We start from the raw sequence: 56489 nt of genomic DNA on the forward strand, positions 1-56489 counted from the left end.
GCCCCTGGCAGCGAGGCACCAACGAGAACACCAACGGGCTCCTGCGTCAGTACTTCCCCAAAGGCACCGACCTGTCCCGCTGGAGCGCCGAGGAGATCACCGCCGTCGCCGTAGCCCTCAACAACCGGCCACGCAAGACACTCGGCTGGAAGACCCCCGCCGAAGTACTCAACGACCACCTACTCTTGCTCCAACAAGGCGGTGTTGCGACGATCGGTTGAATCCGCCCCGGTCGGAAGCCGCGACTGGGTGAAGAACGGCGACCGTTGGCGGGTCGCGTCCGTCGCAGCGGATGGCAGTCTCCGCGTCCAGAGCTTGCGCTCGAAGCACGCCGTGACGCTGCCCGCCGACTACGTGAGGACGTGGGTCGACCTCGGCTACGCGACGACGATCCACGGCGCCCAGGGGCTCACCGCCGACACCATGCATGGCCTGGCGACGGGGGAGGAGTCGCGAGAGCAGCTGTACACGATGCTGACCCGCGGACGGCGGGCCAACCATCTCTACCTGCAGGTGGTCGGCGACGGCGATTCGCACGGACTGGCACACACCGACTCGGTGTACCTGCTCACCGGCGTCGAGCGGCTCGAGCGCATCCTTGCCCACGGCGACGCGCCGGTTTCCGCCAGCACGGAGTTGCGCGAGCAGGACAGCCCGGCACGGCTGCTCGCTCCGGCCGTGGCCCGCTACACCGATGCGCTTGCCGTCGCGGCCGAGCAAGTCGTCGGGGCGGACGCCGTCCGGCGACTCGACGTCGAAGCCGACCAGATCGTGTTGTGGCTGACCGAGTGCTCGGCGTGGGAGACACTCCGCGCAGACCTCCTCAGCTTGGCCGCGGACGGCCACGACCCAGTGGCGCTGCTACGGCAGGCCGCGAACCTGGACGAACTCGACACGGCCCGCGACCCCGCCGCCTTACTGGACTCTCGGCTCCAGCTTCTGGTGCCCGAGAAGGCGCCTGGGCCGTTGCCGTGGCTGCGCGGCATCCCGTCCCGGGTGGCAGAGGACGAGGTGTGGGGTCCCTACCTGCAGGCCCGAGCTGACAGGATCGACAGCCTGGCAGACGGTCTGCGGAGGGAGGTCCGCTCCCACCACCTCCCCCCGAGCTGGCTAGGGCCGACGTCACTCACGCCTCGGATGTTCGAGAACGGAGTCCTGGTCGGCGATATCACCGTGTGGCGTGCGGTGATGGAGATCCCAGATTCCGACGCCCGTGCACCGGAGCACCAGCCATGGGGGACGCGGCGGCCCGCTGGCAGCACGACCTGGACACGCGGCTCGACCGAGCGCTGGGCACAGGGGAGTGGGGTCGGCGTCTCCCGACGCTCGACCCGGCACTCGCGCACGACCCGGAACGGCTCGTGATCGCGCGTCGGCTGCACGGGCTCGCAGAGAAGGGCGTCGACGTAGCTGAGGTTGTCGACCGCGCGCTCGGGGAGGGGCCGCTGCCGAACGAGCGCCCCGCCTCAGCCCTCTGGTGGCGCGTCGCCGGGATCGCCAGGGTCTGGCAAGGCTGGCCGCCGTCGCCACGGACCGAGGATGTGTGGGAGACCGTCACGCCGACACCCCGACGACGCCCGGAGCAGCAACACCTGCCCGGGTACGGCCACGACCGCCACGGGCCCAGCATCGGCTTTTGAATACCACCTACCGAGAAGGAGTAAGCATGTCCGCCATAGAGAGCACCAAGCCCGGCGCCTTCATTTCCCTGGCCACTGCCGCCGACATGCTGGGGATCAGCGTCCATACCCTGCGCCGCAGGATCGCCGCGGGCGAATTGCCCGCCTATCGCTCCGGCCGCCGAATCATCCGGGTCCGAATCAACGATCTCGACAAGATGCTTCGGCGGATCCCGTCAACTCACGGCTATTGAGCCGATTCTGGCGGAAGTGAGTCAAGCAGGCTGGCTTCATCTCCGATCCGGAATCGTCTTCTCGCTTCCCACTGCGGGCTCGGAGGAAGCTCACTCTCAATTCCCCAGATTCATGCGTCGTTGATGGCGGCCGCTTCCCATATGTGATCTCCCTAGAGGGTCCTCAGGACGCGCAGGCCTGCCCAACCCTCAAAGCGCCGGATCCGATCGACCACGGGCCATCCATTGGCGAGCGAAACATCCGCACCCACACGCACCAGCCGTTCCATCTCGGTGCGGGTGATGCTTGATCCCTGACGATTGAATCGAGCGACGAGGGCCGCCTCTAGGTCGTGGCCATTGCAGAGTCGCATCCGTCCGCAGGACGCGCACGCACTCACAGAGTGGCGCTTGCAGGCTGAGCCCCATCTTGCGACGGCGGCATTGGCAACCAGCGCAACTTGGCCAGTTGTCCAGCCGAGCTTCTCACCCAAACGTGCGGCGATGTCTGGGATGCGAAGGTCACTCGTCCCCTGCGCCCACTCCTCAAACCGGGGAAGGTCCTCGAGCGCGAAACGCCGCTTCTTTCCTGTCGTGACGTCCCTTATGCCCAATGGTAGCTGCAGAAGGCGTGCTTCGTCTTTAGTCGCATTGAATCGGCACGCAACTTCGGTGCTTACCACCAACTCCTTCTTGATGGCCTTGACCACAGATTCATGGTCGAGGCCCGACGAGAAACAATCTAGGGCGGCACGCTTTGCGCCGTCGAGGTGGAATAGCAGGTCACACTCGAGGTCGCGATGGCTCGTAATTATCAGGTTGGGTAAGCCTTTAACTGGGGTGTTATCTTCGTTGTCGCAATCGACCAGGAAGAGGACGCGGCGCTCGTGGGCAGAACCGAGGTTTTGGTGCGCTCCCACGACAAGCGACTTTCCTCCAAGCGCCTGGATGTGGACCCCAGGGTTTACCAGCGGGCGCAGCGCCCTCACATCGGAGGGGCCCTCCACGACGAGGATGACCCCGTCGGCGGGCGATGTTGTCACGAGCATGCGGAGCATCTGAGCGGCTCCAGTTGGGGTGTAATTCACGGACAGCTACTGCCTTAGGTCGTCGAGTGATCGCTCCATCTCAGGATGAGATGCAAGAATCATTGGCGAATGAGTTGCCATCAAGAACTGAAGCGAAGAGCGTGCGCCCATGTCAATCAAGTGACCAAGTAGCTGGTCTTGCCATCGGATGTGCAGAGAAATCTCTGGTTCGTCGATGATCACCAAGGTCCCAGGTTCAGTTTCGAACAGTATCTTGTGTGCCAGGACGACCATTTGCTGCTCGCCGGAGCTCAGTTGGTTGGCCCTTATTCGGGAGTCACCAACATGGAATCCGAGGCCATCCTCGCGCATCAGTGAGACGGCCTTCCCAACGAACATGGCGTCTAGGAACTCTTTGAAGGCCGTCAAGCGATCAGCCAAGTCATCGAGACCCTCGAGTTTTGCTTGCGTACTCTTCAAGAACGAAGAGACGACAGTAAGCAAGTGCTGGTTCTCTTCGTGAAGAGGCAACGCCATGCCGACGGTCGCATCACGATCAAGCAGGCCGACGTTCCGCATCCGCTCTCGTTGCGCGTTGACGGCATCGGCAAGTTGCGCGACGGTTTCCCTCTCCGGGGGCGCTTTTTTCAACTCTGCGATGACTGCCGATGGAAATTCTCTGTCGATTCTCTGGGACGCCCGGGCGTACTGCATGTCGGCCCGGTTAATCCGCTCAGCAATATCGATCGACACTGCCTCTACGGCGCGGCCGACCCGGCCCCGCCGCATGCGCCACGGGGAGTGTCGATCCCTTGGGTTAGGGCGAGGTTCCTCTATGAGGAGTCGCTGGTCCGTGATGAATGCCACGGGAAAGATCCCCTGGAGTTCGGGATACCAACGAGGCGGGTCCATCCGTGCATCGGCTGGCGTGAGCTCCCGTAAAGCTCGTCTCATCTCAGACATCTCTGCCGGCGAGGCGGTGTCGGGTAACCACTCGAAGAGCTGTTCGGCCGCCCGCTCGCCGTCATATCCTGCCTCGGCGAGTGCATCCCGAGCCCACGGGCTGAGTGCCTCGAGAGCCGCTGAGTGAGTGACGTTCGTCGAATGTCTTCCCCACGCCAAGCGGCCGCTGCTTCCGTGCTTGGTGAACTCCAGTGCGGGAGAGTCGGAGAAGGTAAGCGTTAGCTTGCTGATCGGTGCGTTGCGGAGTGTTTCGAACTCGCCCGCAGCGACCGCCCATACCATCCGCAGGATGGTTGACTTCCCCGTCCCGTTGCCGCCAGTGAGTACTGTGCATGATTCGTCGAACGACAGTTCGAGTGTGTCCTGACGCCCGAAGAGTCCCGAGACGCTCAGCGAAACCAGTCGATTGGTGGGCATGAGCGGACCTTAGCGTTGTTATCAGCGGATTGGGCGCAATGCCCCTGATGTGGGGCATGTCACTTGCGGATCGGTTGAATGGCGATGCCCCAGACCGAGGGTGAGGGTGGGCGGATGCCAAGTGACGAAGCCTAGTTGCTGACCAGCTTCGAGAGGCTCTCGGCGATCGACTGATCCCTGCCTTTGGCGGTGTGCTGGTAGAGCAACGCAGCGTTAGCCGTGGAATGCCCGAGTCGCGCCTGGAGGTCGGCCAGCGTCGCGCCCTGCTGGGCGGCCATCACGGCACCGGTGTGGCGGAGGTCGTGGAATCTGAGGTCCGAGCGCCCGGCGATCTCCGCAGCCTTCTTGAAGTAGCTCGTGATCGTCGAGGGCCACTGCTGGCGCCCGTTGGCGGCGGGGAACAGCAGGCCCTCCTGGCCGGGCGCCGCGTAGGTCTCGAGATGCTCCTGGATGACCGGGATCAGGTGCGGCGGGATCGCCACGTCGCGGATGCCGGCCTCCGACTTGGGCGGCTCGACCTGGATCTTGCGGTTCACCCACACCACGCCGCGGCGCACCTGGATCACGCCGGTCCAGCGTCCGCTCACGTGGCGCAGCTTGATGTCCTTGCGGCGCAGCTCGGCGATCTCGCCGTAGCGCAGCGCGCACCAGGACGCGAGCAGCACCATCAGCTTCCACTTCTCTGGCATGTTCTCGACGATGACGTCGAGTTCCTCGATCGAGGCAGGCTCGAGCCGGCGCCGCTTCGGCTGGTAGCCGGCGCCGCGGATGTGCACCGGGCTGGCCTCGACCAGATCCTCGTCGACCGCGCTGTTCATGATCGCCCGCAGCAGCCCGTACGCCTTCGAGTTCGCCCGCGGGGTCTCGCTGTTGCCCTCCAGTGTGTCCTCGTACCATCGGCGCACCGCGCCCTTCGTGATGTCGCGTAGCCGCATCCGTCCGAACGTCGGCACCAGGTGATGCTCCAGCGTGGCCTCGTAGTTGGCCCTGGTGGACGCGCGCAGCGGCTCGCCCTTGTCGGTCCGGCGCTTCGCGATCCACTTCTTCGCATAGGTCTCGAAGTCCGGCGTCGTCGCCACCGCACGGGCCTTCTCCGCCCGGTGCCTCGGGGGAGACCACTCGTTGGCCTCGATGAGCTTGCGCTCCTCGTGGAGCCAGCCCTCGGCGTCGATCTTCGCCTGGAAGGTGGTCGGCGCGACATGCCTCAGGAGGTCCGGGCCCGTGTAGACGGCCTGGTGACGACCCGAAGCGAGCTTGCGGATCGACCCGAACTCGCGGCGTTCACGGCCCATCGGAGGCTCCGATCCCTATTGCACGACGTACGCATATCGTGCAATAGGAGGGGTCGCAAGTGCAACCTCCTGGCCTGTTGCGGCCAACCCGTCCAAGAGTAAGATACCTAGTGAACGAGCAGTAATATGCTGGTGGGGCGGGTGGGGCTCGAACCCACGACCCAGGGATTATGAGTCCCCTGCTCTGACCGGCTGAGCTACCGCCCCTGAGCGTCCGGATCAACGTAGCGACTCGCGGTGAGCACTGTCCAAGTCGCCGTCACGCGGGAGCCGGTACGGTTGCGGGACACGCACCCGAGGAGCGCCGCCACGATGGACCTGACCCAGATCGCCGTGTGGGCGGCGACAGTCGCCGGTCTGGCCGGGCTCGCGGCCGCGTTCTACCGCTCCGATCGCCTGGGCGTGAGGCTGGGGGCGCTCGGCGCCTTCGCGGTGTTCTACTTCGCGGTGCTGCTGTGGACGCCCACCGATCCGGTGTGGTTCAACCTGACGACGGTGTCGATCCTCCTCATCGCGTTCGGATCGAGGATGAGGAAGCCGGCGTCCACCAGCGAGACGGACGCAACGCCGGGCGACGGCCGGGCAGACGAGGAAGGGACGGGACGATGAGCGACGACACCACGACCGACTGGGAGCAGCCGGAGTTCGAGGACACCCTCGAGGCGACCGCGGTCGAGCTGATCACCGCGGTGGTGCAACAGGTGTTCACCGACCTGGACCCGGTCGCTCTGGTCGAGGCGGAGGCGTCGCACCTGACACCCGAGGAGCGCGCGGCTGTGGCCGCGCTCATCGACAACGCCGTGGTGGAGCTCGAGGTCGACTTCACCGGGCACGACCACGACTGACTGACCGCCGGCCTGGCCACGTCCGGACGTCCGGCGAGCCCGCTCAGCGCACGATCATCGCGAGCCCGGCGAACGGCGCCAGCTCGACGGTGAAGCCACCCAGGTCGTCGACATCGCTCACCTTGCGCCGGGTGGCCAGGTCGGTGACGCGTCCGGACGGGATGTGCTCGGACTGCACGCGACCGGTGATCTTGTCCGGTCCGAAGTTCAGGGCGGTGATCTGCACCGCGCCCGACTCCAGCTGGTTCACCAGCACGAGCATGCTCTTCCGCGGCACGTCCGGCACGTCCAGCAGCTTCGCGGTGGCGATGCCGCTGCGCTTGCGCACCTTCAGGATCTCGGCCAGCCGGGACGCGAACGAGTTCGGGCTCTCCAGTTGTTCGGGCAGGGACCCGTACAGCGACGTCGCCAGCGGCATGCCGGACGCCGACTTCTTCGCCTCCGGCGCCTTCCCCATCAGGTCGTAGGCGCCGCGCTCGATCCAGCGGGTGTCGCCGGTGCTGATCAGCGCCTTCACCTTGCTGCGGTCCAGCGGCAGCGCGCCCACCAGGTCCCACCCCGACAGGGCGAACACGCCGGGCTGCCACGCGTTGTACATGCACAGCAGCAGGTGCGCGTTCATGATCCGGCGCACGTCGGCGTCGGTGATCGCGTCGAGGTCGGTGATGCCCAGGCTCGCGGTGATCACGGACGCCGTGGTGCACGCGATGCCGTTCTGCACGAACAGCGCGTTGTAGGGGCCGGCGTCGCCGGTCAGCTTGAGCCGCAGCGTCTCGCGGACGTACTCGGCCAACTCGCCGCCGGTGGTCTCGCCGCCGGCCAGCTCGTAGGTGTCGTCCCGGTGCGGGCCGGCGAAGTGCACCAGCTCGTAGGTGAGCTCGTCGTGGTTCTGCATCGCGTGCACGAGGGACGCCTGGTCGACGCCGATCCGCTTCGCCTCGCGCAGCGCCAGGCGCAGGAACTCGGTGTCGCCCGTGGCCAGCGCAAACTGGTAGGCCGGCCGCGTCACGAAGTCGTAGGACAGGTCGGGACCGACCGCGCCGGTGCTCTTGATGTCGTCCATCGAGAGGTTCAGTTCCTGGAACGTGAAGCCGCCCACCTTGCGCACCATCGAGCCGATCAGCTGGTTGGCCGCCTGCGACAGCGGGTGGCCCTCCGACCAGCCCGGGCCCGAGTCGAGCGCCTTCTCGACGCCGAGGAACCCGTTGGCGTCCAGCCGCAGCCCGCCCGAGCCGAGGTCGAGCAGGCTGTGCAGCGCGTCGCCCATCACCATCCGCATGCCGGCGAAGGTCGGGTCCAGCCAGTTGATGGTCGGCTGCCCCTCCTTGAAGTAGTGCAGGTACACCCAGCGGCGCAGCCGTCCCTTGTAGTCCCACACCGGACGCGTCGCCGACCAGTTGGTCTCCTTGACACCCGGCTCGTAGAAGATCACCCGCTGCAACGCGCCGATGATGTAGCCGGCCTCGGCCAGGCGCCGCTCGGCCTCGGGGTCGAGGTTCACCGAGTCCTGGCCCTCCGGCACCTCCGGCAGCAGGTCCCACGCCTCCTCCGGGATGTCGATCATGTGGTAGATGCCGGGGTAGTCGAGGTAGTTCAGCTCGGCCAGCCGGAAGTCCGCGCCCTTGCCGGTGTGGCCCGGGACGATGTCGTCGATGATCGTGCCGTGCCGCCGGGCGGCGTTCGCGCACATCGCGCGGAACTCCTCCTCGGTGCCGAACACCGGGTCGAGCTGCATCGAGATCCGGTCGAAATGGCCGTCGACGCTGGGGGTCGGGTCCCAGCCGGAGATGCCACCGGCAAGCTTCAGCGGGCCGGTGTGCACGGCCTCGATGCCGATCTTCGCGAACGCCGCCCACAGTTCCTCGTCGCCCAGCGCACCGATGAACGACTGCCCGGGCTGGGTGATCTGCGACAGCGGGTAGGCGGTGAACCACACCGAGGCCTGGCGGACGGCCGCGCGCGGGTCGGGCGAGGCGTACGGGGCCGCCCACATGGCGTGGTGGCCGGCGAGCTGGCGTCCGAGCACCGTCGCGTCCCGCAGCATCGACTGCTGCTCCAGCCAGGAGACGTAGGCCGGGTTCCGCCCGTCCGGCTCGAAGGGGGGCGCGAGCGGGCCCACCTCCGCGGCCTCCCTGCGCTTGGCCTTGGGACGCAACCGCGCGGGGCGCGCGGCGTACGGCGCAGGCTCCAGCAGGAACTCGACGGTGGTGTCCTCGTCCGGCGTGTCGGGGCGGTCCTGGTCGACGCTCATTGCTGCAACCTAGCGCCCCTGACCGCATGGGACGAGGGGGCGCCACCGGTTCGCACCGCCCCGGGAGCCGGGACGGCGCGGCCGGAGCCCGCTCAGGACACCGTCACCGTCGCGACCTCGGTGGCGTCGGCACTGGAGGTGCCGACGTAGACGGCGAAGCGGCCGCGCGGCACGACGAACGCCCGCTCGGCGTCCGACCACACCGAGAGCGGGTGGTTCGTGGCCGAGGGGTCGATCGTGAGGACGACCCGTGAGGTCTGGGACGGTGCGAGGAAGACCTTCGCGAAGCCGACGAGGCGCCGGGGCGGCTGTCCGGGAGAGGGGACGCCGAGGTAGACCTGCACGACCTCCGCGCCGGCCCTCTCGCCCGTGTTGGTCACCGAGGCCTCGACGACGACCGGGACGCTGCCGTCGTTCGCCGTGCCGGAGACCGTCACGTCGGCCACCGAGAAGGTGGTGTAGGACAGCCCGTACCCGAACGGGAACAGCGGCTCGATTCCCTGGGCCTGGTGCCACCGGTAGCCGATCTCGCGTCCCTCGGAGTAGGTGATGGTGGGGAAGCCCTCGCCGGCGTCCACGCCGGGGTACCGCTCGGGCCGGCCCGCGTGGAGGGTGTCGTCCTCGCTCCGCGGGTAGGTGGTCGGCAGCTTGCCCGACGGGTTGACCACGCCGAACAGCAGGTCGGCGACGACGTGGCCGTCCTCCGCGCCCTGGTTCCACGCCTCCAGCACCGCCGGTGCGCGGTCCAGCCACGGCATGAGCACCGGGCTGGCGTCCTTGAGCACGACGACGGTCCGCCCGACGCGGCCCAGCAGCGCAGAGACCATGGCGTCCTGGTCGTCGGCCATGGCGATGGAGGGACGGTCGGCTCCCTCGGTCGCCACCACGCCGGCCATGATGATGACCGTGTCCGCCGTCGAGGCGGCGGCGACGGCCGCGTCCAGGTTCGACAGGTCACGGGCGACGGTGAACGTCTCGACCGTGGCGGCCGAGCCGAGGCCGGCCAGCACGTCGCGCATGCCGTCGACCGGCGACACGGTGTAGAGCGGTGTGACCTTGGACGACCCGCCGCCGCCCTGGCAGGCGTCGTCGACGAAGTCCTTCTGGCCGACGATCAGGATGCGGCCGGCGGACGCGGCGTCCAGCGGCAGCAGCCCGCCCTCGTTCTTGAGCAGGACCGCGGACTCCTCGCCGATCCGCCGGGAGCGTGCGCCGTTCGCGGCGGCGTCGATCGCGACGGGCGCGTAGGGACGTTCGAACTGCCCGAAGCGGAACATCTGGGTGAAGCGGCGCACGAGGGCGCGGTCGACCGTCCCGATCTCCAGGCTGGTGTCGGCGAGGGCGGCCTTCACGTTGGCCTCGTTCAGCCACTTGGCGTCCGGCATCTCGTGGTCCATGCCCGCGGTGAGGGACGCCGCGCAGGAGCGGCACGACCAGAAGTCGCTCTGCACGTACCCCTCGAAGCCCCACTCGCGGCGCAGCACGTCGTTGAGGGTGTAGCGGTTCTCGGTCGCGTACACCCCGCGCACGCGGTTGTAGGAGCTCATGACCGCGGCGATGTCCGCGTCCTTCACCAGCATCTCGAAGGGGAGCAGGTAGAGCTCGCGCAGCACCCCCTCCTCGACCTCGACGTTGGTCCGGAACCGCTCGTGCTCCTGGTCGTTGACGACGAAGTGCTTGGCCATGGCGATGACGCCGTGCGCCTGGATCGCCCGCGTGACCTGCACGCCCATCACCCCGGAGAGGTAGGGGTCCTCGGAGAAGTACTCGAAGTTGCGCCCGGCGATCGCGGTCCGGTGCAGGCAGACGCCGGGTCCCTCCAGCACGTGCTGGCCGAGCGCCGCAGCCTCCTCGCCGATGATGTCGCCGTAGGCCGTGGCCAGGGCCGGGTCGAAGCTCGCGGCCAGCGCGATCGTCATCGGCAGGGCCGTCGCCGGCGGAGACGGCGTCCCGTCGCCCATGCCGACACCGACCGGGCCGTTCGTGATCCGGAACCTCGGGATGCCGAGGGCCTCGTCACCGCGCACGTGGCGCTCGATCCGGATCTGGGCCGCGAGCTGGTCCATCTCCTCCGCGGTCGTCGCCTGTGAGGCCAGCCCGTAGATGTCGATGGTCTCCATCGCACCGTGCAACTGCTCGATCTTCTGCTCCAGCGTCATCGCCGCCACGAGGCTCGTCGCGCGCTCGCGGGACGGGAGGCTGGGATCGAGCCAGCGACGGTCGGTGTTCATGGTGACTCCTGGATCGGCGGACGGTGCGACCAGCATCGCGCGCCCCTCGCCCGGAACTCCACGTGTTGCCAGTGCTTGCCTCGGGCGCGGGAGTCGGGCGAGGCCGGTGTGAGAGGGTGGCGCATGGACGTGTTGATGCTCGGGGGTACCGGTGCCATCTCCCACTCGGTCGCGGTCGCCGCGCTCGGACGGGGCGATCGGGTCACCCTGGTGACCCGGGGCCGGTCCGCCACCCACGCGGTTCCCGAAGGCGCCCAGGTGGTCACGGCTGACGCCCGCGACCGTTCCGCGCTCCGCGCGGCCCTGGGCGCGCGCAGCTTCGACAGCGTGATCGACTTCGTCGCGTTCACGCCCGCGCATGTCGCGGACGACATCGAGACGTTCTCCGGCCGCACCGGCCAGTTCGTGTTCATCTCGTCCGCCTCGGCCTACGCCAAGCCGGTGCCCAGGCTGCCGATCACCGAGTCGACGCCGCTGCGCAACCCGTTCTGGCAGTACTCGCGGGACAAGATCGCCGCGGAGGAGGTTCTGGTCGGTGCCTTCCGGGAGCACGCCTTCCCGATGACGATCGTGCGACCGTCGCACACCTACGATCGGACGAAGGTCCCGATCGGGGACTGGACCGTGGTGGAGCGGATGCGGGCCGGGAAGCCGGTCGTGGTGCCCGGCGACGGCACGTCACTGTGGACGTTGACCCACGCGTCCGACCTGGCGCGGGCCTTCGTGCACCTGCTGGGCCGCGAGGACGTCCTCGGGGAGGCCTTCCACATCACCCGCGACGACGCGATGCCCTGGGACGCCATCTACCGGACCATCGGCCACGCCGCCGGCGTCGAGCCGGACCTCGTCCACGTGCCCAGCGACCTGATCGCCCGGATCGACCCGGAGAGCGGGCCCGGGCTCCTGGGCGACAAGAGCCACTCGGTGGTGTTCGACAACACCAAGATCCGGCGGGTCGCCCCCGGCTGGGAACCACGGGTGACCCTGGCCGAGGGGGCGCGGGAGCTGGTCGAGTGGTTCGACGCCGATCCGGCCAGGCGGCGCCACGACGCCCACACCGACCGGGTGCACGACCTCGCGGCCAGGTTCGTGCGCTCCGAGGTGGGGTCCGTCATCGCGACGCCGTGAGCGCGTCCGGCAACGGCCCGCTGCGCCCGGGGGCGGACGGTCCGGAAGCCCCGCCGGTCGGCTCGTCGGCGATGAGAGTCGTGGAAACGGTCGTCGGCCGGTTCTTCCCGCTCGCCTTCCGCGACGACGACGGCGCCGACGGGTTCGAGCTGTGGCGTTTGCCCAACGATCCGGCCAGCCCGCACGTCGCGGCTGTCAGGGATCTCTTCCTCGAGACCTTCGGGATGTCGCCGCAGAGGTTCGATGCCTTCATCGAGCCCGAGGAGGGGACGCACCGCCGGCTGATCGTGGCGGCACGCAAGCAGATCATCTGCGGCGGCATCCTCTACCTGATGGCGGACAACAGCGTCCGGCCTCCTGAAAGGGCGGTGGACGGCGGTTACATCAGCTACATCGCGACCAGGAAGAAGGTGAGGGCGCAGGGGGCCGGCCGTGCGCTGCTCGCGCTGGCGGATGCGGACTTCATCGTCAACAACCACACCGTCTCGCGGCTGGTCCGCCTCGACCCCCGGCACACCGCCTTCTTCGAGGCGGCGGGCTACCGCCGCACGGAGGGCGGGAGCTACGGCGACATGCACAAGAGCCTTGACCTGTCTCCGGCATCGCGCGCAGCGGCGCAGGCCTCACTGGACGGTCTGCTGACCCTGTACTGAACCCGCGCGCAGCCGACGGTGGAGCGCTGCGCCGGGACCTGCGCGGGACGCGTGGCTCAGCGGTACTGGAGCGTCCCGGCGTCCGCCAGCGCGAGGCCGAGCTGCTCGCCGGTGATGCGGAAGCCGGCCGCGTTGCTGATCGCGGTGAGGTACAGGTCGCCGTAGGAGCCCTCCTCGCAGGCCCCCAGCGTCGCCGGCCCCGGCTCGAGGGCCAGGTCTCCGCTCGCCTCCGACGGGTTCACGGGCGTGTACGTGCCGCTGACGGTGTTGCAGTCGGCCTGGGCGGTGAACGTGCCGTCGGCCCGGAACTGGAGCGTGTAGCCGGCTTGCTGTTCGGCGGGCACGCTGCCTTCGAACACCGGCACCCGGAGCGCGAAGGCCGTGAGCCGCCACTCCCGGCCGACAAGTGTCGGGCCGGCCGGCGCGCTCGGTGTCGGGGACGGCTCCGGCGGCTCGGTGGGCGTCGGCTGCGGCGGTGGGGCCGATGTCGTCGCGCTCGGTGGCGGTGTCGGGCGGGACGGCGACGCGCTCGCCGACGGCCTGGCCGTGACGGTCGCCGTCGCCGTCGCGGTGGCGGTGGCCGTCGCGGTGGCGGTCGCCGTCGTGGTCGTCGTCACCGTCGCCGTCGGCACCGGGGTCGGGGTGGGCGTGTCCTCCCCGCCCTCCGCCGGTGTGGCCGTCGGCGGGGCGATCGAGGTGTAGTCCAGGCGCCCGCCGTCGCCGAGCGCGAGGCTCAGCCCGGTGGAGGCGACGTTCCAGTTGCGCACCTGTCCCAGCAGGCCCGCGTAGAGGATGTCGAAGGACATCTCGCCGCAGGAGGCCATCGTGACGGGGCCGGGCGTCAGCGTGAGGCGGTCGGATCCGCGGGCCTCCCACGCGCCGCCGAGCTGATTGCAGTCGGCACGCGACGCGAAGGTCGCGTCTTCCTCGAACCGGATGGTGTAGCGGGACTGCGCGTCCTGCGGCACGGTCCAGTTCCAGGCCGGGTTGCCCTCGCCGCCGGAGACCAGGTACCACGTCGTGCCGGTGAGGTCCTGGGTGCCCGGGCTCGCGCACGCGGTCAGGAAGGTGCCGCCCAGGGCGAGCAGCACGGCCACGATGACTGCTCTGCGCACAGCATCCCCCTCTGTCAGTCAGGCGCGCGCGACGCACGTCGAGTACCCACTGTCGCAGGTTCGGCCGTCTCCGGCATCACCCGGCGCGGGTGAGCCGCACGGAAGGTCTTCCTGACCGTCCTGGTGTCCGGGCGGCGCTCGTGGACACCGGCACGGTCGCCCACCTCGTCAAGCAGCCGACGTCGGGCGTCCCCACGAGCGTCCTCACGGCCGGACGGGTCGGCGCAGGGCCGCGACCGCCTCCCGTCGGTTCGCCACCCCGAGCTTGCGGTAGACCGACTTCAGGTGGGTCTTCAGCGTGTTCGTCGTGATGTGCAGCTCCGCGGCGATCTCCTCGGTCGTCATCGTGGTCGGCAGCTGGCTGAGGATCTGCCGCTCCCGGGCGGTGAGCACCCCGACGGCGTGGTCGCCGGTGCCGCCGGCACGCCTGGCCAGGCAGGTCGCGACCAGCTCCTCGTGGTGGGTTCCCCACGCCGGGTGCTCGGCCAGCAGTCCGGTCAGGTCCGGGTCGCGGAGCAGGAAGGGACGCACCAGTTCCTCCGGCGCGCAGGCGGCGAGCGCCTGCTCGACCAGGTCGTGGGCGCGGTCCCGCTCCCCGCGGCGGTGCGCGGCGAGCGCCTCGATCACGACCGCCCCGGCGCGCAGGTAGCGGGGCAGCTCGCCCCCCAGCCCCGCGGTGAGGGCGAGGGCCTTGGCCGCCTCCCCGCACTGCCAGTACACCTGCGCGGCCAGCACGTTGGCGGCGGGGAGCTGCGGGTCACCGGTGATCACCTCGTCCAGCAGCCCGGCGGCCACCTCCGGACGGCCCTGGACCATCGCCAGGCCGGCGCGTGCCACGCCCTTGTACACCGGCCACGGGAGCCCCTGGATCGTGGTGTCGGCGACGAGGTCGAGCTCGGGGCGCGCGCGCTCGATGCGGGCCGGGTCTGCGGTGTCCACCGCGGCGTCGGCGAGCCAGCAGCGGGCGAGGTCGGCGTAGGAGACCAGGCCGCCGCCCTGGTCGGCGGCGCGCTGGAAGGCGTCGGTCGCGGCCACGGCGTCGCCGGTCCAGAAGCGGATCCAGCCGGTCGTGAACCACTCGATGGCGCCGTCGGCACGTCGCCAGGCGGCTGTTCCCTGTTCCGGCGCGGCTGTGCCCATGTGCGCCTGCGCGCCACGGAAGTCCCCGCCGAACGCCAGCGCGAACGACTCGTTGGCCCGCGCACGCCCGGCGAGGTCGTCGAGGCCCTCGGCGCGACAGGACGCGGTCGCCTCCCTGAGCACCGGGATGGCGCTGCGGGGATTCCGCAGGCGCAGCTCCGTCCAGCCGACCAGGAGCAGCGCGCACGCCCGCAACGGCCCGCTCACCCCGGGGATGTCGGCCAGCAGGCTGCGCGCCCTCGCCGCCTCGGCGGCCAGCTCGGCGCCGGTGTCGATGACGAACATCCGGGCCAGCGACAGCGTGAGGTCCACCATCCCCGGCTCGGCGCCGGCGGGGACGGTGTCCCTGACCCGGCGGGCGAGCTCTCCTGCCCGCTCCGGCTCGCCGGAGTTGCGCAGGCACGCGGCGCGGATCGCCAGGATCTCTGGATCGTCGGAGTACGGCACGGGCAGCCGTCCGCACAGTTCCTCCACGAGGGCCGAATCCCCGCGAAGCACCGCGGCCAGCCACTGGGAGCGCACCAGGGCGGAGGCCAGCGCGGGGTCGCGGGCCTTGAGGGCGTGGCCGGCCGCCTCCACCGGGTCGGTCGAGGCCAGCGCCTGCGCGGCCCGTCCCTCCAGCGCTCGCAGGCGGTGGGGATCGCGGCGCTGCAGCAACGCGCGCCCGGACGCGGCCATCAGGGGGTGCCAGCGGTACACCGGCTCCGAAGCCGGTGACTCCCGTCTCTCGATGGGCAGGCCGGCCGCGACCGCACCCTCGAGCAGCGCGGCCCCGTCGGAGCGGTCGAGCAACTCGTCGGCGAGGGTGGCGGTCAGCCAGTCGCACACGCACGCCTGCAGGACGAACTCCGCCAGCGTGTGCGGGAGCTCGGCGAGGACGCTCTCGAAGAGGTACTCCGGCAGGTTCGGGATCTGGCTGGACGGCACCAGGTCGACCGGCAGCTCGTTGGGCGACGCCGCCATGAGGGCCAGGCGTACGGCCACCGGCCAGCCCCCGGTCAGCGTCTGGAGGGCCGCCGCCTGGTCGGTGCTGAGCGGGGCCCCGAGCGTGCGTCCCACCTCCTGCACCTCTTCAGGGGTGAACGACAGGTCGCCCGCGTCCAGCACCGCCACCTCGCCCCCGGCCAGCAGCCGGGGGAGTCCGATGCCGGGATCACTGCGTCCGGCGAGGACGAGGTGGATGCCGTGGGGTGGGTCCTCCACGAACGGACGCAGCACGGCGCGGGCCGCCATCGCGCCGGCGAAGTGGATGTCGTCCACGACCAACACCCCGTGCGGGCCCCTCACCGACCGCGCGAGCTCTGCGACCGCGGCGGCCAGGCCCCTGGCGAGGTGCTCGGGGTGGTGGTCGGGCTCGGTCAGGGTCAGCCAGGCCACGGCGCGGTCCTCGCCGCCCGCCCAGGCGGTCAGGGCGCTGGTCTTGCCGTACCCGGCGGGCGCGAGCAGGACGCAGACCCGCTGCCCGTTCACCGCCCGGTTCAGCCGAGCGCGCAAGCCGTCACGGTCGACGTCCCGGCTCCCCGGGGTCGGCCGGGTGACCAGGTACGCGGGGACACCGGGCGCGACCGCTGCGCGGGCGGATTGCATGGCCCGACCCTACTGCCCGGCCCCTCGGGGTGACGGCGGAGCCGAATGCCGGAGATCACCCTCGAGGGGTGATGCGGCACGACCCGGGCGGGAGCATCCTGATCGGCGCCCGTGACATCCGCGGGCAGCCGCCCCGCGGGCGGTCCGAACGAGAGTGATGAGCGTTATGACCTTCTGGGAATTCTTCTGGCTGATGCTGTGGGCCTTCGTGTTCATCTCCTACCTGATGGTGCTGTTCCAGGTCGTGGTCGACATCTTCCGCGACCGGGAACTCAACGGCTGGGCGCGCGTGGTGTGGATCGTGGCCCTGTTCATCGCCCCGCCGTTGACCGCTCTGGTCTACCTGATCGCCCGCGGACGCGGCATGGCGGGCCGCCAGCAGTCGGCGGTCGCAGCGTCGCAGTCGGCGGCGGAGGACTACATCCGTTCCGTGGCGGGCCAGCCCGACCCGGCATCGCAGATCGAGCGGGCCCAGGCCCTCCTCGACAAGGGTGCGATCACCGCGGCCGAGTACGAGCGGCTCAAGGCCAAGGCGCTCGCCTGACGGCGGGGACGCATCGTGACCCAGACTCCGGAGGCCGGACCCGGTCCCGCCTCGGCGACCATCGTCGCCCAGCACGCGCACCTGCTCGAGACGCTGCCGTTCGCCGACCGGCAGGACTTCGAGGACGCCCACCGCGGCTTCATCGCCGCGCTCGAGCCCGCCGTCGTCCGTGACGCGGACGGACGGGTCGTCTGGGACAACGACTCCTACGCGTTCCTGGCCGGCGACGCGCCGGAGACCGTCAACCCCAGCCTGTGGCGCCAGTCGCAGCTCAACGCGATCCAGGGCCTGTTCGAGGTCGTGCCCGGGCTGTACCAGGTGCGGGGGCTGGACCTGTCGGTGATGTCGTTCGTCGAGGGGGAGCGCGGCGTGGTCGTCATCGACCCGCTGATCTCCGTCGAGACGGCCGCCGCCGGGCTGGGCCTGTACCGCGCGCATCGGGGCGAGCGTCCGGTGACCGGGCTCGTGTACACCCACAGCCACGCCGACCACTTCGGCGGCGCGCGCGGCGTCCTGGGGCAGGAACGGGTCGACTCGGGCGAGGTGCCGGTGATCGCCCCTGCCGGCTTCACAGAGCACGCCGTGGCCGAGAACGTCTTCGCGGGGACGGCGATGTCGCGCCGGGCCGGCTACATGTACGGCGCGGCCCTCGACCGTGGTCCGCTGGGCCAGGTCGGGGCCGGTCTCGGGCAGACCACCTCCGTGGGCTCGGTGACGCTGATCCCGCCGACGGTGCACGTCACGACGACGGGCCAGGAGGTCGTCGTGGACGGCGTCCGGATGGTGTTCCAGCTGGCCCCCGGCTCGGAGGCGCCGGCCGAGATGCACTTCCTGCTGCCAGACCTGCGGGCGCTGTGCATGGCGGAGAACGCCACCCACGTGCTCCACAACATCCTGACCATCCGGGGCGCCCTGGTGCGCGACCCGCACGCCTGGGCCCGCTACCTCACCGACGCGATCGAGCTGTTCGGCGAGCAGACCGACGTCGTGTTCGCGTCCCATCACTGGCCCACCTGGGGGCACGAGCGCGCGATCCGCTTTCTCGTCGAGCAGCGCGACCTCTACGCCTACCTGCACGACCAGACGCTGCGGATGATGAACCAGGGCCTGACCGGCATCGAGATCGCCGAGGCGATCACCATGCCGCCGGCCCTGGAGAACGCCTGGCACGCGCGGGGCTACTACGGGTCGGTGAGCCACAACGTGAAGGCCATCTACCAGCGCTACATGGGCTGGTACGACGGCAACCCGGCGAACCTGTGGAAGCACCCGCCGGCCGAGGTCGGGCGCCGCTACGTCGACTTCATGGGCGGGGCGGACGCGGTGGTCGCGAAGGCGTCCGACTCGTTCGCCGCCGGCGACTTCCGCTGGGTGGCAGAGGTGGTCAGCCACGTGGTGTTCGCCGAGCCCGGCCACGAGGCGGCGCGCACGCTGCTCGCCGACACCTTCGAGCAGCTGGGCTACGGCGCAGAGAACGGCACCTGGCGCTGCGCCTACCTCTCGGCGGCGCACGAGCTGCGGCACGGCGGCTTCGGCACGCCGGTGAGCGCGGCCGCGTCGGACCTGTTCGCCCAGTTGACGCCGGAGCAATGGCTGGATGCGATGGCGATCCGGGTGGACGGGCCGCGCGCCTGGCACGAGCGCCTGACCATCGACGTCGCGCTGACCGACCTCGGCCAGACCCACCGGATCAGCCTGAGCAACGGGGTGCTGTCGCACACGTCCACTCCCGGACCGCTGCCGGCCGACCTCACGCTGCGGCTCGCGATGCCCGTGCTGGCGGGCCTGCTCTCCGGCGCGCTCGGCCTGGGCGACCTCGGGTCGGCCGGCGTCGAGGTGGCCGGTGACGCGAGCGCGCTGTCGCGGCTGCTGGCCGTGCTGGACGAACCGGATCCCGACTTCGCCATCGTCACTCCCTGACCCGCGGGGCGGGGATGAGCGACCGGTCGCCCGCGCGGCGTTGGCGTGCCGCCCGGGCGGCCGTCCCCGCGCACGACCTGCGGGCCGGCCTGGTGCTGGGACTGGTCAGCGTCCCGGACGGCCTGGCCGCCGGCCTGCTGGCCGGGCTGAACCCGCTGGCCGGGCTGTACGGCTACCTGTTCGGCACGCTGGCCGGGGCGCTGGTGACCAGCTCGGCCATCATGTCCGTCCAGGGGACCGGCGCGATGGCGGTGATCATCTCCGACGTCCCCGGGCTCACCGGGTCGGGGAGTGCGGGCGCGCTGGCCACGCTCGCCGTCCTCACCGGGTTGCTGATGCTGGCCGCCGGCCTGGCCCGGCTGGGGACGCTGGTGCGCTACGTCCCCAACGCCGTGCTCACCGGCTTCGTCAACGCCGTCGCCCTGAACATCGTGATCGGTCAGCTCGCCGGCGCCACGGGGTACGCGTCCGTGGCCTCGAACCGCTTGTTCCGGGCAGCCGACACGCTGGCCAACGTCGCGTCCTTCCACGGGCCGACGGTGGTCGTCGCGGTGGCCACCCTGGTGATGATCGTCGGGTTCGAGCGAACGCGCCTGGGCGCCCTGGGCCTCGTGGTCGCGATCGTCGTGGCCTCGGGGGCGGCAGCCCTGGTGCCCGGACTGGCGGTGCCCGTCCTGGCGGACCTCGCCGAGGTGCCCCGGTCCCTGCCGCTGCCCGTCCTGCCGTCCCTGGCGCAGCTCGCGGAGCTGCTCATCCCGGCGGCCTCGCTGGCGTTCGTCGGGCTCGTACAGGGCGCGGCGATCAGCCAGTCGCTGCCGAACCCGGACGGGACCTACCCCGACCCGTCGCGTGACTTCAGCGGCCAGGGCGTGGCCAGCATCGTCTCCGGGCTGTTCCGGGGCATGCCCGTGGGCGGATCGATGTCGGCGACGTCGCTGGTGGTCGCCGCGGGCGGTCGGGGCCGCGTGGCGAACCTGACCGCCGCGGTGGTGATGACGGTGACGATCCTCGCGCTCGGCGGCGTCGCGGGACACATCGCGATGCCGGCCCTCGCCGCGTTGCTGATGGTGATCGGGCTGCGCACCTTCACGCTCGACCAGGCCGTGATGGTGTGGCGGACCGGACCCACCCAGGCGGTGGTGATGTCGGTCACGTTCCTGCTCACCCTGCTGGTGCCCATGCAGTACGCGGTGCTGGCCGGTGTCGGGATCTCGGTGATCCTGTTCGTCGCGCACCAGTCGAACCGCGTCCGCGTGGTGCGCTGGGAGCTCGACGCACACTCCCACCTGCCCGTCGAGACCGAGCCGCCCGCAGAACTCGCCGGCGGCGACATCGTGGTCCTGACGCCCTACGGCAGCCTGTTCTTCGCCTCGGCCGGGGTCGTCGTCGCGCAGCTGCCGGCGCCCACGGACGCGTCCGCCGGCGGCGTGGTCGTGCTCCGGCTGCGCGGCAAGGAGGACCTCGGCAGCACGTTCATCCGGGCCATGCTGCGCTACCACGACAGCCTGGCCGCGTCCGGCGCCCACCTCGTGCTCACCGGAGTGAGCGCGCGGGTGCTCGACCAGTTGCGCAACACCGGGGCGCTCGGGCACCTTGGCCCCGACCAGGTGTTCGCCGCGGCGCCGCGCCTGGGCGAGTCGCTCCAGGCCGGCCTGCGCCGCGCCCGGGAACTCCAGGGAGAGGAGTCACCACGATGACCAGCACGCCCCCCGCGTCGGAAGCAGCGCCCGGACAGGCCGCCCCGTCCCCGGGTTGGTGGCGGGCAGCGCCTGCCGACGCCGACCGACTGGTGCGGCGACTCTTCCTGACCGAGGGGTCGGACCGGCACATCGGGCTCTCCGCGTTCTGGGTGCTCATCATCCTCGCGGCGGTGATCGCGGGCGCGGGCATCGTCGCCGACTCCACGGCAACGGTGATCGGGGCGATGATCGTCGCACCGCTGATGACGCCGATCCTCGGCACGGCCCTGGCCATCGTGCTCTCGCGCCGGCAGCTGATCGTGGCGAACATCGCGATGGTCGTCACGGGTGCGCTGAGCGTGGTGGCGGTGTCGTTCCTGCTCGGGCTGACGACCCATACGCAGTTGCTCGCCGAGACCAACACCCAGATCGCCGCCCGGGTGAGCCCACGGCTGATCGACCTGGTGGCCGCCCTCGCGACCGGAGCCGTGGGCGCCTTCGCGATGGTGCGCGCCGACGTGTCCGACACCCTCCCCGGTGTGGCGATCGCGATCTCGCTCGTCCCGCCGCTCGCCGTGGTCGGGCTCTCCCTGGAGTCGGGAGCCCCCGAGCAGGCGCTCGGCGCCCTCCTGCTGTTCGGCACCAACGTCGGCGCGATCATCGCCACCGGAACGGCCGTCTTCCTCCTGCACGGGGTCAGGGAGGCGGCGACCGCCGGTGGGACGCCGGTCGGCGAGCTCCGGCTGAGTGCCCTGGTGTCGGTCGCTGCGGCCGTCGTGGTGGTGGCGGTCCCGCTCGGCTGGGGCAGTGCCTTGGTCGTCCAGCAGGAGGTTCTCCTGTCGCGGGCGACCCCGGTCGCCACCGCCTGGGCCGAGTCGCAGGGCTGGCAACTCAGTGACATCACGGTGCGCAACGGCGTGCTGCGGATCACCGCGCTCGGCCCGCCGCCGACCATCCAGGAGGCCGGGCTGAGGGACCGGCTGGACGCGGCCGGGCTGGCCGACGTGGACGCCCGGGTCACGCTCGTGCTGGGCGGGAGCAGGGACCTGCCGTCCCGGCGGTGAGGCTGCCGGCGGATCTCGAACAGGGGTCCCACGGACTCCGGCGAGGGCGGGTCTGGGGCCCGCTCGCCACGTCACCGGTCCGGTCCGGCCTCAGCTGCCGCCGGACCGGGAGGCTCCGTCGTTGCTTGCCGGAGCCGACCCCGCCCCATCGGTGACCTCGACCCACGTCGACTCGCATCCGGGGCACCGCAGCACCGGCGAGCCCTCGTGCACGGCGTCCGTGGTCTCGGTGCCGCACGCGTCGCGGCACGGGTTGCTCACCAGGTGACGGATCATGTCGCCCATTGTCCCTTCCGTTCTCCCGGCCGCCTCACCGGCGGGAGAGCCGTTCCGGGCAGGCCCGGGGCACGCCACGGCTAGTGCTCGTGGATCATCCGGTAGCCGAGGACGGCGGGATCGAGCATCCCGAAGATCATCGCGACGTGGGCGACCACGAGGAAGATCGCGATGAAGGTGGCGTGCCACTTCAGCGCGCTCGCGGGGTCGGTGCCGATCAGGCCGAGTTCGACCAGGGTGATGCCCACCAGCGGAATCACACCTGCCAGGTAGAACATGACAGCGATGACGTCGGCCGGGCCCCGCCAGCCTCCGGTGACGGTGAGCGGGACGACGGCGTTGACCAGGAGGTGAAGGAAGATCGCCAGCATCACCGGTCCGGCGATCAGGCCGGCGATGCGGCTGGTGGTACGCACCCAGGTCGGCGTGGCCGAGCGCGCGAAGAGGATCACCAGTTCGGTGATCGCGAGGGTCTCGGCAAGGACGACAGGGATCGCCATGAACAGCAGCAGGTTGCGCGGCTGGTGCACGGCGAGGAGTTCCATGTAGTGGGTCATGCCCATCGTCATGGTCATGCCGAGGTCGTCGGCCACCAGGTTCGGGCCGAGGAGGGCGGCCAGGCTCAGCACGCCGGTCAGGGCGAGGACGCCGATGGCTGCGGCCGGGCTGGAGAGGGTACGGGCCGGAGCGACGGGCGTCTGCCGGGTGGCGGTGCTGGTCATGGGGTGTCCTGCTTCCTTTCGGGTAGCGCCAGGTGGTTCAAGATTCGGGGACGCAGGCGTCACACCCCGGCCGAATTGGATGAAGTTTCTCTGAAGTTCGCGGTCGGACGGAGTCTGTGGGGAATGCGCCCCTGCCGGCACCGTGTTCGGACAGATACCTACCGGGGGTATCCGAGGAGGATGAAGATGACAGCACACGGCGTCCACGACGGGCATCCGGCTCCTACCGGCACTGTCGAGCACACGGGCCACGGCGAACATGCCGGCGGCTCCGGGCACAGCGGCCACACCGAACACTCCGCATCGGGCGGACACGCCGGGCACGGTGGTCACTCCGGGCACGGCGACCACGTCCAGCGCTTCCGGCGGCTGTTCTGGGTGATGCTGGCTCTCGCTGTCCCCGTCGTCGCGCTGTCGCCGATGTTCGCGATGCTGCTCGGCTACGAGGTGCCGGACGGTGGGTTGATCGCCTGGGTCCCGCCCGTGCTCGGCACGATCCTGTACGCCTGGGGCGGCTCACCGTTCCTCGCCGGGGCCGTCGACGAGCTCCGGTCCCGGCGGCCGGGGATGATGCTGCTGATCGGGCTCGCGATCACCGTCGCGTTCCTGGCCAGCTGGGGCGCCACCCTGGGGCTGCTCAGCCACACGCTCGAGTTCTGGTGGGAGCTGGCCCTGCTGATCGTGATCATGCTGCTGGGCCACTGGCTGGAGATGCGGTCGCTCGCCCGGACCACGAGCGCTCTCGACTCTCTGGCGGCGCTGCTGCCCGACACCGCCGAGGTGGTCCGCGGCGACACGGTGGAGAAGCTCGCACCCGCCGATCTGGTGGTCGGCGACGTGGTGCTGGTCCGGCCCGGTGGCCGCGTTCCGGCCGACGGGCGCATCGTCGAGGGCGAGGCCGAGCTGGACGAGTCGTTGGTCACCGGTGAGTCGCGAACCGTCCGGCGTGCGGTGGGCGATGCCGTGACGGCAGGCACGGTGAGCACCGATTCCGGCCTGCGGATCGAGGTGACCGCCACCGGGGAGGACACGACGCTGGCGGGGATCCGCCGGCTGGTCGAGCAGGCACAGGCCTCCACCTCGCGCGCTCAGCGCCTTGCCGACCGCGCCGCGGCCTGGCTGTTCTGGTTCGCGCTCGCCGCCGCCGCCGTGACCGGGGTCGTGTGGACGCTGCTGGGTCTGCCGGACCAGGCCGTCGTCCGGGTGATCACGGTCCTGGTGATCGCCTGCCCCCACGCGCTCGGCCTGGCGATCCCGCTGGTCGTGGCGATCTCGACCGAACGTGCCGCGCGGGCCGGCGTCCTGGTGAAGGACCGCCTGGCGCTGGAGGCCATGCGCACCGTCACCACGGTCGTGTTCGACAAGACGGGCACCCTGACCAAGGGCCAGCCCGCGGTGGTCACGGTGGACGCGGTGACGGGCACGTCCGCGTCCGAGGTGCTGGCGCTCGCCGCAGCGGCGGAGGCCGACAGCGAGCACCCGCTGGCGCGGGCGATCGTCCGCGCGGCGTCGCAACGCGAGGTCACGGTGCCGTCGGCGAGCGGCTTCGCGTCCCAGCCGGCCCTCGGCGTCCGCGCCGACGTCGACGGCGTGGAGATCCGGGTGGGCGGCCCACGACTGCTCGGCGAGCTCGGGGAGAGCGACCCGTTCGACGCGGCCGAGGGGTCCGGGGCGGGCCTCACCAGGTTGTTCGTGGTCCGCGCGGGCCAGGTGGTGGGAGCGCTCGGCCTGGCGGACGAGGTCCGTCCGGAGTCGGCGCAGGCGGTCGCAGCCCTGCACCGGCTCGGTGTCCGGGTCGCGATGATCACGGGCGACGCCCGTCCGGTCGCCGACCGGGTGGCAGCGGAGCTCGGCATCGACACCGTGCTGGCGGAGGTGCGCCCGGAGGAGAAGTCGGCGAAGGTCGCCGAGCTGCAGGCCGGTGGCCAACGGGTCGCGATGGTCGGCGACGGCGTGAACGACGCCCCGGCACTGGCCCAGGCGGACGTGGGCCTGGCGATCGGTGCCGGCACCGACGTGGCGATCGCCTCGGCCGGGGTCATCCTCGCCGGCGACGACCCGCGCACGGTGGTGTCGGTGATCGAGCTGTCGACGGCCAGCTACCGCAAGATGCTCCAGAACCTGTGGTGGGCTGCCGGCTACAACCTGGTGTCGGTGCCGCTCGCCGCCGGTCTGCTCGCACCCGTCGGCATCACCCTGCCGATGGAGGTGGGTGCGATCCTGATGTCGCTGTCCACCGTCGTGGTGGCGCTCAACGCCCAGTGGCTGCGCCGGCTCGACCTGCGGCCGGGCCGCTCGGAGTCTGCCGGCTCCTAGTACTGCAGCGTGGTCATCATGCCGATCTCCGCGTGGTAGATGTTGTGACAGTGGTAGGCCCACCGGCCGGGATTGTCCGCCTGGAGGTCGGCGGTGACGGTCTGCATGGGAAGCACCAGCACGGTGTCCTTGCGGAGGCCCCCGTTGCCGGGCATCGACCAGGTGTGACCGTGGATGTGCATCGGGTGGGCCATCATGGTCATGTTGGTCATCTGCAGGCGCAGTCGCCGTCCGGCGCTGGTGCGGATCGGGGTGTCGGACCCGAAGGTCGTGCCGTTCATTCCCCACGCGTAGGGCCGCATCTGGCCGTTCAGGGTCACCTGCTCCACCTGGTCGGGTTCGCGCCCGGGCAGCCGTGCCGACTCGGCGGGCATCAGCGTCGCCAGCAGCAGGGGCCCGCTGTCGAGTTCGGACGGGTGCACGTCGGCGGCCGGTCTGGACCCGGCACCGGTGCGAATCAGCGCCAGCCCCTGGCCGTCCTTGCCCTCGGCGTGTGCGACCAGGGGAAACACGCCGTCGCCCAAGGTCACCAGGACGTCCACGCGTTCGCCCTGGGCGAGGTAGAGCGCCCGGGTCTCGACGGGCTGGACCGGGAAGCCGTCGGTGTGGGTGACGGTCATCGCGTGCTCGCCGATCGCGAGCCGGAAGAGGGTGTCGGCGGCGGCGTTGATCAGCCGGATGCGTGCTCGCTGCCCGGGCTTCGCGGTGAGGGTGGACGGCGCGGCCGGGACGCGGCCGTTGATCAGGTAGTGCGGGTATGCGATGTCACCGACGTCTCCCAGGGGCGAGTCGCCCATGCCCCCCATGCCGGACATGTCGTGGTTCATGCCGTCGCTCACCGTCCCGCGTTCGGCTCGGAAGGCGGCGAGGATGTCGTCCGGGCTGGAGCCGACGCCGTCGGTCCAGTCGTCGAGGACGAGCACCCACTCGTGGTCGTACGCGCCGGGCTCGGCCGGATCGTCGATGACCAGCGGGGCGTACAGCCCGCGGTCGATCTGGACGCCGCTGTGCGGGTGGAAGAAGTAGGTGCCGGGGTCGGGCGCGGTGAACGTGTAGGTGTAGTCGGCACCGGCAGCGATCGCGTCCTGGGTGAGGCCGGGGACGCCATCGGCGGCGTTGTGCAGGGCGATGCCGTGCCAGTGCACGCTCGTCTCCACCGGGAGCGCGTTGTGCACTCGCACCTGGACGACGTCGCCGGCCTTCGCCCGCAGCAGCGTCCCCGGCACCCGCCCGTCGTAGCACCACGTGCGGGCGATGATGCCGCCCAGGTCGACCGGTGACTCGCCGGGACGAAGCACCGCCGTCACCGCGGGCCTGCCGAGGGACGGCGTCGGGGGAACGCCGATCGCGCTCGTGGGTGGCGCCGTGGCGGTCGGGGTGCAGCCGCCGAGGAGCGCGGCGGCGCCGAGGCCGAGGCTGCCGGTGAGCAGGTCACGTCGAGTGAGAGGGTGCGGCATGCCGGGCCTTCCTGTTGGTGGTCGTGCCCAGCATTCGTGCGGTGGCGGTGAGTTTCTAGCCGGTTCGGTGTTGTTTCGATGAAGGTGCTCCGGACACCGGCAGCCGAAGGGTGAGCGCGGCGCCCCTGCCCTGGCCCGCGCTGTCGGCCGTCAGCTGGCCGCCGTGGGCACGGGCGATCGCCCGGCTGATCGCCAGGCCGACACCCGTGCCGCCGCTGTCGCGGTCCCTGGCGGTGTCGGCGCGGTAGAAGCGCTCGAAGACGTGGGGCAGGTGCTCGGCCACGATCCCGTCCCCGGTGTCCCTGACCTGGATGCTCACGGCATCCGGTTCGGCGAGGACACGGACGACCACCTGCCCGTCCGCCGGGGTGTGCCGGAGGGCGTTCGACAGCAGGTTGGCGAGGACCTGGGCGATCCGCGTGCGGTCGACACGGACCGGGGGAGCGCCGTCGGCGGGCACGACCTGGAGGGCGACGTGCTTGCGCTCGTAGCCCTCCCTCGCCGCCAGGACGGCGTCGCCGGCGAGCAGGTTGGGGTCGACCGGATCCAGTGCGAGGTTCAGCCGTCCCTCCTCGGCGGCTGACACCTGGCCCAGGTCGTCGGCGAGCCGGGAGATCCGTTCGATCTGGCTGGACAGGATGTGCCAGGCCTCCGGGCCCGGCTCGATGGCCCCGTCCTCGAGGCTCTCCACGCAGATCTCCATGCTCGCCAGGGGCGTGCGGATCTCGTGGGCGAGATCGGTGAGCAGTCGCCGCCGGCTGGTCTCGATGGAGTCGAGCCGGGTGGCCATGGTGTTGAAGCTGCCGGCCAGGGTGGCCAGCTCCCGTGAGTCCGGTTCCTCGACCCGCTGGGCGTAGTCACCATCGGAGATGCGCGCCGCGGCGTCGCCGAGGTCGACGAGCGAGCGACGGAGCCGGCGGCTGATCAGCACACTCACCACGATGGCCCCGGTGGCGGCGATCAGCAGGCCGATGAACAGGGCGAGCGTTCCGGCGGTGTTGAACGCCTCCTCGGAGTGGGCGAGGACGTCCGGACTGTCGTGACCCGCCTCCCGCATGTGGGCCTCGAACAACGGGGGACCGGCGATCGCCGCCACCACGATCATCGTCAGCGCCATCGCCACCGACACCGCGACCTGCGACATCAGCAGCCGGGTGGTGAGGCTTCCCGGGCGGGACGGCCCGGTCACCGGCCCGGTCCCATCCGGTAGCCGACGCCGCGCATGGTCTCCACGAAGGGCAGGTCGGCGACGGCGGCGAGCTTGCGGCGCAGGTGCCCGATGTGGACGTCGACCAGGTGCTCGTCGCCCACCCAGTCAGGCCCCCACACGGCGTCCACCAGCTGGCGCCGGGTGAAGGCCGCCCTCGGCCGGGCGGTCAGGACGTCGAGCAGGTCGAACTCGGTACGGGTGAGGTCCACCTCCACGTCGAGCACCGTCACGCGCCGCCCCACGGGGTCGAGCCGCAGCGCCCCGATGAGACGGGGTGGTTCCTCCACCACGCGGTCGGCGCGCGGGCGCCGCAGCAGGACCTGGACCCGGGCGACCAGTTCGCGGGCACTGAACGGCTTGGTCATGTAGTCGTCCGCGCCGGAGGACAGGCCGACCAGCTTGTCGATCTCCTCGTTCCGGGCGGTCAGCATCAGGATGTAGCAGTCCGAGCGCTGCCGGATCTCCCGGCACACCTGGAGCCCGTCCTTGCCCGGAAGTCCGAGGTCGAGCACCACCACGTCCGGCGCCTCGGCGAGTGCGAACTCGACAGCACGGACGCCGTCGTGGGCGACGCTGGTGCGGAACCCCGCCCGCTGCAGGTAGTTGGCCACCATTCCGGCCAGCACCGTCTCGTCGTCGACGACCAGCACGTGGGCCGGCGTCAGGGCAGCGGGTTCGCTCATGCCGAAATCATGCCGCCCACCCGCCCGAACACCACCACGGTCCCCGGCCATCTCCATCGATTCTTCAGAACGGCTTCGGGATTTCGTCGTGGACGCCCGGTTGGCTGGAGTCATGACGAGTTCAGGAGGCACCCGGTGATGGGCTTCGGCGGGATGGGCATGCCCGTCCTCTGGCTGTTCGGAGTGGTCGTGCTGGCCGCCATCTGGGCCGGCGTGTGGTGGATGCTCGTCGCGATCGGCCTGACCCCGGGCCGGCACCCCCACCAGCTGCCTCCGCCATCGCTGCGGCAACGACCCGAATCACAGACCTGGCAGCAGCCCGGCTTCGCGGCGGGGGACTGCGCAGCGCCGTCCATGGACGCCGTGCCGGACCCCCGAGCCCACATCATCCACACCGAGAGCGACGACCGATGACCCAACACACCCTCCGACCAGGTCCCGCGCTCACCCTCGTGACCGCGCCCGGGTGCCACTTCTGCGAGGACGCGCACCGCCACCTCGAGGGGATGATCGCCAGCGGCGTACCTCTCCAGCTGCGGGTGGTCGAGGCCACGTCCGCCGAGGGACGCTCGCTGCTCGCCGAGCACCGGCCGGCCATGAACCCCCTGCTGATCGTGGACGGCACGTACTTCTCCGCGGGTCGTCTCCCGCGGCGCAAGCTGGATTCACTGCTGTCCGGCACGCCGGGGATCGGAGCCGGTCGTGGGTGACCTCCTGACCACGGGCGGTGTCCTGGCGGCGTTCTTTGCCGGCGGCGTCGCCCTGTTCGCCCCGTGCTGCATCGTCTTCCTGGCGCCGAGCTACCTGGCCGCGGCCGTGAAGAACCGGCGGTGGCGACTCCTCCCGCTCACCTTCCTCTTCGCCGCGGGACTCGCGTCCATCCTGGTGCCGATCACGGTGGGGATCAGCCTGATCGCCGCGGCTATCGCCCGGTATCACGCGGTCCTGTACTGGGCCGGCGGCATCCTGATGCTCGTCCTCGCCGCGTTCACGCTGTCCGGTCGGATGTGGAGCCTCCCGGGAGTCCTGAGAACCCCCGACACCAGCCGTGGCGATGGCGCCAGCTTCTTCGCGCTCGGTGTCTTCAGTGGCATCGCGTCCAGCTGCTGCGCGCCCGTCCTGGTCGGAGTGATGACGCTGTCCGCACTCGCCGGCAATCCGGTCGGCGGCGTCGGCCTGGGCCTGGCGTACGTGTTCGGAATGGCGTTCCCGCTGTTCGTGATGGCCCTGGTGTGGGACGCCACCGGCCTGGCCACGAAGGCGCCGGTCGCCCGACCGGTCACCCTCCGCCTCGGCGCGTGGACGCTGGCAACCAACACGGTGAACGTCATCGTCTCTGTCGGCTTCGCGATCATGGGCGGCTTCATCATCTACCTGGCCAACACCGGGCAGATGACCGGAGGACCGGAGCTGCAGGTCGCCACGGGTCGCGCGCTCGCCGGCTGGTTCGCCTCGGTCGAAGCCTGGCTCGAGCCCGTGCCCGAGCCGGTGCTCGGACTGGGTCTTCTGGCCGTCGCCGGGGTGTTCGTCTGGGCCACGCTCATCGGGCGGCGTGGACGCCGACCGGGCCCGGACACCCCCACCCCGGCCGGAGACGATCGGGCAACCCCGGTTCCCGAGCAGTCCGCACACTGCCACTGACGCCACGAAGGATCACCATGACCAACACCGCCCGCCAGGAACTCCGCGCTCGCCAGAAGGCGGCCGCAGCAGCCGAAGCCCGGCGCAGCCGCCGCAGGCGCTGGATGAGCTGGGTCGCGGGCCTTGCCGTCGCCGCAGCGGTCGCCGGCATGCTGCTCACCTCCCAGACCACGTCGGCAGCCACCAGCACCCCGGCGCCCGACTTCACCCTCGCCACTACCGCGGACACCACCGTCACCCTGTCCGGACTCCGCGGCAAGCCCGTCCTCCTCTACTTCAACGAGGGCGCCGGCTGCGGCGCCTGCATCATGCAGATGGCCGAGATCGAGAAGCGGAAGGAAGGCTTCGACGCCCTCGGTGTCACGGTCCTGCCCGTTGTGATGAACAGCAGGGCCGACATCGCCGCGGACATGGGCCGCTACGGTGTCACGACGCCCTTCCTCCTCGACGACGGGTCGGTCTCGAGGGCCTACGGCACCCTCGGCAAGGGCATGCACGCCGACCTCCCGGGGCACAGCTTCGTGCTCATCGACGCCGCTGGTGTGCAGCGCTGGTACGGCGAGTACCCCTCGATGTGGCTGGATCCCGCCGAACTCCTGCGCGAGGTCAGCAGCCGTCTGGCCTGAATCCTCCCGTCCGGGATGGCCTACGGGTGCTTCGGCTGCTCGATGACCAACGGTGACACCAGGACACCGCCTGCGGTCGGCTCTCCGGTTCCGAGCGCCGCCCGGAGGAGAGCGGTCACCTGCTCCGTGGATCCGGTCGAGGGGGAGCGGGGGTCGACGAAGTCGTGCATCCACTTGAGGTCCGCGTCGACCAGCGCCTCACCGAAATAGCCCGACCGGGGGGCGAAGACCGCTTCCGCGAACGCCCGCGCGACATCCTTGCGAATCGCGAAGTCGCCGGGGTTCGTCACCAGAACCGTGCGCTCGAGGTCGTGGTCAACTCCGATCGAACCGTCGTACAGCCACTCCGAGAGGTGCAGGAACGACATGATGCCCGGGAGCGGGAACCCCGGATAGGCGTACGGGCTGCCCACGATCTCCGCCTTCACCCGCGGGTCCCACCACCAGTAGAGCCGCGGAACGATCCGGGGGAACTTCACGAACAGCCGGACAAGGGGCATGGGGAAGCCGACCGGCGCCACGAGCGGCGCGGCGAGCACCAGCCGGCTGACCTCGGGACGGGTCGCGGCCGCCCAGCCCGCCATCGTTGCACCCGCCGACAGCCCCACGACCCACACGGGGCCGCCGAATCCGGAGGCGATGTCGATCACGCTGTGCAGGTGGTCGATCAGCTCCGAACTGGAGAGCCTGAGCAGGTCGCGGGTCAGAACATCGGCCTCGCCGTGGTACGGCATCCGCGGCAGGAGTACCCGGTACCCGTCCGACCGCAGCCGTTCGGCGACGTCGACGAACTGCGAGGGTGCATTCGTGAAGCCGTGCCAGATCACGACGGTGGCCGCTGGTTCTTCCACGGGTTCCAGAAGGCGCGACTGCGTGGCCTCGGGAACGGCGGCGTCCAGCGATGCCAACACGGCGAACTTCGCTCTGGCATCCCTCGGACTGGCGCTCGGGCGCGGGTCCGCCGCCGGCACGCTCGACAGGGGAAGGAGCCGCCGGAACCAGGGCGGCCGCGCAGCACCTTGGGTGGCGGTCATGGAGGTCCGTTCTCGTTCGTCCGTCGCTGGCCGAGGCTAGCACGCCGGATCCGGCGCCCGTGGGGCATCCTCGCGACTCCGGCGCTCGGCCACCTTGGTCACGAGGTCGGAGGCAATTCACTGACGCCACCGACCTGAACTCCTACGCTACCGGTATGGCCGACAAGGATGTGCCCGTGTCGTCCTCGGTCGAGGATGACCTGCAGGAGAACGCGGCGGTTCAGGGGCCGGAGCGGCAGGCGCCATCGCTGCCCGGTCCGCTGCCGCCCGAGGCGCCGACGCCCGCGACCCCGCCGTTACGGGTAGATCTGGGCCGGTCGTTCACCTGGGGGTTCACGGCGACCGCCGGCGCCCTCGTCGCACTCTGGCTGGCGACGGGGATAGCGACCCTGGCGAGCGTCGTGGTGTCGGTCGCCCTGGCTGCCTTCCTCGCGCTGGCCCTCAGCCCGGTCGTGACGTGGCTGCAGCGGCACCGGCTGAGCAAGGCGATGGCCATCACCGTGGTGTTCGCCGGATTCGTCCTTGTCTTCGCCACCATCATCTGGGTCATCGTGCCGATGATCGTCACCCAGGTCAGCGCCTTCGCCGAGGCAGTCCCGCAGTACCTCGCCGACGTCAAGAACAGCGACTGGTTCCAGGCTTTCACCCAGGGCCCGATGCAGGGGCTCTACACCAACATGGTTGCCCAGGTTCAGGCCTGGATGTCGGACCCGGAGAACCTGATGGCCGTCGGCGGCGGGGCGCTGGCGGTCGGGGTCGGACTGATCAACACGATCTCCAGCACGACGATCATCCTGGTCCTCACCCTCTACTTCATTGCCTCGCTGGACCAGATCAAGGCCGCCCTGGTTCGGTTCGCCCCTGCCTACAACCGCGCAACCCTGGCCAGCCTGATCGACGAGATCACGGATTCGGTCGGCGCCTACGTCTCCGGCGAGGTGACCCTGGCGGTCCTGAACGCTGCCGTCACCTTCATCCTGCTGAGTCTGCTGCAGATGCCCTTCGCGCCGTTGATGGCGTTCATCGCGCTGTTCGTCACCCTGATCCCGATGATCGGCTCGGTGTTGATGTGGATCATCGCGGGGGTCTTCACCCTGTTCACCTCGTGGTGGGCCGCGTTGATCTTCGCGGTGGTGTACTTCGGCTACATGCAGATCGAGGCCTACGTCATCACTCCGCGCATCATGTCGAAACAGGTCGACGTGCCCGGGCCGCTGGTCCTGATCGGTGCGATGGCCGGCGGCATTCTGCTGGGGCTCCTCGGCGCCCTTGTCGCCGTTCCCGTCACCGCATCCCTCTTGCTGATCCTGAACCGCATCACCCTCCCCAAACAGGACGCCAGGCTCCAGCCAGACCGGTAGCCGGGCTCCTCCCTGCCCTCGCGCGGTGACAGCTTCGTCGTTGAGTCGCGCGGCATCGGGGTGGATCGGACAGGGCACCCGTGGCCCGCCCGTTCAGCCTCGGGGATGCTCCGGTGCCGCCACGAATCACCGCGTGCCGCGACCCGAAACGCCCGGTGGGTGCGAGACTGAGATCGGTGTCGGCACCGTTGGAAGGAGACCCATGATGTCTGCGAGCCACGTCGAATCCGGCCTGGAGAATGCTGACAGGTCCGTGATCAATGCAATCCGCGCTGCTCTCGGCGTGGGTGGCCTCGTTTCGCTTGTCATCGGCGTGGTCATTCTGGCCTGGCCCGGCAAGACCGCGATGGTCATCGCCGGGATCATCGCCGTGTACGCGGCGATCGCCGGGTTGGTCAATCTCGGCATCGGCCTGTTCTCCCGCAGGATCGGGGGTTGGCCGCGCGTCGGCTACCTCGTGCTCGGCGCCGTCTTCCTGGTCGCGTCGGCCGTGGCCTTCGCCAATCTCGGTATCGCCGCCGCCGTGCTCGCCAGCCTCGTGGGCGTTCTGGTCGGCGTCGTGTGGATCATCGAGGGCGTGGTCGGGCTCACCCTGATCGGTGACGCCGCGTCCAAGGTGTGGACCGTCATCTTCGCGATCATCAGCATCCTGGCCGGGGTAACGCTGCTCACCTCGCCCTTGTGGGGCGCGGCGTTCCTGTGGTGGCTTCTCGGGATATCCCTGGTGATCCTCGGCCTCGTCCAGATCGTCCGGGCGTTCCGCTTCGGGCCCCGCTGACCCGGCACCGGCGTCCCGCTCTGAGTCAGTCAGGCTCCCACCGCGAACGTTGTCGAACCGCTGGAGAATCAACCATGAGCAACGCCGACCCGTCGAGCACTTCGCCCGGCAACCTGCAGAGCCCCTGGACCATGGAGGTCCCCGCCGTCCTGTCCGCGCTGGCCTCCGACCCCGATCGGGGATTGAGCCAGCAGGAGGCCGACAGGCGCCTGGCCGACATCGGCCCCAATGAGCTCCGCTCCGATCCGCCGCCGTCCGCGTGGAAGATCGGGTTGGCACAGCTCGCCGACCCGATGAACCTGATGCTGCTGGCCGTGGGTGTGGTCAGCCTGGTGATTGCCCAGCAGTCCACCGCCATTCTTGTCGCCCTGCTGGTGGTGCTGAACCTTGTCCTCGGCACTCGCCAGGAGCTGGCCGCCCGGGCGAGCATCGACGCGCTCTCCAGGATGCAGGTGCCGCAGGCGCGGGTTGTCCGCGACGGCGCGCTCCAACTGATCGCCGCCACCTCGGTGGTGCCGGGGGACCTGGTCCAGCTCGAGTCCGGGGACATCGTCCCGGCTGACGGCCGGATCCTGCGGGCCGCGACGCTGGAGACGCAGGAGGCCGCCCTGACCGGCGAGAGTGCACCGGTGGGCAAGTCGGTCGCGACCCTCGGCGGTGGCGATGTGTCGCTGGGCGACAGGGCCAACATGCTGTTCCAGAACACCGCGGTGACCCGCGGTACAGGCTCGATGGTTGTCACCACGACCGGAATGAGCACCGAGGTCGGGCGCATCGCAGACATGCTCACCAGTGTGAAGGCGGTGAAGTCGCCCCTCCAGAAGGAACTGAACAGCCTCACCCGGGTAATCGGCCTGCTTGCCTGGGGTGCGGTCGCCGTGATCGTCATGGTGGGTCTGGGTCGGGGCCAGGGCGTGGAGGACGTGCTGCTGCTGGGCGTGGCCATGGCGCTGTCGGCGATCCCGACCGGCCTGCCGACCTTCGTACAGATGATGTTGTCCTACGGTGCCGGCGAGCTCGCCGAGGCGAAGGCTGTGGTGAAGAGCCTGCCCGACGTGGAGACGCTCGGGTCCACCTCGGCGATCAACACCGACAAGACCGGCACGCTCACCTTGAACGAGATGATGGCTTCCACGCTGTTCTACCTCGGCCACTGGTACACGATCACGGGTGAGGGCTACCGCAAGACTGGCGAGATCCTCCACGTCGCGGGCGAGGACGTCCCCGACTTCACCCGGCTGAGCCTGGGCCTCGCCCTCGCCAGCGACGCCACCGTCTCCGATGACGGCGAGGTCGTCGGTGACCCGACCGAAGCGGCCCTGGTGGTGCTTGCGGCGAAGGTGGGCGTCGACGCCGAGCCCACGCGGCGCGAGTACCCGCGGGTCGCCGAAGTGCCCTTCGACTCCGACTACAAGTTCATGGCGACCGTGCATGACGTGAACCTGGACGGCACCCCCCGCACGGTGATGCTCGTCAAGGGTGCCCCCGACGTCGTGCTCGGACGCAGCGCGACGGCTCGGCGCTCCGACGGGACCTCCGCCCCGATGGACAGCCAGGCCGACGGCATTGCCCGGGCCAACGCAGAGATGGGCGGGAAGGGGCTTCGGGTCCTCGCCTTCGCCATGAAGGAGGTCGACCCTGCGGATCGGGCCGCGGTGCTGGGTGACCCGATGTCCGCTGTCCAGGGGCTCGACTTCATCGGTCTGGTCGGGATCATCGACCCCCTCCGCCCCTCGGCCAAGGAGGCCGTGCGCCTGGCGCACGCCGCCGGCATCCAGGTGCGGATGATCACCGGTGACCACGCGGTCACCGCCGCCGCCATCGGCGAGGAACTCGGGCTGGGGGCAGGCGCCATCAGCGGGACCGAGTTCCGGGCGCTCTCCGACGGGGAGGTTCTCGACCGGCTCGATCAGATCCACGTGTTCGGTCGCGTCTCGCCGCAGGACAAGCTCCGGCTGGTCCAGCTGATGCAGTCGCGCGGTCAGATCGTCGCCATGACCGGGGATGCGGTCAACGACGCCGCAGCGCTGAAACAGGCCGACATCGGAGTTGCGATGGGATCGGGCAGCGAGGTCACCAAGCAGGCCGGAAAGATGATCCTCACCGACGACAACTTCGGCACCCTCGTCCATGCCGTCCAACTCGGACGCGGGGTCTACGAGAAGATCCTGGGTTACATCAACTACCAGATGTCCCAACTGATCGCACTCGTTCTGCTCTTCCTGGTCGCGAGCCTGTTCGGGATCAACGACGGGGTCGCGATGTCCCCGCTGATGGTGTTGTTCCTCAACTTCTTCGTCGCCTCGGTCCCGGTCTTCATCATCATCGGAGATCCCGTCGGGGAGGGGATCATGAGCCGCCCGCCACGGGACCCGAAGGTAACCATTGCCAACACCAGCTCGGTGCTGAGGTGGCTGTTGTACGGGTTCGTGATCTTCGTCACGGCGCTCATCCCGCTCATCGCCGGACCAGATCAGCCGCGACCGGACGCCCCGAGCGTCTCGATGACGATGACCGCGGTGATCGTCGCGTTCGCCAGCGTGTTGAGTGGGATCTCGCTACGCCGGCTCCGCGAGCCCGGGTTCGTCGGCCCGGTCAAGGCCGCGTTCCGGCTGGCAGCGATCCCGCTGGTGCTGACCGTGCTCGCGACCGAACTCGGATTCCTCCAGACCGCGCTGCTGACAACCGGGCTCACGCTGAGGGAGTGGCTCCTGTGCACCGCACTCGCCGCGATCACCCCCGCCGTCATCGAACTCGACAAGGCCCTCAAGCGCCGCAGGAGCGCCGGCCCGAATCCGGTGAGTCCCCAGGCTGCCCTCGCCCCGGCCCGCGCTCGCAGGGGGGCCGGAACCGAGAGCTGACCCTCCTTCCCGCTCGGGGAGCGCGCCCACGCGGCCGTACTCGCCCTATGCTTCCGGTGAAGCGGGTGAGCCTGCTCTTCGAGGAGGAAGTCCAACGCAGGACGAGGATCGGTCGACCCGCGGACCTGGTGGTGGCGAGCCGATGTTCGATCACGACCCATCCTCCAGCCAGTCGGTCGATCGCCCCCAGGGGAGGGACGCACAATGCAGAGCGCCGATCACCCCACAGGCAGACCCCGATCGTTGCATGACCTGATCAGGGACCCGGAGCTGGAAGGTGACTGGGGTCTATCGGTGCTGGTGGTGGTCCTGCTGGCCGGAGGCGTGGCGTTGGCGTCTGCCTTCGGCGACCCGGAGCGGGCTGTGTTCACCATCCTTCCGTTCCTGATCGCGGTCGTCGGCGGGTTGGCCGCCGGCTGGCGCGCGGGGCTCGCGCTGAGCCTGATCACGGTCGGCCTGGTGGTGGCGGCCAGTCTGTTCGCCTCATCCCCGCTGACGGCGGCGCTCGGGTTTGCCGCCGTGTCGCTGTGGGTCTCGGTTCCGAGCCGGTGGCAGCCGTCACAGTCAGTGGGCCCGACCCTGATGTTGGTCTACCTCATCGCGGTGGTGACGGCAGTGCCTGGCGCGGGGTGGGGGATCTCGCTGCTGTTCGCGCTGGCGGCCGTGGCGGTCGGGATGCTCGTCGTCGCGTTGGTCACGATGCTTCGCCGCACGACGCGGGCCGCCTCAGGCGCTGCCCCGCTGGAGGCACCACCGAACGACGCGACGATGGGCGAAGCGGGCCCTCCTTCTGCGCCGTGGTCCTGGCGGGAGGTGATCGGCCCGGTTCTCGCTGCCGTGGTGATGGCGGCGCTCACGTTCTGGCACTCGGTATCTCCGGGCTTCCAGATGCCGGTGTGGGTGCTGCTCACCTTCATGATGGTGTACCAGCCGGTGCACCCGGAGACAGTCAAGCGGTCACTGCTGCGGGTGATCGGCACGATCATCGGGTTCGCCGGCGTGCTCGTCCTCGGCCTGCTCCCCGGGCCGCTGTCGTACGCGCTCGGGATCGCGGCCATCGTGCCGGCGATCGCCTATCTGAAGCGCTCCTACCTGCTCTCGGTGGCGGCCGGGGCGGTCATGGTGGTCACCATCTATGGCGCACCTCAGGGGCAGTACCTCTCCTGGGGCATCGCCCGCACACTCGACACCGCCGTCGGCGCGGCACTCGCCCTCGGACTGAGCCTGCTGGTCCGCAAGATCACTCCCGCGCCGGCGGGAGCCGGACCGGGCACAGTGACCCGCGGCGGGTAGGCGGGGACGTCGTCGCCGGCGAACCCGACGTGGTCGATGCCGAAGCGTTCGGCCCCGGTCATCGGCACGGCGGAACGGCTTCTCCGTCGACACGACCTCCAGCGACCGACAGCGGCTTCGGCTGGTCAGTGGCGACACACGCGGTCAGCCGCAACACACGAATGGCTCGCCCGCCTGGACTCGAACCAGACTCGGGATCGACCTCCCCTGTCTGTATGAAGCGGCCGATTGAGCGTGGTGACTAGGATGAATAGGGAACATCAGGGGGAGTAGCGTCGTTACAGAAGTCGCCACACATTGCCCGAAGTCGCCTACTATGTCGCCCATATGTTGCCCATATCGGCAGGGAGAACGGGCTGTGGTGGCGAGCAGAAGGAGCTTCGGCAGGCTGAGGAAGCGTGCCTCGGGCCGCTGGCAGGCGGGTTACCTCGGGCCACACCACCAGAAGCGGCACTTCCCGCTCCATGCCCCCTTCGGCGTCGGCTCGTCCTCTTACTCAGGAGCCACGACACGCGCGCCAGCATCGAGAGGTCCGCGAGTTGACTCGGCGAGAGGTCCGCATAGGCGTCGTCAAGGCAAGCCCCGTTGTCCGGGGCAGCAGATCCTCCCAGCGTTGACAGACTGAAGCGCCCAGGCTCGCCACGACTCAGAGACCTCCGACTGCGTCGCACCTGTCTGCACGGCAACCACGGAGACGGGCGGACTGTCGTCTCGCCGTACCGCCCGCCTGGCAAGTGCAGTTAATTCACCTTGTTCTTGTAGATCTTCCCGTCCTTCATGATCAGGGCGAGGTTCTCCTCCGGCCTGGTGAGGATGGAGATGTCCTTCAACGGATCGCCGTTGACCAGCAACAGGTCCGCGTAGGCGCCCTCTTCAATCACGCCCAACTTTCCGGGGTAAGGATTACGCGGTCCGCTCATTGCCAACAACTCCGCATTCGCGGAAGTCGCTTGCCGCAGGACCTCGGAGTTGCTGAACCACTTCGCGCGGTTGGTAAACTCCTCGCCCTGCCGCGCCAGCAATGCCGAGTCGCCGATTATATCTGTGCCAAATGCAACGCGTCTATAACCCTTGGCCTTGATCAGCTTGAACATGTTGTCGAGACCTGTAGCTGCTTCTTTGAATCGTGCTATCTGTCCCTCGTTCATGCCGGCGGGTGTGTTCACGAACACCAGGGTCTGCACGCTGAGCCAGACACCTTTGGCAATAATCAGATCGAGCGTCGGTTCGTCGATGAAGTTGGCGTGCTCGATCGACTCGACGCCGTTCTCCACGCACATACGTATTCCTTCGTTGTTGTAGACATGCGCGGCCACGTAGGTATGCCAGTTTTGCGCCGCACGAACCACGGCACGGACTTCCCACGGGGTGAATTGCACGGTGTCCAGCGGGTCAGCCGGTGAGGCGGCGCCACCACCGGCCGTGATCTTGACCTGTGTCGCCCCCCTGCGCAGTTGCTCTCGAGCAGCGATCAGCATTTCCGCTTCCCCGTCCGCGACGACGGCATGCCCTACTCGCACCATCGTCTCCGGATCCGTGGCACGGGGGCGCGGGATCGCGTTGGGCGTGCGGTAATCGACGTGACCGCCTGTCTGGCAGATCACGGCACCAGATGGATAGAGCCGTGGGCCCGGGAAGCGGCCCTCGTCGATCGCCCGTTTGAGCGAGAACGTGTTGCCGCCCGTGTCGCGGGCCGTGGTGAAGCCCCGCATCAGCATCTTGAGCGCTTCATCCTGCTGCACGAACGCGAAGTAGTACTCATCGATCGCCGACACCTCGCGGAAGTCGACCTGCATGGAAATGTGCACGTGGGCATCGATGAAGCCGGGCGTCAGGGTGCGCCCCGTGGCGTCGATGACCATTGCGCCCTTCGGTGCCCGGATGGTCGTGGCAATTTTGGTAATCTTGTCGCCCTCCACCAGCACGCTCATGGGCGCGGTGAGGGTGTCGCTATTGCCGTCGAAAATGCAGGCATTCGTGATGAGCAGTGTTTCCATGGTCGTCTCCCTTCCTTTCGTGAGCTTGGTTACTTGATCGTGTCGCTTCAGATCTTCCCGCTCATGATCAGTGCCAGGTTCTACTCGGGTTTAATGGCTCTTCTTACTTGCGGTGGGTCTGGGCGACACGCCGCGGTGAGCTGGTTGGGGTGAGGTAGGGGGTCGAGCCCTCAGGATCAGGAACGACCAAGCACCCCTCCACCGAGGACCTCGACTGTGCCTGAGCCTACTCTCGATCTTTCATCGGGCCGGAGCAATGATCAGAACCTTTGGATGGTCCTCGGCCTGGTGACGTGTGGGGCGGATGCCCGTTGTCGGGCTCGAAGCACCCGTCGCCGTAGGGGTTGCGGCCGTTGTAGGCGAGTAGGCGAGTAAGCAGTAGCCGTAGCCGAGTTCGCGCCAGAACGCGACCCGGTCGGGGTCTCCCTCGAAGATCGAGTTCCACTGGTTGGTGAAGAAGATGCCCAGCCGGCCCGGTCACTGCCGTGTCGATGTCGGCGGTGCATGCCTCGATTGCCTTGAATCCTGCCTCAATCAGGCGATCCCTCTCGTGGTGGAACTCCGGAGCCTCGGGCGAGGACCACTGGGTGGGCCAAATGCCCGAGTAGAGCGTGTCGATCGCCATCGAGGAGCGGACCAGGTCTCTGGCTCGATCCGTCGCCGGGTACTCCTGGCTCCGCTGCGGAATCTGCGATTAGTCAGCCATGATTCACTCCTTCGATGTCGGACCCCGGCCAGGCCGAGACTTCACAGTGATTCGAGGCTGCCGATCAGGTTGTGGAAGAAGGCGATGCTGCGGCCGTACTCGCTCACCAGGACGCGTTCGCTGACGCCATGCCAGCGGGCGGTATCGGCGGCTGATTCGACCCGGACCGCGGTGAACCGGAGCACGTTTCCGGGGCATGCCGAAGGCCCAACTGCTGCCAGCAGTCGCAATCCGCGCCGGAGGCTGGGTCGTTGCCAGCCTCGGTTCTCAGCTCGGCACCGTGTCGGGCTGGTTCGCCTACGCCGTCGTAGCCGCGTGCGTCGGGGCTGTTGGCGCGCTCACCGCACGGCTGCGGGACTCGGCAACCAGTGTCTACACCGGGGTCGCGATCCTGCCCCTGGTACCCGGATTCACCTTGTGCCAGGGGATGCTCGCCCTTGCCGACCGCCAGACCGCCGCAGGTGTCGCGACCCTCGGGCCGCGACCGTCACCTCCCTCGCCGTCGCGGTCGGCGTCGCCGCAGGACTCGCCCTCACCACCGACGTGTTCCAGATCCGGGTCCGGCTGCCTCTTCGCCGGGAGTAGGGATCAAACGGTGAGTGGCGCTGGTCGCCGCGCCCGAAGCCATCGTCGAGCCCCGTCCGTGGCGTCGACCAGTTGGGCCCAATTTCTGCGCGCAGCGACCCCCGACGCCTAGGCTGAGAAGCAGCCTCGGTTGGGCTGAATGCGCCAAACCCGGCCAGGGAGCAGATCCTAATCTCCCGAACCGGTCGGTTCGCCGTATTTCGGTTCATTCATGAGCCCGCCCGGGACTGCAACAGATTCGCTCAGCGAAAGGGACGGCAGTGTTCACCAACATCTTTGATTTCATGCTGTGGAGCTTCTGGTTCTTTATCTGGATCTCGGCAGTGATGATCTGGTTCCAGTGCATCGTCGACCTGTTCCGCGATCCCACCCTGAGCGGCTGGGGGAAGGCCGGCTGGTCGGTCGTGTTGATCCTGCTGCCCTGGATCGGCGGGCTGATCTACCTGATCGCCCGGGGCAAGAGCATGACCGAGCGCCAGATGGCCGCTGCGGCTGACATGCGGGCCGCCCAGGACCGCTACATCCGGCAGGCCGCGGGCTCGGCCAGCAGCCCGGCCGACCAGATCGCCTCAGCGAAGGCCCTCCTCGACTCCGGCGCAATCACCCAGGCCGAGTACGACGCGCTCAAGGCGAAGGCTCTCGCCTGAACAGAGCCTGCTGAACCCGCCCCGCCGGCGGACGAGGAGGCCGCGGCCTTCGCGTCCGCCGGCGAGTCGTTCGGGACCGTTGGCGAGCCGTCTCCCACTGCTCGCAAGTCCCACTCCTTGAGGGGGTCGGCCCGGCGCCACGTCCCGAGGCCAACCCGCGACCGATTCGTTGCCCCACCCCTGAACCGGAGCCCGACCCGAGGAGTTCGGCACGCAGAGCGCGACTGGGTGACAAAGTAGCCCCATGACGCGTCCTTGACGCTGAGGAGGAGTCTCAAATGCCGACTGATCTCGCCGACCTCAGGCTGCATGTTCGGATCGATGAGGGCGAGGGTCCGGTGATCGTGCTGTTGCACGGGATCAACTCCAACGCCGACGACCTGCGGGGCCTGATCGATGCGCTGGGTTCTGGCCATCGGTTGATCGCGCCCGACCTGCTGGGCTTCGGTGACTCGCCCAAGCCCCTGGACATCGAGTACTCGACCGACGAGCAGGCGCAGGTGTTGGACCAGACGCTGGCCGATCTGGGGATCACCAACCGGTTCCTGCTGTTCGGCTACTCGCTGGGTGGGGATATCGCGTTGCGTTACGCCGCCACGTACCCGGAGAAGCTGCGTCGCTTGTTCCTGCTGTCGACGCCGTTCTACCTGCCGCCGGAGGCCTATGACCGGCGTGGCTTCGGGATGGAGTACGCCCAGGCGTTGCTGTTCTCCTGGTTGTGGAAGGTCGTCGGTCGGCAGAAGGACCGCGACACGCCGGTATATGAGCTGGCGGCCGGCCGGCTGAGGACGTTCGCGCAGGACTTCATGCGGACCGGGGACATCTCCCAGCACTGGGACATCATGGCCCGCACCCTGCAGAACACGATCTCGCAGGCCACGATCCTGCAGGACCTCCCGAAGCTGACCATGCCGACGGTGTTCGCCCTCGGGGTTCGGGATCCGATCGTGCGCCCGGACCAGACGCTCGCTTTGCAGCGGATCAAGCCCGATCTCGAGGTCCGCCGGATCATGGGCCTGACCGCTGACCACCTGCTGGTCCGCAGCACCCCCGAACGGGTTGCCGTCGAGGTCCTCCGGGACGAGATCGACAGCCTGAATGTCGGGCTGCGGACAGGCACGGGGGCGCCCCTGGTGCTGCTGCCGGACCTGCAGGAGACGTGGCATAGCTGCGAGGGGGTTGCCGAGGACTTGGCCGCCGATCACGACGTGGCCGTCCTCGACCTGCTCGGGTTCGGTGATTCCCCGGCGCCGCTGACCAGCCGCTACACCCCGGAGGACCACGCGGCCGCCGTCCTTTCCACGGCGGAGAGACTGTTCGGTGGACAGCGATTCCAGGTGGTCGGCGTCGGCTTCGGCGCCGACGTGGCGCTCGCCTGCGCTGCGGTCGCTCCGCACGCGGTCAGCGGGGTGGTGGCGATCTCGCCGCTGTTACCCGACCAGAGCGGTGCGGATCCGAGCCCGGCGTTGGCCCGGCTGCTGGCCTCGCGGGACACGCTGATGGCCAACGCGCGGGACGAGCGAATGCAACGGATCGGCAACGAACGGCTGGAGCGGGAGGTGGTTCCCGCGGTCCGGTCGATGGACGCCCTGGTGTCGACTCCGATCGTCGGCGTGCTCTCCCGGATGGCGACCCCGATGAGGTTCTTGCTTCCCGGGCCGTCGAGCGAGGTGCCCGGCTGGCTCGCGGCCAGGGCCCAGTCCGAACCTGGCCTGGTCAGGGTCGACAGCACCCCGGGGATCTCCCATCCGGAGTTCAGCGCCGAACTGGTTGCTGCCGCGGTGCGCGGGGTTCCGCTGCCGCCGCTGACCACGAACCCCGACCCGCGCCGACCCGCCCGAAGGGACCCGATCACCGCGAAGCTCCGGGGCCTGAATACCAGGCTGCTGATCAGCGGCGGCTTCCAGGCACTCCTCGGCCTGCCCTTGTTGCTGTGGCCCGCCCCGATCCCGGTCGAACTGGTGGCCGCGGTCATGGCCGTCTGGATTGGCATCACCGGCGTCCAGACCCTGGTCGGCGCCGTCGGGCTGAAACGACGCCACCAGGGCTGGCTCATGTGGGGAATCGTCGGCGCCTTCGAGGTCCTGTTCGCCCTCGGCCTGCTCGCCGGGAGCCTCTTCGCCATCCGACTGGTGGCGTGGATCATCATGATCGGTGCAGGAGTACGCGGAGTCGCGCTCTTGATGGTCGCGATCAAGGCATCGCGCACCCCGGGACGACGCTGGGTGCTCGTGCTCGACGCGCTGCTCTCGCTGGCCATCGCGCTCGCCCTGCTCATCTGGCCCCTGCTCGGCGCTCGCTTGCTGCGCTACTCGATCGGCGGCTACCTCGTCGCTTCCGGGCTGGGCAGCATCGCCTTCGCCTACGCCAATCACCGCGCCACGAACAAACGCATCCAGCACTACCTGGCCCAGACCGCCTGACTGCCATCTCCCGGAGAGCCGTCCGGTCCCGATTCCAACTTCGGCCGCCCCGACCGAGGATGGCCGTTGGAGCTGCGAGGAAGAGCATGCGCCGCCTCCGGTGTCCTCGAGGCGTCCGGAGATCCTCGGGCGAAGCGCCTGTCGGCTGCAATCACGGTTGTTCGTGCACCGCTGCCCCGTTGAGCTCCGGCCGCAACGCGCCGGGGCGCTGGTGGCCCGCATCCCGCCCGAGGGGGATGAGCTCCCTCGACTGTCAGTCGTGTCTCCCGGGCCGGCAGCCCGACATGGGAAGCTCCCCCGCCTGGACTCGAACCAGGAACCTACGGATTAACAGTCCGACGCTCTGCCAATTGAGCTACAGGGGATCGCGCTGGGCGCGAGTCGGTACGTTACCAGAACTTCCGGCTCAGGCGTATTCGGCGCGGAGCCGCGCCAGCTCGAGCGCGACCCGCGGGTCGGCATCCACCTGCCCGGGCTGAACGCCCTTGCCAGGAGCCACTCGCCAGACCAGCGGACCGTCCGGGTTCCCGAGGTCCCTGCGGGCGGTGATCACGGCCTGTCCGGTGCCGTCGAGGTCGACCGTGCGGACGCAGGCGATGCTGGCGGTCACCCGCTCGTTGAACAGGTCCGGCAGGTGGCCGGTGTCGGTGAGCACGACGGAACCCGTCCCGCCGTCGGTGCGGGTCCAGCGCAGGGTGCGGGACGCGTGGTCCCAGCCGCCGTGCTCGATCTCGTGCCAGGACACCTCGTGCCAGCCGCCGGCACCGGGATGCACCAGGGCGTCGGCGAGGCCGAGCACGGGCCCCTCGGCGCTGCTGCCGGACGCGAGCACGCGTCGGCGGCCCACCAGGGCGGCCAGGTCGGGGTCGTCGGGACGGGAACGTCGGAACAGCGCCATGCCCCCAGTGTGGCCGGGGGCGGCGGGACGGGCCAGCCGGGACGGCTCAGGGGCGGTCCGGGCAGGCGAACGCCAGCCGGCGCACGGCGGCCAGGTCGGGCGGCGCCCAGATGAGCCAGACGAGTCGCTCGCGCTGGAACCAGCAGAGCTGGTCGTGGTCGGTGCTCCGGACGGGCAGTTCGCCGAGCGGCCGGACGAAGTAGCAGGACAGCGTGAGGGTTTCTCCGTCCACGACGGTGGCGCTGCGGTCGAGCAGCTCCCCGACCTCGATCTCGACGCCGAGTTCCTCGGAGATCTCCCGTTCCAGCGCGGACGCCGCGTCCTCACCGGGTTCGAGCTTCCCTCCGGGGAGCTCCCACAGGCCGCCCGCGGCGAGCCCGCTGCGGCGCCGGCAGGCGAGCACCCGCTCGCCGTCGGTGAACACCGCGGCCACCACCTCCATGCACACCCCCTCAGGCTGCCGCCCGCCGAAGTGCCGCCAGGGTCTTCGCGACGTCGTCGTCGGTGGTCGACCAGTTGCACAGGGCAACCCGCAGCACAGACTGATCATGCCACCGCGAGCCGGTCGTCCACGCCGTCCCATCCTCGAGCATGCGCCGCACCACCTCCCGGGTGTGCTCGTCGCTGCCGAACCGCGCGCACACCTGGGTGAACACCACGTCGTGCAGCACCTCGCCGCCCGGGATGGTGGCGATGCCGTCGGCGAACATCCGGGCGTGGCGGCAGTACCGCTCGACGAGGTCGGCCACGCCGCTGCGTCCCAGGGACGCGAGCGCCGCCCACACGGTGGTCGCCCGGGCACGGCGCGACATCTCGGGCACCCGGTCCAGTGGCTCGCCGGCGCTGTCCTGGATCAGGTAGTCGCCGTGCATGCCCATGGTCGCCCGCATCGCCGTGTCGTCGGCGACGATCGCGATCCCGCAGTCGTAGGGCACGTTGAGCGTCTTGTGGGCGTCGGTGGCCCACGAGTCGGCGAGGGCCAGGCCCGCGGTCAGGTGGCGCAGGGCCGGGGACGCGGCCGCGAAGAGCCCGAACGCGCCATCCACGTGCACCCAGGCGCCCGCCCGGTGGGCGACCGGCACCGCGGACGCGACGTCGTCGAAGGCCCCCGAGTGCAGGTTGCCGGCCTGGAGCACCACGATCGTCGGCCGGTCGTCCCCGCCGGCCAGGGCCGCCTCCAACGCGTCCACCCGGATCCGGCCCTGGTCGTCTGCGGCGACCGGCTCGGGACGCCCGAGTCCGAGCAGGCGCAGCCCCTTGTCGATCGAGTCGTGCCGCTCGGCCCCCACGAGTATGCGGACGCCCGGCGAGGCGACGAGCCCGCGCTCGGCCACGTCCCAGCCGACCCGACGCAGCACGGTGTCGCGCGCGGTGGCCAGGCAGGTCGCGTTGGCCATCGTCGCGCCGGTCACCATTCCGACGCCGCTGCCGGCCGGCAGGCCCAGGAGGTCGAGCAGCCAGCGGTCGGCCACCTGTTCGATCGCGACGGTCGCCGGGGTGACCGCCCGCAGCGCGCTGTTCTGGTCCCAGGCGCTGACCAGCCAGTCCGCGGCCAGCGCGGCGGGGAGCGTCCCGCCCATCACCATCCCGAACCAGCGCCCGGACGGGATCGCCGTCAGCCCCGGCTCGGCCGCGTCGGCGAGCAGCTGGACGACCTCCGTGGCCGGACGCGGGCCCTCGGGCAGGTCCCCGAGCGCAGCGGCCACCTCCTCGCTGGTGGCCGACGGGGGCACCCTCCGGCCGGGGAGCGAGTCCAGCCACTCGACGGCCCTGCGGTGGGCCACGTCCAGCGCGTCGTACATCTCGGTCATCGCCATCCTCCTGCCCTGCGGTCGGTCGTCAACGGTGCGTCCCGGGCGTCTCCCACACCACGCTGTCGGGCGCCTGGTCGGGTCGCCATCCCTTCCACACGGGGTGGCGCAGCCGCCCGGGCCCGGTCACCTCGGTGTAGTACACCTCGCCCACGAGCGACGGCTCCACCCAGTGCGCGTCCCGTGCGTCCTCGGGCGGGACGTCCTCGAACGGCGAGGTGGCCCGCGCCAGCGGGGCCAGCAGGCGATCCGCCTCGGCGAGTCCCGCGTCGGAGAAGCCCGACCCCGCCCGCCCCACGTACCGGAGCCGGTCGCCGTCGGGGACGCCCAGCAGCAGCGAGCCGACCGTCCCGTGCCGGTTGCCCTGCCCGGGACGCCACCCGCCGACCACCACCGACTGGCTGCGCCGGTGCTTGATCTTCAGCCAGGTGCGGGCGCGGGCGCCGGGCTGGTACACCGAGCCCCGCCGCTTGGCCACCACGCCCTCCAGCCGGAACGCCTCGCTGGCGTCGAGGGCCGCCTCCAGGTCTCCCTCGAACTCCGGGGGCACCTGGACGCGCGAGCCGGACGCCGGGTGCAGGCCCTCCAACAGCTGTCGCCGCTCCTCGTAGGGACGCCGCATGAGCGCCTCGTCGTCGAGGCGAAGGACGTCGAACAGCAGCAGCTGGGCCGGCGCCTGGGCGGCCGCGGCGGCGATGTCGGCCGGGCGGGTCAGGTTGATCCGCGGCTGGAGCAGCCCGAAGCTCGGTGCGCCGCCGGGGTCGAGCACGACGATCTCGCCGTCGAGGACGGCGTTGCGGCACCCCAGGGCGGCGAGGTCGGCCAGCAGGTCCGGGTAGCGGACGGTCTCGTCGCGCCCCCTCCTGCTCGTCAGCCGGACGCGCCCGTCGTCCACGTGCGCGATGACGCGCACGCCGTCCCACTTCATCTCGAAGTGCCAGTCCTCGGGACGGCCGATGTCGGCGGGGGTGGCCAGCGTGGCGAGCATCGGCTCGACGACCTCCGGCGGCTCCGCGGGTGCGGTGGCGGGAGAGGACGACGGCGCGGGTGCCGGGCTCGGCGGCTCAGGGGCGGCGGCGTCCCTGATCGCCATCCGGTGCATGAGCCAGTCCTTGCCGGTCCGGATCAGGGCGAACTTCGCCGGGACGCCGCCCAGCCCGCCGTCGGGGCGCCCGTGCAGGGTGACGATCACCTCGCCCTCGCGCCATTTCTCGAGGTCGTAGGTGCCGGCGTCCCAGATCGTCACGGTGCCGCCGCCGTACTCCCCGGCAGGGATCGTGCCCTCGAAGACGCCGTACTCCAGCGGGTGGTCCTCCGTCGGCACCGCCAGGTGGTTCCTCCGGGGGTCGGTCGGCGGGCCCTTCGGCACCGCCCAGCTGACCAGCACACCGTCGCGCTCCAGCCGGAAGTCGTAGTGCAGGCGGCGCGCGTGGTGCTCCTGGACCACGAACGACCGCCCGTCCGAGGACGGCGGGGGCGCAGCGGGGACCGGCTCGGGCGTCCGTCCGGGATCCCGCATGCTCCGGTACGTCGCCAGCCGGTCGCTCGCGGGGGACGGCCCGGGGACGTCCGGGTCCAGTCCGGCGATCAGGTCGCCGTCGGCGGCCACCCGGGCGAGCACCTCGGCGAGCTCGAGGTGGCGCAGGGCGGGGTCGGCGAGCTCCTCCCAGGTGCGCGGCGCCGCCACGGTGGGGCGGGTCCGGCCGCGCAGCGAGTACGGCGTGATCGTGGTCTTGTTGCCGTTGTTCTGGCTCCAGTCGAGGAACACCTTGCCGGCGCGGTCGGCGCGGCGCATGACAGCGGTCACGCGGTCGGGGTGCTGCGCCTGGAGCGACTGCGCGAGCTCGCGGGCCAGGTCGGAGGCCTGTGCGGTGCTCAGCGTGCCGTCCAGCCGCGCGTACAGGTGGATGCCCTTGCTGCCGGACGTCACCGGGTAGCTGGTCATCCCGGCCCCCTCGAGCACCTCACGCACCCAGCCGGCCACCTCGGCGCACCCGGCCAGGTCCACGCCCTCACCGGGGTCGAGGTCGAGCACCAGCCGGTCGGGCGGCAGGGGAGTGCCGTCGGCGGCGAACCGCCACTGCGGCACGTGCAGTTCCAGCGCGGCCAGTTGCGCCAGCCACACGAGCGTGGCCACGTCGCCGGCGACCGGGTACTCGTTGGTCCCGTCGGAGTGCTGGATCGGGTAGCGGCGCACCCAGTCCGGAGTGCCGCGCGGCAGGTTCTTGGCGAAGAACACGTTCGGGTGCTCGCCCTCGGCGCCCACGCCGTCCGGCCAGCGCTTGCGGGTGATGGCGCGCTGCCACAGGTGGGGCAGCAGGACGCGGGCGACCTCGGCGTAGTAGGCGATCACCTCGCCCTTCGTGGTACCCGTGGCAGGGTAGAGCACCTTGTCGAGGTTGGTCAGCGCCAGCGTGTGCCCGTCGATGGTCACCTGCTGGCTGCCCGGGGCCGCCATGCCGCTCATCCTGACACACCGCCCGCGCGGCGGCGGAGGGAGAGCCTTGCCCATCGACGGTCGCCCGGGGGCTGTTCGCCGGGCCGGGCGTGCGTCACCATGAGCGCATGTTGCAGCTGCGCCTGGCCATCCCCGCAGACCTCACCGAGGACGTGGTGCTCGTGCTGTCCACCGAGCCGAGCGTGAGCAGCCTCGCGGTGATGCGGGGCGCCTCCCTCCTGCCCAAGGGCGACATCGTGCACGCGGACGTGGCGCGCGAGCACGCGAACCCGGTGATCACCCGCCTGCGCGACCTCGGGGTGGCCCGACGCGGGACGCTCCACATCGACCCGGTCGAGACCTGGCTGTCGAAGGCGGCACTGGACGCCGAGATCCAGACCCCCGGCAGCGCGGCCGACTCGGTGATCTGGCCGGAGGTCGGCGCCCGGGCCTACTCCGACTCCGAGCTGAACGGTACGTACCTGATCTTCATGGTGCTGGCCACCCTGATCGCCGCGATCGCGATCGTCCTCGACTCCCAGGTGCTGGTGATCGGGGCGATGGTGCTCGGCCCGGAGTTCGGTCCGATCGCCGCGCTGGGGCTGGCGCTGGTGCTGAAGCGCCGTGCCCTGTTCGGCTTCGCGCTCCGCACGCTGCTGATCGGCTTCGGGGTGTCGATCCTCGTGACGACGCTGATCGCGGTCGTCGTGCGGGCGTTCGGCTGGGTGGAGCCGGCGCTGATCGCGTCCGAACGCCCGGCGACGCGGTTCATCTACCACCCCGACGGCTGGTCCTTCGCCGTCGCGGTGATGGCGGCGATCGCCGGTGTGCTCTCGCTCACCTCCGGTCGGATGGGCGGCCTGTCGGGGGTGTTCATCTCGGTGACCACGGTGCCGGCCGCGGGCAACATCGCCCTCGGGCTGGCCTTCTGGGTGCCGGAGGAGATCATCGGCAGCGCGGCGCAGCTCGCCATCAACCTTGTGGCGATGATGCTCGCCGGCTGGCTGACGCTGTTCGTGCAGGACAAGCTCGTCAACCGGTTGCCGGTGAACCCGTTCCAGCGTGACATGTACGAGCGGCGCCGCAGGGACATGCTCCGCCGCCCGGGCCCCTAGCCGTCGGGGACAGGCGGCCCGCCGTCAGGGGACGGCCGCCCCGAGTGTCTCGCCGATCGGGGCGTGGACGACCAGCGTCGCGAGGTGGTCAAGCGCCGTCGGTTCGGCGTTGATCAGAACGAGTTCGTGGCCGCCGAAGTAGTGCACGAGCCCGGCGGCCGGGTAGACCACCAGCGACGTCCCGCCGACGACCAGGGTGTCCGCCCGCGCCAGGTGTTCGATCGCGGACTCCATCACCGCGGCGTCCAGCGGCTCCTCGTACAGCACGACGTCGGGCTTGATCACGCCGCCGCAGGCACACGTGGGGACGCCGTCCGTGGCGAGGATCGCGTCCAGGCTCACCGGGGCGCCGCAGCGCAGGCAGCTGTTGCGGTGCACGCTGCCGTGCAGCTCGAGCACCGTGCGGGAGCCGGCGGCCTGGTGCAGCCCGTCGATGTTCTGGGTGATCACCGCGGTCAGCCGTCCCTGCTCCTCCAGGCGGGCGAGCGCCAGGTGGGCGGGGTTCGGACGCGCGTGCGGGTGCAGCAGGTGGCTGCGGTAGTAGGCGTAGAACTCGGCGGTGTGGCGCACGAAGAAGCTGTGGCTGAGCACCTCCTCCGGCGTGTAGCGGGTGTCGCCGGACCGCGAGTACAGGCCGTCGCCGGAACGGAAGTCGGGGATGCCGCTCTCGGTCGACACCCCGGCGCCGCCGAAGAAGACGATGCGCTCGCCGCGTCCCAGGGTCTCGCTCAGCACGCGACCGACCCTACGCCGCGCGCCCGGCGCCGCACCCGCGATGACACGGCCGACGCCGGCTGGGCGCGGGCAATAGGCTCCCGGCCATGCACGTACCGTTCGCCGCCCCGGCTGACGCCTCGCCGGCGCGCCCGGGCATCGAGGATCGCCTCGCGGCCATGATCCGGGTTCCCACGGTCTCCGCCGGGGCCGACGCCTCCGGGGAGCCGTTCGAGGAGTTCGTCGCCCTCCTCGCCGGCCTCTATCCGCTGGTGCACGCGCACCTGGCGGCCGAGCGGATCGGCGGGTTCGGTCTCGTGTACTCCTGGGAGCCCGCGAACGGCGGCGACGCCGATCCGGTCGTGCTGATGGCGCACTACGACGTGGTGCCGGTCGCCGGCCAGGAGGGGGAGTGGTCGGTGCCGCCCTTCGAGGGCAGGGTGGCCGACGGCCTGGTCTGGGGACGCGGCGCGCTCGACGACAAGGGCGCGCTGTGCGTGCTGCTGGAGGCGGTGGAGAACCTGCTCGCGCAGGGGTGGGCGCCGGCCCGCCGGGTGCTGCTGTGCCTGGGTCCGGACGAGGAGGTCCACGGTGCCACCGCCAGGGCGATCGCCGCCACGCTGAGAGAGCGCGGCGTGCGCCCGTGGATGGTGCTGGACGAGGGTGGCGCGGTCACCGATGTGCCGTTCCCCGGTGTCCGCGGGACGTTCGCCATGGTCGGGCTGGCAGAGAAGGGGGTGATGAGCGTCGAGTTGTCCGCCGCGGGGACAGGGGGCCACGCGTCCGCTCCCTCCGGGCTGACCGCCGTCGGACGGGTGGCCCGCGCCGTCGCGCGGCTCAACCGCAACCCGTTCGACGTCCGTATGCCGAGGACGGTGGCCACCTTGCTGTCGCGCCTGGCCGACCATGCAGAGCCCCGCTACGCCCGGGCCTGGCGGCTGGCGGCGGCGAACCCGTGGCTGGCGGCCCGGCTGCTCGTCGCTGCCGGGGGAGCGGATGGCGCGGCGCTCGTCCGCACCAGCCTTGCCCCGACCATGCTGGCCGGCGGCAGCAGCGCCAACGTGCTGCCGTCCTCGGCCTCCGCGATGCTGAACATCCGGGTGAACGTCGGCGAGACCACGGCCGGTGTGGTCGCGCGGCTGCGCAGGGTGATCGCCGACGCCCTGGTCGAGGTGCGCGTGGTCGAAGGCGACGAGCCGACGCCGGAGTCGTCGTCGGACAACCCGCAGTTCGCGCTGATCGCCGACGCCGTCGAGGCCGCCTACCCCGGCGTCGCGACCATTGGCTACCTGACCACGGCCGCCACCGACGCCCGCCACTGGCACCGGTTCACGCCCGCGGTCTACCGGTTCGCGCCGCTGTTCATGACCGGCGAGGAGCGTGCGGGCATCCACGGCCGCGACGAACGGGTGTCGATCGACAGCCTGGTCCGCGGCGAACGCTGCTACCGGGCCCTCCTGAAGGGCCTGCCCGCATGAGCGCCGGCCACCCGGAGGTCCCGGCGGTCACCGACCCGGGACGCGTGCGCCTGGGCACGCTGGCCGTCGTGGTGGGCTTCCTCGCGTTCGTCGAGTTCACCAGCGGCATCATCCAGGGCTTCTACACCCCGCTGCTCACCGACATCGCCCGCCACCTCGGCGTCCCGGACGCCGACGTGAACTGGCTCGAGGGCGGCCAGGCCATGGCCGCGGCCATCATCATCCCGGCGTTCGCCAAGCTCGGAGACATGGTCGGCCACCGCCGGATGCTGCTGGTGTCGACCGCGTTCACGGCGGTGGCCAGCATCGGGCTGCCGCTCACCGACAACTTCTGGCTGTTCCTGCTGGCCTGGTCGCTCCAGGGGTTCTACGTGGTGTGGCTGCCGCTGGAGACCGCGCTCATCTTCGCCCGGTCCCGCCCGACCGGGCACCCGGCGGTGATCACCCGCCGCGCGGCCGGCGCCCTGGTCGCCGCGCTGGAGGTCGGCGTGATCGCCGGTGCCCTTTCGGCGGGACGGCTGGTCGGCGTCCTGCCCCTGTCCGTGGTGCTGTGGGTGCCCGCGGTCGCGGTCACCGCCTGCTTCTTCGTGATCCTGTTCGGGGTGAAGGAGTCGCCAGAACTGACCGGCGGGCGCTTCGACACCGGCGGCATGGTGCTGGTCGCCGTTGCGCTGCTCGGCCTCACCGGCGGACTGTTCCTGCTCCGGGTGAACGGCCCGGGCAGCCCGGTGGCGTGGCTGGCCATCCTCGCCGGCCTGGCGCTGTTCGTCCCGTTCGTCCGCTGGGAGCTGCGCCACGACGACCCGCTGGTGGACGTGCGGATGTTCACCTCGCCGTCGCTGTGGCCGGTCTTCCTCACCGCCGGCCTGTTCGGGGTGAGCGTCCTGGGGGCGCAGGCACCGCTGTCCACCTTCGCCCGCACCGACCCCGCCGTCTACGGCTACGGACTGGGGGCGAGCACGGAGCTCACCTCCTACCTGATCGGCGCATACGTGCTCGCGCTGGTCGTCGGCGCGCTGCTGCTGCCCGTCGTCACGAAGTGGGTCAGCCCGCGGTGGGCCCTGGTCGGCGCGAGCCTGCTGGTGGCCACCGGCTACCTGCTGTTCCTGCCGCTGCACGCCACCTACGTCCAGACGGTGTCCAACATGGTGATCGCCGGCATCGGCTCGGGCGCCCTGGTGGCCGCCCTCCCGGCCGCCGCGGCCGCAGCCGCGCCGATGGGGCAGACCGGCGTGGCCACGGGACTGACCAACTCGGTGAAGACCGTCGGCGGCTCGATCGCGTCCGCGGTCTTCGGCATCGCGCTGGCCACCCACGCGGCGGACGCGGTGCAGGGCACGGCCGGCTCGTTCAGCGGCTATGTGACGGTGTGGGTGGTGTGCGGCGTCACCGCGCTGGTGGCGGCCGTCGCGTTGCTGTTCGTCCCGCGGGCGGCCTTCAGCGACCAGGGTGGGCCGCCGGCGCTGTGACCGGCGGCCCGGCAGGTCAGGCCTTCTTCCCGGCCAGGCGGGCGAGCTCCTGCTCGACGGTCTCCCGCAGCACCACGTCGACCTCGAGGCCGGCCGCGCTCGGCCCCTCGGCGTAGGACGGCAGCGCCGCGGCTTCTGCGGCGATCCTCGCGACAGCGTCCGCGTCGGACAGCTCGCCGGTGTCGACGACCAGGTCGAACGCGGACTCGTCCGCCCAGTCGGCCCCGTAGAACAGCGACACGAAGCGCGAGCGGAGCTCGTCGTCGCTGCGGATGATCTCCGCCGCCTCGCCCACCCCGATCTCGTCCCGCTTGCCGATCCGCTTGGCGCGCACCGCGTCCGGGGCCTTGACGAACACGTTCAGCACGTCGGAGAGCCCGCGCAGCACCCGGAAGCCGCCGCGCCCGAGGATGACCACGTCGCCCTGGGCGGCGAAGGCGGCGATCGTCTCGTTCATCATCTGGATCGTCAGTGCGCTGTCCTCGTTGAACAGCTCCCAGATCTTGGGCTTGTGGTCGTAGATCCGGTCGAGCCGGGTGATGCCGTACTGGCGAATGACCCGGTTGATCGTTCCCTTGTCGACCAGCGCGTAACCGAGGTCCTTCGCCAGGGCCCGGGCGATGCGGGCGCCGTGGCTCCCCAGCTGTCGCGAGATGGTGATGACGGCCATGGCTACCTCCTGGTCCGGCGGACCGCGGGGCGTCCGCTCCTGAGCAGACGATAACTGCTCCGCCCGGCCCGGGGGTGCGGTTCGGGAAAGCGCGGTGCGAGTCAGCCGAGCAGGTCGAGGACGGTGCGCCCCACGCCGTCCTCGTCGTTGCCGGGGACGACGACGAAGCCGCCGCGCAGCAGGCTGTGGTGGCCGTTGGCCACGACGAAGCCGCGGCCGGCCCAGGACAGCATCGCGAGGTCGTTCGGCATGTCGCCGAAGGCGACCACGTCGGCGGCGTCGACGCCCAACTCGGCGCACAGCAGCGCGAGCGTGCTGGCCTTGGTGACCCCTGGCGCGGTGAGCTCGAGCATCCCGTAGCTCGCAGACACCATCGCGTAGGTGAGGGTCAGCCGCGACGCGATCACCGACTCCGCGAGGTCGCACAGGTCGTCCGAGCCGAGCTCGGGGTGGAAGCCGAGCACCTTGATCACCGGGCCGAGGCCGCGGAGGAGGTCCTCCACCGAGCCCTGCACGACTCCCGGCTCCCCGCGCTGCCGGGTGGGGCAGTCGGGCTCGCAGCCGAAGCCGACGGGGGTCTCGAAGCCGAAGGTGATGCCGGGCACGGCCGCCCGGAGGTCGGCGGTCACGGCCAGGGCCACGCGCGGGTCGACGGGGAACGCCTGCACCACGCTGCGGCGGGCGAGGTCGAACACCGCGCCGCCGTTGCTCACGATCACCTGCGAGTGCGCCTCCGCCAGGTCGTCGAGCACATCGAGCCAGCGCACGGGCCGGCCGGTGGCCACCAGGAACGGGATGCCGAGCTCGGCGGCGCGCCGCGCGGCGGCGAGGTTGGTGTCCGACACCCGGCGGTCCGGCGCGAGGAAGGTGCCGTCGAGGTCGGTGACGATCAGCCGCGGACGCTGCGTCCCGCCGGCGGGGCTCACAGGCGGGAGTTCGGCGTGGGCGAGCCGGGGCCGGACGGGGAGCCCGACTGCGGGGACGGCGACGCCGAGGACGGCGACGGGGAGCCCGACTGCGGCGACGGCGACGCCGAGGACGGCGACGGCGAACCCGACTGCGGCGACGGCGACCCGGACTGCGGGGACGGCGAGCCGGACCCGTTGGTCGGCACCGGCGGCGGCGGGGACACCTGCGGGGCCTGCTGGAAGATGAGGATCGCGATCAGGACGGCGAGGGCCGCCAGGAGCATCATCAGCAGCCACGAGACCAGGATCGACACCCAGCCGGCCCGGTCGTGGCGTCCCGGCCACGGCAGCGGCCACAGCTTCGCGATGCCGGGACGCGTCCGGTCGACCCAGTGCAACTGGTAGTCGGGCCCCGCGGGTGCCCCCTTCAGCGGCAGCCGGGAGAGGTCGACCTCCGCCAGGATCCGGGACGCCTCAGCGACCGATCCGGGCGAGGCGTCGTAGGCCAGCGCCACCCACGGCGTCGCCGGGGTCTCCTCGCCGATCTCGGGATCGTCGTCCAGGTCGTCGGTGTACCGCAGGCCCAGGCGTCCCTCTCCCTGCCCGTGGCCGCCGCGGGCCAGCACGGTGTCGATGTGCATCCTGTCGACGGTGCCGGCGAACC

At 70.4% G+C, this 56489-nt stretch carries 49 protein-coding genes and 2 tRNA genes (1 of these 51 running past the window's edge); 26 read left to right on the forward strand and 25 right to left on the reverse strand.

Going from position 1 to position 56489, the window contains the following annotated elements; translation table 11 throughout:
• The 3 genes from ACFQQJ_RS13075 to ACFQQJ_RS13085 all read left to right on the forward strand — a co-directional run.
• On the forward strand, positions 1–221 hold a 221-nt coding region (locus ACFQQJ_RS13075), incomplete at its 5' end, for a transposase (protein WP_377107066.1).
• 112 nt (positions 222–333) lie between these two features.
• Entirely contained in the window at positions 334–1365 is a 1032-nt protein-coding gene (locus tag ACFQQJ_RS13080) for a C-terminal helicase domain-containing protein (RefSeq protein ID WP_377107067.1), read from the forward strand.
• Between the two features lie 301 nt (positions 1366–1666).
• Entirely contained in the window at positions 1667–1873 is a 207-nt protein-coding gene (locus ACFQQJ_RS13085; protein ID WP_377107068.1) for a helix-turn-helix domain-containing protein, read from the forward strand.
• 152 nt (positions 1874–2025) lie between these two features.
• Here ACFQQJ_RS13085 and ACFQQJ_RS13090 read toward each other — a convergent pair whose 3' ends face one another.
• From ACFQQJ_RS13090 to ACFQQJ_RS13105, 4 genes are all read right to left on the reverse strand, one after another.
• Positions 2026–2910: a hypothetical protein gene (locus ACFQQJ_RS13090; RefSeq protein WP_377107070.1), complete on the reverse strand. Its 885-nt coding sequence runs from the start codon at positions 2908–2910 to the stop codon at positions 2026–2028.
• Positions 2911–2946: 36 nt separating this feature from the next.
• Positions 2947–4260: an AAA family ATPase gene (locus tag ACFQQJ_RS13095; protein WP_377107071.1), complete on the reverse strand. Its 1314-nt coding sequence runs from the start codon at positions 4258–4260 to the stop codon at positions 2947–2949.
• A 131-nt stretch (positions 4261–4391) separates the two neighbouring features.
• The gene (locus ACFQQJ_RS13100) at positions 4392–5552 is read right to left on the reverse strand and encodes a tyrosine-type recombinase/integrase (protein ID WP_377107073.1); all 1161 of its coding nucleotides are present in this window, start codon (positions 5550–5552) and stop codon (positions 4392–4394) included.
• A 130-nt stretch (positions 5553–5682) separates the two neighbouring features.
• A tRNA-Ile gene (locus tag ACFQQJ_RS13105) sits at positions 5683–5759 on the reverse strand.
• Positions 5760–5789: 30 nt separating this feature from the next.
• Between ACFQQJ_RS13105 and ACFQQJ_RS13110 the strand changes: the two genes are divergently transcribed.
• Complete coding sequence (locus ACFQQJ_RS13110) at positions 5790–6161, forward strand: hypothetical protein (RefSeq protein ID WP_377107074.1); 372 nt, start codon at positions 5790–5792, stop codon at positions 6159–6161.
• Positions 6158–6397: a hypothetical protein gene (locus tag ACFQQJ_RS13115; protein ID WP_377107075.1), complete on the forward strand. Its 240-nt coding sequence runs from the start codon at positions 6158–6160 to the stop codon at positions 6395–6397. The genes ACFQQJ_RS13110 and ACFQQJ_RS13115 overlap by 4 nt, the downstream gene beginning before the upstream one ends.
• A gap of 43 nt (positions 6398–6440) precedes the next feature.
• On the opposite strand, the gene treS is transcribed toward ACFQQJ_RS13115, so the two are convergent.
• Entirely contained in the window at positions 6441–8648 is a 2208-nt protein-coding gene (treS, locus tag ACFQQJ_RS13120; protein WP_377107076.1) for a maltose alpha-D-glucosyltransferase, read from the reverse strand.
• Positions 8649–8740: 92 nt separating this feature from the next.
• On the reverse strand, positions 8741–10879 hold the full coding sequence (locus tag ACFQQJ_RS13125; RefSeq protein WP_377107077.1) for a glycoside hydrolase family 3 C-terminal domain-containing protein: 2139 nt from the start codon (positions 10877–10879) through the stop codon (positions 8741–8743).
• A 123-nt stretch (positions 10880–11002) separates the two neighbouring features.
• On the opposite strand from ACFQQJ_RS13125, the gene ACFQQJ_RS13130 reads away from it, so the two are divergent.
• Both ACFQQJ_RS13130 and ACFQQJ_RS13135 read left to right on the forward strand, forming a co-directional pair.
• A complete protein-coding gene (locus ACFQQJ_RS13130; protein WP_377107079.1) occupies positions 11003–12007 on the forward strand; it encodes an NAD-dependent epimerase/dehydratase family protein in 1005 nt (334 codons plus the stop codon).
• Between the two features lie 71 nt (positions 12008–12078).
• Positions 12079–12660: a GNAT family N-acetyltransferase gene (locus ACFQQJ_RS13135; RefSeq protein ID WP_377107081.1), complete on the forward strand. Its 582-nt coding sequence runs from the start codon at positions 12079–12081 to the stop codon at positions 12658–12660.
• A 56-nt stretch (positions 12661–12716) separates the two neighbouring features.
• Here the strand turns inward: ACFQQJ_RS13135 and ACFQQJ_RS13140 are convergent, their stop codons facing one another.
• Together ACFQQJ_RS13140 and ACFQQJ_RS13145 are read right to left on the reverse strand one after the other, a co-directional pair.
• Entirely contained in the window at positions 12717–13775 is a 1059-nt protein-coding gene (locus ACFQQJ_RS13140) for an META domain-containing protein (RefSeq protein ID WP_377107082.1), read from the reverse strand.
• A 204-nt stretch (positions 13776–13979) separates the two neighbouring features.
• Positions 13980–16502 (reverse strand): LuxR C-terminal-related transcriptional regulator, encoded by a 2523-nt coding sequence (locus ACFQQJ_RS13145; protein WP_377107084.1) that lies wholly within the window; start codon positions 16500–16502, stop codon positions 13980–13982.
• A gap of 157 nt (positions 16503–16659) precedes the next feature.
• Between ACFQQJ_RS13145 and ACFQQJ_RS13150 the strand changes: the two genes are divergently transcribed.
• Genes ACFQQJ_RS13150 through ACFQQJ_RS13165 form a run of 4 tightly spaced genes read left to right on the forward strand, consistent with a single transcriptional unit; the run spans position 16660 to position 21709 of the window.
• Complete coding sequence (locus tag ACFQQJ_RS13150) at positions 16660–17046, forward strand: SHOCT domain-containing protein (RefSeq protein ID WP_377107086.1); 387 nt, start codon at positions 16660–16662, stop codon at positions 17044–17046.
• A 15-nt stretch (positions 17047–17061) separates the two neighbouring features.
• On the forward strand, positions 17062–18966 hold the full coding sequence (locus ACFQQJ_RS13155; protein WP_377107087.1) for an alkyl/aryl-sulfatase: 1905 nt from the start codon (positions 17062–17064) through the stop codon (positions 18964–18966).
• Between the two features lie 14 nt (positions 18967–18980).
• Complete coding sequence (locus ACFQQJ_RS13160; protein ID WP_377107088.1) at positions 18981–20663, forward strand: SulP family inorganic anion transporter; 1683 nt, start codon at positions 18981–18983, stop codon at positions 20661–20663.
• A complete protein-coding gene (locus ACFQQJ_RS13165) occupies positions 20660–21709 on the forward strand; it encodes a DUF389 domain-containing protein (RefSeq protein ID WP_377107090.1) in 1050 nt (349 codons plus the stop codon). The genes ACFQQJ_RS13160 and ACFQQJ_RS13165 overlap by 4 nt, the downstream gene beginning before the upstream one ends.
• A 90-nt stretch (positions 21710–21799) precedes the next feature.
• Here the strand turns inward: ACFQQJ_RS13165 and ACFQQJ_RS13170 are convergent, their stop codons facing one another.
• Both ACFQQJ_RS13170 and ACFQQJ_RS13175 read right to left on the reverse strand, forming a co-directional pair.
• Positions 21800–21985: a hypothetical protein gene (locus tag ACFQQJ_RS13170; protein ID WP_377107092.1), complete on the reverse strand. Its 186-nt coding sequence runs from the start codon at positions 21983–21985 to the stop codon at positions 21800–21802.
• 80 nt (positions 21986–22065) lie between these two features.
• Entirely contained in the window at positions 22066–22707 is a 642-nt protein-coding gene (locus ACFQQJ_RS13175; protein ID WP_377107093.1) for a DUF6803 family protein, read from the reverse strand.
• A gap of 186 nt (positions 22708–22893) precedes the next feature.
• On the opposite strand from ACFQQJ_RS13175, the gene ACFQQJ_RS13180 reads away from it, so the two are divergent.
• The gene (locus tag ACFQQJ_RS13180; protein WP_377107095.1) at positions 22894–25023 is read left to right on the forward strand and encodes a heavy metal translocating P-type ATPase; all 2130 of its coding nucleotides are present in this window, start codon (positions 22894–22896) and stop codon (positions 25021–25023) included.
• Here the strand turns inward: ACFQQJ_RS13180 and ACFQQJ_RS13185 are convergent.
• The 3 genes from ACFQQJ_RS13185 to ACFQQJ_RS13195 are packed head-to-tail and all read right to left on the reverse strand — an operon-like array spanning position 25020 to position 28373.
• Complete coding sequence (locus tag ACFQQJ_RS13185) at positions 25020–26480, reverse strand: multicopper oxidase family protein (RefSeq protein ID WP_377107096.1); 1461 nt, start codon at positions 26478–26480, stop codon at positions 25020–25022. The genes ACFQQJ_RS13180 and ACFQQJ_RS13185 overlap by 4 nt on opposite strands.
• Positions 26481–26535: 55 nt before the next feature.
• A complete protein-coding gene (locus ACFQQJ_RS13190) occupies positions 26536–27669 on the reverse strand; it encodes a sensor histidine kinase (protein ID WP_377107098.1) in 1134 nt (377 codons plus the stop codon).
• Complete coding sequence (locus ACFQQJ_RS13195; RefSeq protein WP_377107099.1) at positions 27666–28373, reverse strand: response regulator transcription factor; 708 nt, start codon at positions 28371–28373, stop codon at positions 27666–27668. The genes ACFQQJ_RS13190 and ACFQQJ_RS13195 overlap by 4 nt, the downstream gene beginning before the upstream one ends.
• Before the next feature lie 135 nt (positions 28374–28508).
• Here ACFQQJ_RS13195 and ACFQQJ_RS13200 point away from each other — a divergent pair, with 135 nt between their 5' ends.
• From ACFQQJ_RS13200 to ACFQQJ_RS13215, 4 genes are read left to right on the forward strand one after another with little or no spacing between them, the layout of a single operon-like run.
• Complete coding sequence (locus ACFQQJ_RS13200; RefSeq protein ID WP_377107101.1) at positions 28509–28787, forward strand: hypothetical protein; 279 nt, start codon at positions 28509–28511, stop codon at positions 28785–28787.
• Positions 28784–29083, forward strand: a complete 300-nt coding sequence (locus ACFQQJ_RS13205; RefSeq protein WP_377107103.1) for a glutaredoxin — start codon at positions 28784–28786, stop codon at positions 29081–29083. The genes ACFQQJ_RS13200 and ACFQQJ_RS13205 overlap by 4 nt, the downstream gene beginning before the upstream one ends.
• Complete coding sequence (locus ACFQQJ_RS13210) at positions 29076–30014, forward strand: cytochrome c biogenesis CcdA family protein (RefSeq protein WP_377107104.1); 939 nt, start codon at positions 29076–29078, stop codon at positions 30012–30014. The genes ACFQQJ_RS13205 and ACFQQJ_RS13210 overlap by 8 nt, the downstream gene beginning before the upstream one ends.
• Positions 30015–30031: 17 nt before the next feature.
• On the forward strand, positions 30032–30640 hold the full coding sequence (locus ACFQQJ_RS13215) for a peroxiredoxin family protein (RefSeq protein ID WP_377107106.1): 609 nt from the start codon (positions 30032–30034) through the stop codon (positions 30638–30640).
• A 20-nt stretch (positions 30641–30660) separates the two neighbouring features.
• Here ACFQQJ_RS13215 and ACFQQJ_RS13220 read toward each other — a convergent pair whose 3' ends face one another.
• Positions 30661–31491 (reverse strand): alpha/beta hydrolase, encoded by an 831-nt coding sequence (locus tag ACFQQJ_RS13220; protein ID WP_377107107.1) that lies wholly within the window; start codon positions 31489–31491, stop codon positions 30661–30663.
• Positions 31492–31829: 338 nt separating this feature from the next.
• On the opposite strand from ACFQQJ_RS13220, the gene ACFQQJ_RS13225 reads away from it, so the two are divergent.
• The 4 genes from ACFQQJ_RS13225 to ACFQQJ_RS13240 all read left to right on the forward strand — a co-directional run bounded on the left by ACFQQJ_RS13225 (position 31830) and on the right by ACFQQJ_RS13240 (position 37967).
• Entirely contained in the window at positions 31830–33035 is a 1206-nt protein-coding gene (locus ACFQQJ_RS13225) for an AI-2E family transporter (protein WP_377107108.1), read from the forward strand.
• Positions 33036–33288: 253 nt separating this feature from the next.
• On the forward strand, positions 33289–33813 hold the full coding sequence (locus tag ACFQQJ_RS13230) for an HdeD family acid-resistance protein (RefSeq protein WP_377107110.1): 525 nt from the start codon (positions 33289–33291) through the stop codon (positions 33811–33813).
• 74 nt (positions 33814–33887) lie between these two features.
• Positions 33888–36674: a cation-translocating P-type ATPase gene (locus ACFQQJ_RS13235; RefSeq protein WP_377107111.1), complete on the forward strand. Its 2787-nt coding sequence runs from the start codon at positions 33888–33890 to the stop codon at positions 36672–36674.
• Positions 36675–36917: 243 nt separating this feature from the next.
• Positions 36918–37967: an FUSC family protein gene (locus ACFQQJ_RS13240; RefSeq protein WP_377107113.1), complete on the forward strand. Its 1050-nt coding sequence runs from the start codon at positions 36918–36920 to the stop codon at positions 37965–37967.
• A gap of 740 nt (positions 37968–38707) precedes the next feature.
• Here the strand turns inward: ACFQQJ_RS13240 and ACFQQJ_RS13245 are convergent.
• Positions 38708–39964, reverse strand: a complete 1257-nt coding sequence (locus ACFQQJ_RS13245) for an amidohydrolase family protein (RefSeq protein ID WP_377107114.1) — start codon at positions 39962–39964, stop codon at positions 38708–38710.
• A 747-nt stretch (positions 39965–40711) separates the two neighbouring features.
• Positions 40712–40855 carry a hypothetical protein gene (locus ACFQQJ_RS13250; RefSeq protein WP_377107116.1) on the reverse strand — a complete coding sequence of 48 codons (144 nt, stop codon included), beginning with the start codon at positions 40853–40855 and terminating at the stop codon, positions 40712–40714.
• A gap of 11 nt (positions 40856–40866) precedes the next feature.
• Here ACFQQJ_RS13250 and ACFQQJ_RS13255 point away from each other — a divergent pair, with 11 nt between their 5' ends.
• From ACFQQJ_RS13255 to ACFQQJ_RS13265, 3 genes are all read left to right on the forward strand, one after another.
• A complete protein-coding gene (locus ACFQQJ_RS13255) occupies positions 40867–41367 on the forward strand; it encodes a threonine/serine exporter family protein (protein WP_377107117.1) in 501 nt (166 codons plus the stop codon).
• Positions 41368–41515: 148 nt separating this feature from the next.
• Entirely contained in the window at positions 41516–41902 is a 387-nt protein-coding gene (locus ACFQQJ_RS13260; RefSeq protein WP_377107118.1) for an SHOCT domain-containing protein, read from the forward strand.
• Positions 41903–42180: 278 nt separating this feature from the next.
• Positions 42181–44325: an alpha/beta fold hydrolase gene (locus ACFQQJ_RS13265; RefSeq protein WP_377107119.1), complete on the forward strand. Its 2145-nt coding sequence runs from the start codon at positions 42181–42183 to the stop codon at positions 44323–44325.
• 292 nt (positions 44326–44617) lie between these two features.
• On the opposite strand, the gene ACFQQJ_RS13270 is transcribed toward ACFQQJ_RS13265, so the two are convergent.
• The 5 genes from ACFQQJ_RS13270 to ACFQQJ_RS13290 form a co-directional block, all read right to left on the reverse strand.
• Positions 44618–44690: transfer RNA gene (locus tag ACFQQJ_RS13270), tRNA-Asn, on the reverse strand.
• Between the two features lie 41 nt (positions 44691–44731).
• The gene (locus ACFQQJ_RS13275) at positions 44732–45223 is read right to left on the reverse strand and encodes a hypothetical protein (RefSeq protein ID WP_377107120.1); all 492 of its coding nucleotides are present in this window, start codon (positions 45221–45223) and stop codon (positions 44732–44734) included.
• A gap of 46 nt (positions 45224–45269) precedes the next feature.
• Positions 45270–45665, reverse strand: coding sequence for a (deoxy)nucleoside triphosphate pyrophosphohydrolase (locus ACFQQJ_RS13280; RefSeq protein ID WP_377107121.1), 396 nt, complete (start codon positions 45663–45665; stop codon positions 45270–45272).
• Positions 45666–45675: 10 nt separating this feature from the next.
• Positions 45676–47034 carry a pyridoxal phosphate-dependent decarboxylase family protein gene (locus ACFQQJ_RS13285; RefSeq protein ID WP_377107122.1) on the reverse strand — a complete coding sequence of 453 codons (1359 nt, stop codon included), beginning with the start codon at positions 47032–47034 and terminating at the stop codon, positions 45676–45678.
• A gap of 28 nt (positions 47035–47062) precedes the next feature.
• Positions 47063–49492, reverse strand: a complete 2430-nt coding sequence (locus ACFQQJ_RS13290; protein WP_377107125.1) for an ATP-dependent DNA ligase — start codon at positions 49490–49492, stop codon at positions 47063–47065.
• A gap of 107 nt (positions 49493–49599) precedes the next feature.
• Between ACFQQJ_RS13290 and ACFQQJ_RS13295 the strand changes: the two genes are divergently transcribed.
• Positions 49600–50586, forward strand: coding sequence for a DUF389 domain-containing protein (locus ACFQQJ_RS13295; protein ID WP_377107127.1), 987 nt, complete (start codon positions 49600–49602; stop codon positions 50584–50586).
• A 24-nt stretch (positions 50587–50610) separates the two neighbouring features.
• Here ACFQQJ_RS13295 and ACFQQJ_RS13300 read toward each other — a convergent pair whose 3' ends face one another.
• Positions 50611–51321 (reverse strand): NAD-dependent protein deacylase, encoded by a 711-nt coding sequence (locus tag ACFQQJ_RS13300; RefSeq protein ID WP_377107128.1) that lies wholly within the window; start codon positions 51319–51321, stop codon positions 50611–50613.
• A gap of 86 nt (positions 51322–51407) precedes the next feature.
• Between ACFQQJ_RS13300 and ACFQQJ_RS13305 the strand changes: the two genes are divergently transcribed.
• Together ACFQQJ_RS13305 and ACFQQJ_RS13310 are read left to right on the forward strand one after the other, a co-directional pair.
• A complete protein-coding gene (locus ACFQQJ_RS13305; protein WP_377107130.1) occupies positions 51408–52778 on the forward strand; it encodes a M20/M25/M40 family metallo-hydrolase in 1371 nt (456 codons plus the stop codon).
• Positions 52775–54247 carry an MFS transporter gene (locus tag ACFQQJ_RS13310; RefSeq protein ID WP_377107132.1) on the forward strand — a complete coding sequence of 491 codons (1473 nt, stop codon included), beginning with the start codon at positions 52775–52777 and terminating at the stop codon, positions 54245–54247. Before ACFQQJ_RS13305 ends, ACFQQJ_RS13310 begins: the two co-directional genes overlap by 4 nt.
• A gap of 16 nt (positions 54248–54263) precedes the next feature.
• On the opposite strand, the gene ACFQQJ_RS13315 is transcribed toward ACFQQJ_RS13310, so the two are convergent.
• From ACFQQJ_RS13315 to ACFQQJ_RS13325, 3 genes are all read right to left on the reverse strand, one after another.
• The gene (locus tag ACFQQJ_RS13315; protein ID WP_377107133.1) at positions 54264–54917 is read right to left on the reverse strand and encodes an AAA family ATPase; all 654 of its coding nucleotides are present in this window, start codon (positions 54915–54917) and stop codon (positions 54264–54266) included.
• Between the two features lie 101 nt (positions 54918–55018).
• On the reverse strand, positions 55019–55843 hold the full coding sequence (locus ACFQQJ_RS13320) for an HAD family hydrolase (protein ID WP_377107135.1): 825 nt from the start codon (positions 55841–55843) through the stop codon (positions 55019–55021).
• Positions 55840–56489 carry the 3' portion of a hypothetical protein gene (locus ACFQQJ_RS13325; protein ID WP_377107136.1) on the reverse strand. Its footprint extends 217 nt past the window's final position, so 650 of the gene's 867 nt are visible here — the last part of the coding sequence; its start codon lies off the right edge, out of view; it ends in the stop codon at positions 55840–55842. Before ACFQQJ_RS13325 ends, ACFQQJ_RS13320 begins: the two co-directional genes overlap by 4 nt.

It is taken from the genome of Propionicimonas sp. T2.31MG-18 (assembly GCF_964266745.1).
Taxonomy (GTDB): Bacteria; Actinomycetota; Actinomycetes; order Propionibacteriales; family Propionibacteriaceae; genus Propionicimonas.

Coding starts and splice junctions, on each gene's coding strand:
- ACFQQJ_RS13085 (WP_377107068.1), top strand. CDS start 1,667: ATGTCCGCCATAGAGAGCACCAAGCCCGGCGCCTTCATTTCCCTGGCC.
- ACFQQJ_RS13090 (WP_377107070.1), bottom strand. CDS start 2,910: ATGCTCCGCATGCTCGTGACAACATCGCCCGCCGACGGGGTCATCCTC.
- ACFQQJ_RS13095 (WP_377107071.1), bottom strand. CDS start 4,260: ATGCCCACCAATCGACTGGTTTCGCTGAGCGTCTCGGGACTCTTCGGG.
- ACFQQJ_RS13100 (WP_377107073.1), bottom strand. CDS start 5,552: ATGGGCCGTGAACGCCGCGAGTTCGGGTCGATCCGCAAGCTCGCTTCG.
- ACFQQJ_RS13115 (WP_377107075.1), top strand. CDS start 6,158: ATGAGCGACGACACCACGACCGACTGGGAGCAGCCGGAGTTCGAGGAC.
- treS (WP_377107076.1), bottom strand. CDS start 8,648: ATGAGCGTCGACCAGGACCGCCCCGACACGCCGGACGAGGACACCACC.
- ACFQQJ_RS13125 (WP_377107077.1), bottom strand. CDS start 10,879: ATGAACACCGACCGTCGCTGGCTCGATCCCAGCCTCCCGTCCCGCGAG.
- ACFQQJ_RS13130 (WP_377107079.1), top strand. CDS start 11,003: ATGGACGTGTTGATGCTCGGGGGTACCGGTGCCATCTCCCACTCGGTC.
- ACFQQJ_RS13135 (WP_377107081.1), top strand. CDS start 12,079: ATGAGAGTCGTGGAAACGGTCGTCGGCCGGTTCTTCCCGCTCGCCTTC.
- ACFQQJ_RS13145 (WP_377107084.1), bottom strand. CDS start 16,502: ATGCAATCCGCCCGCGCAGCGGTCGCGCCCGGTGTCCCCGCGTACCTG.
- ACFQQJ_RS13150 (WP_377107086.1), top strand. CDS start 16,660: ATGAGCGTTATGACCTTCTGGGAATTCTTCTGGCTGATGCTGTGGGCC.
- ACFQQJ_RS13160 (WP_377107088.1), top strand. CDS start 18,981: ATGAGCGACCGGTCGCCCGCGCGGCGTTGGCGTGCCGCCCGGGCGGCC.
- ACFQQJ_RS13165 (WP_377107090.1), top strand. CDS start 20,660: ATGACCAGCACGCCCCCCGCGTCGGAAGCAGCGCCCGGACAGGCCGCC.
- ACFQQJ_RS13170 (WP_377107092.1), bottom strand. CDS start 21,985: ATGATCCGTCACCTGGTGAGCAACCCGTGCCGCGACGCGTGCGGCACC.
- ACFQQJ_RS13175 (WP_377107093.1), bottom strand. CDS start 22,707: ATGACCAGCACCGCCACCCGGCAGACGCCCGTCGCTCCGGCCCGTACC.
- ACFQQJ_RS13180 (WP_377107095.1), top strand. CDS start 22,894: ATGACAGCACACGGCGTCCACGACGGGCATCCGGCTCCTACCGGCACT.
- ACFQQJ_RS13185 (WP_377107096.1), bottom strand. CDS start 26,480: ATGCCGCACCCTCTCACTCGACGTGACCTGCTCACCGGCAGCCTCGGC.
- ACFQQJ_RS13195 (WP_377107099.1), bottom strand. CDS start 28,373: ATGAGCGAACCCGCTGCCCTGACGCCGGCCCACGTGCTGGTCGTCGAC.
- ACFQQJ_RS13205 (WP_377107103.1), top strand. CDS start 28,784: ATGACCCAACACACCCTCCGACCAGGTCCCGCGCTCACCCTCGTGACC.
- ACFQQJ_RS13215 (WP_377107106.1), top strand. CDS start 30,032: ATGACCAACACCGCCCGCCAGGAACTCCGCGCTCGCCAGAAGGCGGCC.
- ACFQQJ_RS13225 (WP_377107108.1), top strand. CDS start 31,830: ATGGCCGACAAGGATGTGCCCGTGTCGTCCTCGGTCGAGGATGACCTG.
- ACFQQJ_RS13235 (WP_377107111.1), top strand. CDS start 33,888: ATGAGCAACGCCGACCCGTCGAGCACTTCGCCCGGCAACCTGCAGAGC.
- ACFQQJ_RS13245 (WP_377107114.1), bottom strand. CDS start 39,964: ATGGAAACACTGCTCATCACGAATGCCTGCATTTTCGACGGCAATAGC.
- ACFQQJ_RS13255 (WP_377107117.1), top strand. CDS start 40,867: ATGCCGAAGGCCCAACTGCTGCCAGCAGTCGCAATCCGCGCCGGAGGC.
- ACFQQJ_RS13265 (WP_377107119.1), top strand. CDS start 42,181: ATGCCGACTGATCTCGCCGACCTCAGGCTGCATGTTCGGATCGATGAG.
- ACFQQJ_RS13275 (WP_377107120.1), bottom strand. CDS start 45,223: ATGGCGCTGTTCCGACGTTCCCGTCCCGACGACCCCGACCTGGCCGCC.
- ACFQQJ_RS13280 (WP_377107121.1), bottom strand. CDS start 45,665: ATGGAGGTGGTGGCCGCGGTGTTCACCGACGGCGAGCGGGTGCTCGCC.
- ACFQQJ_RS13285 (WP_377107122.1), bottom strand. CDS start 47,034: ATGACCGAGATGTACGACGCGCTGGACGTGGCCCACCGCAGGGCCGTC.
- ACFQQJ_RS13290 (WP_377107125.1), bottom strand. CDS start 49,492: ATGGCGGCCCCGGGCAGCCAGCAGGTGACCATCGACGGGCACACGCTG.
- ACFQQJ_RS13295 (WP_377107127.1), top strand. CDS start 49,600: ATGTTGCAGCTGCGCCTGGCCATCCCCGCAGACCTCACCGAGGACGTG.
- ACFQQJ_RS13305 (WP_377107130.1), top strand. CDS start 51,408: ATGCACGTACCGTTCGCCGCCCCGGCTGACGCCTCGCCGGCGCGCCCG.
- ACFQQJ_RS13310 (WP_377107132.1), top strand. CDS start 52,775: ATGAGCGCCGGCCACCCGGAGGTCCCGGCGGTCACCGACCCGGGACGC.
- ACFQQJ_RS13315 (WP_377107133.1), bottom strand. CDS start 54,917: ATGGCCGTCATCACCATCTCGCGACAGCTGGGGAGCCACGGCGCCCGC.